Origin of the sequence: Nostoc sp. PA-18-2419 (genome assembly GCF_005869855.1) — a bacterium.
Lineage (GTDB): Bacteria > Cyanobacteriota > Cyanobacteriia > Cyanobacteriales > Nostocaceae > Nostoc.
Window position 1 is genome coordinate 403,698 of record NZ_SZNH01000002.1, and the last position, 57,671, is coordinate 461,368.

General features: G+C 40.4%; 53 protein-coding genes and 1 pseudogene (2 of these 54 cut by a window edge). 27 read left to right on the forward strand and 27 right to left on the reverse strand.

Annotated features, from left to right (window positions below; genetic code table 11):
* A protein-coding gene (locus FCR06_RS32390; protein ID WP_189523310.1) for a hypothetical protein crosses the window boundary here: on the forward strand, window positions 1–119 show its 3' portion. 49 nt of this gene lie to the left of the window's left edge; only the last 119 of its 168 coding nucleotides appear in the window; its start codon lies beyond the left edge, outside the window; it ends in the stop codon at window positions 117–119.
* A gap of 125 nt (window positions 120–244) precedes the next feature.
* On the opposite strand, the gene FCR06_RS03560 is transcribed toward FCR06_RS32390, so the two are convergent.
* Window positions 245–2,962, reverse strand: a complete 2,718-nt coding sequence (locus FCR06_RS03560) for a helix-turn-helix domain-containing protein (RefSeq protein ID WP_138497469.1) — start codon at window positions 2,960–2,962, stop codon at window positions 245–247.
* Window positions 2,963–3,054: 92 nt separating this feature from the next.
* Window positions 3,055–4,125 carry an AAA family ATPase gene (locus tag FCR06_RS03565; RefSeq protein ID WP_189523311.1) on the reverse strand — a complete coding sequence of 357 codons (1,071 nt, stop codon included), beginning with the start codon at window positions 4,123–4,125 and terminating at the stop codon, window positions 3,055–3,057.
* Window positions 4,126–4,316: 191 nt separating this feature from the next.
* Between FCR06_RS03565 and FCR06_RS03570 the strand changes: the two genes are divergently transcribed.
* Together FCR06_RS03570 and FCR06_RS03575 are read left to right on the forward strand one after the other, a co-directional pair.
* A complete protein-coding gene (locus tag FCR06_RS03570; RefSeq protein WP_138497470.1) occupies window positions 4,317–4,862 on the forward strand; it encodes a hypothetical protein in 546 nt (181 codons plus the stop codon).
* A 41-nt stretch (window positions 4,863–4,903) separates the two neighbouring features.
* A pseudogene (locus FCR06_RS03575) lies at window positions 4,904–5,504 on the forward strand (hypothetical protein).
* 16 nt (window positions 5,505–5,520) lie between these two features.
* Here the strand turns inward: FCR06_RS03575 and FCR06_RS03580 are convergent.
* Both FCR06_RS03580 and FCR06_RS03585 read right to left on the reverse strand, forming a co-directional pair.
* Window positions 5,521–6,546, reverse strand: a complete 1,026-nt coding sequence (locus tag FCR06_RS03580; RefSeq protein ID WP_138497471.1) for an ABC transporter permease — start codon at window positions 6,544–6,546, stop codon at window positions 5,521–5,523.
* A gap of 244 nt (window positions 6,547–6,790) precedes the next feature.
* On the reverse strand, window positions 6,791–8,443 hold the full coding sequence (locus FCR06_RS03585; RefSeq protein WP_138497472.1) for an ABC transporter substrate-binding protein: 1,653 nt from the start codon (window positions 8,441–8,443) through the stop codon (window positions 6,791–6,793).
* 500 nt (window positions 8,444–8,943) lie between these two features.
* Here FCR06_RS03585 and FCR06_RS03590 point away from each other — a divergent pair, with 500 nt between their 5' ends.
* The 10 genes from FCR06_RS03590 to cofG all read left to right on the forward strand — a co-directional run bounded on the left by FCR06_RS03590 (window position 8,944) and on the right by cofG (window position 18,160).
* Window positions 8,944–9,270 carry a hypothetical protein gene (locus FCR06_RS03590; RefSeq protein WP_138497473.1) on the forward strand — a complete coding sequence of 109 codons (327 nt, stop codon included), beginning with the start codon at window positions 8,944–8,946 and terminating at the stop codon, window positions 9,268–9,270.
* A gap of 470 nt (window positions 9,271–9,740) precedes the next feature.
* Complete coding sequence (gene psbB / locus FCR06_RS03595; RefSeq protein ID WP_138497474.1) at window positions 9,741–11,270, forward strand: photosystem II chlorophyll-binding protein CP47; 1,530 nt, start codon at window positions 9,741–9,743, stop codon at window positions 11,268–11,270.
* A gap of 131 nt (window positions 11,271–11,401) precedes the next feature.
* On the forward strand, window positions 11,402–11,506 hold the full coding sequence (locus FCR06_RS03600) for a photosystem II reaction center protein T (RefSeq protein WP_138497475.1): 105 nt from the start codon (window positions 11,402–11,404) through the stop codon (window positions 11,504–11,506).
* A gap of 318 nt (window positions 11,507–11,824) precedes the next feature.
* On the forward strand, window positions 11,825–12,922 hold the full coding sequence (locus FCR06_RS03605; RefSeq protein WP_138497476.1) for a 30S ribosomal protein S1: 1,098 nt from the start codon (window positions 11,825–11,827) through the stop codon (window positions 12,920–12,922).
* Window positions 12,923–13,064: 142 nt separating this feature from the next.
* On the forward strand, window positions 13,065–13,799 hold the full coding sequence (locus FCR06_RS03610) for an HAD family hydrolase (protein WP_138497477.1): 735 nt from the start codon (window positions 13,065–13,067) through the stop codon (window positions 13,797–13,799).
* A 294-nt stretch (window positions 13,800–14,093) separates the two neighbouring features.
* Window positions 14,094–14,348 carry a SemiSWEET transporter gene (locus tag FCR06_RS03615; RefSeq protein WP_138497478.1) on the forward strand — a complete coding sequence of 85 codons (255 nt, stop codon included), beginning with the start codon at window positions 14,094–14,096 and terminating at the stop codon, window positions 14,346–14,348.
* Between the two features lie 147 nt (window positions 14,349–14,495).
* Entirely contained in the window at window positions 14,496–16,202 is a 1,707-nt protein-coding gene (locus tag FCR06_RS03620; protein ID WP_138497479.1) for a B12-binding domain-containing radical SAM protein, read from the forward strand.
* A 103-nt stretch (window positions 16,203–16,305) separates the two neighbouring features.
* Window positions 16,306–16,494, forward strand: coding sequence for a CPXCG motif-containing cysteine-rich protein (locus FCR06_RS03625; protein WP_096535781.1), 189 nt, complete (start codon window positions 16,306–16,308; stop codon window positions 16,492–16,494).
* A 19-nt stretch (window positions 16,495–16,513) separates the two neighbouring features.
* On the forward strand, window positions 16,514–16,963 hold the full coding sequence (locus FCR06_RS03630; RefSeq protein WP_138497480.1) for an SRPBCC family protein: 450 nt from the start codon (window positions 16,514–16,516) through the stop codon (window positions 16,961–16,963).
* Between the two features lie 198 nt (window positions 16,964–17,161).
* The gene (gene cofG / locus FCR06_RS03635; RefSeq protein WP_138497481.1) at window positions 17,162–18,160 is read left to right on the forward strand and encodes a 7,8-didemethyl-8-hydroxy-5-deazariboflavin synthase subunit CofG; all 999 of its coding nucleotides are present in this window, start codon (window positions 17,162–17,164) and stop codon (window positions 18,158–18,160) included.
* On the opposite strand, the gene FCR06_RS03640 is transcribed toward cofG, so the two are convergent.
* From FCR06_RS03640 to FCR06_RS03660, 5 genes are all read right to left on the reverse strand, one after another.
* The gene (locus tag FCR06_RS03640; RefSeq protein WP_138497539.1) at window positions 18,157–18,453 is read right to left on the reverse strand and encodes a DUF2288 domain-containing protein; all 297 of its coding nucleotides are present in this window, start codon (window positions 18,451–18,453) and stop codon (window positions 18,157–18,159) included. The genes cofG and FCR06_RS03640 overlap by 4 nt on opposite strands.
* A gap of 332 nt (window positions 18,454–18,785) precedes the next feature.
* Window positions 18,786–19,823, reverse strand: a complete 1,038-nt coding sequence (locus tag FCR06_RS03645; RefSeq protein WP_138497482.1) for an AI-2E family transporter — start codon at window positions 19,821–19,823, stop codon at window positions 18,786–18,788.
* Window positions 19,824–20,178: 355 nt separating this feature from the next.
* The gene (locus FCR06_RS03650) at window positions 20,179–20,817 is read right to left on the reverse strand and encodes a lysophospholipid acyltransferase family protein (protein WP_138497483.1); all 639 of its coding nucleotides are present in this window, start codon (window positions 20,815–20,817) and stop codon (window positions 20,179–20,181) included.
* A gap of 109 nt (window positions 20,818–20,926) precedes the next feature.
* Window positions 20,927–22,603 (reverse strand): glycosyltransferase, encoded by a 1,677-nt coding sequence (locus FCR06_RS03655; RefSeq protein WP_138497540.1) that lies wholly within the window; start codon window positions 22,601–22,603, stop codon window positions 20,927–20,929.
* A 270-nt stretch (window positions 22,604–22,873) separates the two neighbouring features.
* Window positions 22,874–24,118, reverse strand: coding sequence for a glycosyltransferase (locus tag FCR06_RS03660; RefSeq protein ID WP_138497484.1), 1,245 nt, complete (start codon window positions 24,116–24,118; stop codon window positions 22,874–22,876).
* Between the two features lie 1,330 nt (window positions 24,119–25,448).
* Between FCR06_RS03660 and FCR06_RS03665 the strand changes: the two genes are divergently transcribed.
* Both FCR06_RS03665 and FCR06_RS03670 read left to right on the forward strand, forming a co-directional pair.
* Window positions 25,449–25,652 (forward strand): hypothetical protein, encoded by a 204-nt coding sequence (locus tag FCR06_RS03665; RefSeq protein WP_138497485.1) that lies wholly within the window; start codon window positions 25,449–25,451, stop codon window positions 25,650–25,652.
* 202 nt (window positions 25,653–25,854) lie between these two features.
* Window positions 25,855–26,109 (forward strand): hypothetical protein, encoded by a 255-nt coding sequence (locus tag FCR06_RS03670; RefSeq protein ID WP_138497486.1) that lies wholly within the window; start codon window positions 25,855–25,857, stop codon window positions 26,107–26,109.
* 151 nt (window positions 26,110–26,260) lie between these two features.
* Here FCR06_RS03670 and aroF read toward each other — a convergent pair whose 3' ends face one another.
* The 3 genes from aroF to rpsO form a co-directional block, all read right to left on the reverse strand.
* Complete coding sequence (aroF, locus tag FCR06_RS03675; RefSeq protein WP_138497487.1) at window positions 26,261–27,319, reverse strand: 3-deoxy-7-phosphoheptulonate synthase; 1,059 nt, start codon at window positions 27,317–27,319, stop codon at window positions 26,261–26,263.
* Between the two features lie 504 nt (window positions 27,320–27,823).
* On the reverse strand, window positions 27,824–28,294 hold the full coding sequence (locus FCR06_RS03680) for a PAM68 family protein (RefSeq protein WP_138497488.1): 471 nt from the start codon (window positions 28,292–28,294) through the stop codon (window positions 27,824–27,826).
* Window positions 28,295–28,306: 12 nt separating this feature from the next.
* Window positions 28,307–28,576: a 30S ribosomal protein S15 gene (gene rpsO, locus FCR06_RS03685; RefSeq protein WP_138497489.1), complete on the reverse strand. Its 270-nt coding sequence runs from the start codon at window positions 28,574–28,576 to the stop codon at window positions 28,307–28,309.
* A gap of 682 nt (window positions 28,577–29,258) precedes the next feature.
* Here rpsO and FCR06_RS03690 point away from each other — a divergent pair.
* Window positions 29,259–31,370: a TIGR00300 family protein gene (locus FCR06_RS03690; protein WP_138497490.1), complete on the forward strand. Its 2,112-nt coding sequence runs from the start codon at window positions 29,259–29,261 to the stop codon at window positions 31,368–31,370.
* Window positions 31,371–31,542: 172 nt separating this feature from the next.
* On the opposite strand, the gene FCR06_RS03695 is transcribed toward FCR06_RS03690, so the two are convergent.
* Entirely contained in the window at window positions 31,543–32,853 is a 1,311-nt protein-coding gene (locus tag FCR06_RS03695) for an aminopeptidase P N-terminal domain-containing protein (protein WP_138497491.1), read from the reverse strand.
* Between the two features lie 543 nt (window positions 32,854–33,396).
* Between FCR06_RS03695 and FCR06_RS03700 the strand changes: the two genes are divergently transcribed.
* Window positions 33,397–34,641, forward strand: a complete 1,245-nt coding sequence (locus tag FCR06_RS03700; RefSeq protein ID WP_138497492.1) for an FG-GAP repeat domain-containing protein — start codon at window positions 33,397–33,399, stop codon at window positions 34,639–34,641.
* A gap of 89 nt (window positions 34,642–34,730) precedes the next feature.
* Here FCR06_RS03700 and FCR06_RS03705 read toward each other — a convergent pair whose 3' ends face one another.
* The 10 genes from FCR06_RS03705 to FCR06_RS03745 all read right to left on the reverse strand — a co-directional run bounded on the left by FCR06_RS03705 (window position 34,731) and on the right by FCR06_RS03745 (window position 41,293).
* The gene (locus FCR06_RS03705) at window positions 34,731–35,498 is read right to left on the reverse strand and encodes an MBL fold metallo-hydrolase (protein ID WP_138497493.1); all 768 of its coding nucleotides are present in this window, start codon (window positions 35,496–35,498) and stop codon (window positions 34,731–34,733) included.
* A 3-nt stretch (window positions 35,499–35,501) separates the two neighbouring features.
* Window positions 35,502–36,101, reverse strand: a complete 600-nt coding sequence (locus FCR06_RS03710) for an anthranilate synthase component II (protein WP_138497494.1) — start codon at window positions 36,099–36,101, stop codon at window positions 35,502–35,504.
* Between the two features lie 170 nt (window positions 36,102–36,271).
* Entirely contained in the window at window positions 36,272–36,733 is a 462-nt protein-coding gene (locus tag FCR06_RS03715; protein ID WP_138497495.1) for a diacylglycerol kinase family protein, read from the reverse strand.
* A gap of 154 nt (window positions 36,734–36,887) precedes the next feature.
* Complete coding sequence (ybeY, locus tag FCR06_RS03720; protein ID WP_138497541.1) at window positions 36,888–37,412, reverse strand: rRNA maturation RNase YbeY; 525 nt, start codon at window positions 37,410–37,412, stop codon at window positions 36,888–36,890.
* A 38-nt stretch (window positions 37,413–37,450) separates the two neighbouring features.
* A complete protein-coding gene (locus tag FCR06_RS03725) occupies window positions 37,451–37,606 on the reverse strand; it encodes a DUF3285 domain-containing protein (RefSeq protein ID WP_073643590.1) in 156 nt (51 codons plus the stop codon).
* 453 nt (window positions 37,607–38,059) lie between these two features.
* A protein-coding gene (gene prfB / locus FCR06_RS03730) for a peptide chain release factor 2 (RefSeq protein ID WP_138497496.1) occupies window positions 38,060–39,182 on the reverse strand; the annotation gives its coding sequence in 2 pieces (ribosomal slippage) (window positions 38,060–39,109 and window positions 39,111–39,182; 1,122 coding nt in all).
* Window positions 39,183–39,309: 127 nt separating this feature from the next.
* The gene (locus FCR06_RS32395) at window positions 39,310–39,456 is read right to left on the reverse strand and encodes a hypothetical protein (RefSeq protein WP_189523312.1); all 147 of its coding nucleotides are present in this window, start codon (window positions 39,454–39,456) and stop codon (window positions 39,310–39,312) included.
* 46 nt (window positions 39,457–39,502) lie between these two features.
* Entirely contained in the window at window positions 39,503–40,231 is a 729-nt protein-coding gene (locus FCR06_RS03735) for a Bax inhibitor-1 family protein (protein WP_138497497.1), read from the reverse strand.
* 227 nt (window positions 40,232–40,458) lie between these two features.
* Window positions 40,459–41,007 carry a hypothetical protein gene (locus FCR06_RS03740; protein ID WP_189523313.1) on the reverse strand — a complete coding sequence of 183 codons (549 nt, stop codon included), beginning with the start codon at window positions 41,005–41,007 and terminating at the stop codon, window positions 40,459–40,461.
* A 22-nt stretch (window positions 41,008–41,029) separates the two neighbouring features.
* The gene (locus FCR06_RS03745) at window positions 41,030–41,293 is read right to left on the reverse strand and encodes a hypothetical protein (protein WP_223280025.1); all 264 of its coding nucleotides are present in this window, start codon (window positions 41,291–41,293) and stop codon (window positions 41,030–41,032) included.
* 368 nt (window positions 41,294–41,661) lie between these two features.
* On the opposite strand from FCR06_RS03745, the gene FCR06_RS03750 reads away from it, so the two are divergent.
* Entirely contained in the window at window positions 41,662–41,940 is a 279-nt protein-coding gene (locus FCR06_RS03750) for a hypothetical protein (protein WP_189523314.1), read from the forward strand.
* Window positions 41,901–42,686: an RNA polymerase sigma factor SigF gene (locus FCR06_RS03755; RefSeq protein WP_138497499.1), complete on the forward strand. Its 786-nt coding sequence runs from the start codon at window positions 41,901–41,903 to the stop codon at window positions 42,684–42,686. The genes FCR06_RS03750 and FCR06_RS03755 overlap by 40 nt, the downstream gene beginning before the upstream one ends.
* Before the next feature lie 60 nt (window positions 42,687–42,746).
* On the opposite strand, the gene bchD is transcribed toward FCR06_RS03755, so the two are convergent.
* Together bchD and FCR06_RS03765 are read right to left on the reverse strand one after the other, a co-directional pair.
* A complete protein-coding gene (bchD, locus tag FCR06_RS03760) occupies window positions 42,747–44,765 on the reverse strand; it encodes a magnesium chelatase ATPase subunit D (RefSeq protein WP_138497500.1) in 2,019 nt (672 codons plus the stop codon).
* Between the two features lie 313 nt (window positions 44,766–45,078).
* Complete coding sequence (locus FCR06_RS03765) at window positions 45,079–46,959, reverse strand: ABC transporter ATP-binding protein (protein ID WP_138497501.1); 1,881 nt, start codon at window positions 46,957–46,959, stop codon at window positions 45,079–45,081.
* A 70-nt stretch (window positions 46,960–47,029) separates the two neighbouring features.
* Here FCR06_RS03765 and FCR06_RS33360 point away from each other — a divergent pair, with 70 nt between their 5' ends.
* The 4 genes from FCR06_RS33360 (at window position 47,030) to FCR06_RS03785 (ending at window position 50,844) form a co-directional block, all read left to right on the forward strand.
* Window positions 47,030–47,161: a GNAT family N-acetyltransferase gene (locus tag FCR06_RS33360; protein WP_223280026.1), complete on the forward strand. Its 132-nt coding sequence runs from the start codon at window positions 47,030–47,032 to the stop codon at window positions 47,159–47,161.
* Window positions 47,162–47,661: 500 nt separating this feature from the next.
* Entirely contained in the window at window positions 47,662–48,684 is a 1,023-nt protein-coding gene (locus tag FCR06_RS03775; protein WP_138497502.1) for a tetratricopeptide repeat protein, read from the forward strand.
* Window positions 48,685–48,894: 210 nt separating this feature from the next.
* Window positions 48,895–49,908, forward strand: a complete 1,014-nt coding sequence (locus tag FCR06_RS03780) for a zinc-dependent alcohol dehydrogenase family protein (RefSeq protein WP_138497503.1) — start codon at window positions 48,895–48,897, stop codon at window positions 49,906–49,908.
* Window positions 49,909–50,109: 201 nt separating this feature from the next.
* Window positions 50,110–50,844, forward strand: a complete 735-nt coding sequence (locus FCR06_RS03785; RefSeq protein WP_138497504.1) for a chromophore lyase CpcT/CpeT — start codon at window positions 50,110–50,112, stop codon at window positions 50,842–50,844.
* A 95-nt stretch (window positions 50,845–50,939) separates the two neighbouring features.
* On the opposite strand, the gene FCR06_RS03790 is transcribed toward FCR06_RS03785, so the two are convergent.
* Together FCR06_RS03790 and FCR06_RS03795 are read right to left on the reverse strand one after the other, a co-directional pair.
* On the reverse strand, window positions 50,940–52,529 hold the full coding sequence (locus tag FCR06_RS03790; RefSeq protein ID WP_138497505.1) for a serine/threonine-protein kinase: 1,590 nt from the start codon (window positions 52,527–52,529) through the stop codon (window positions 50,940–50,942).
* A 296-nt stretch (window positions 52,530–52,825) separates the two neighbouring features.
* On the reverse strand, window positions 52,826–54,280 hold the full coding sequence (locus FCR06_RS03795) for an AAA-like domain-containing protein (protein ID WP_138497506.1): 1,455 nt from the start codon (window positions 54,278–54,280) through the stop codon (window positions 52,826–52,828).
* A 620-nt stretch (window positions 54,281–54,900) separates the two neighbouring features.
* Here FCR06_RS03795 and FCR06_RS03800 point away from each other — a divergent pair.
* The 4 genes from FCR06_RS03800 to FCR06_RS03815 form a co-directional block, all read left to right on the forward strand.
* Window positions 54,901–55,611: a peptidoglycan-binding protein gene (locus FCR06_RS03800; RefSeq protein ID WP_138497507.1), complete on the forward strand. Its 711-nt coding sequence runs from the start codon at window positions 54,901–54,903 to the stop codon at window positions 55,609–55,611.
* Window positions 55,612–55,672: 61 nt separating this feature from the next.
* The gene (locus tag FCR06_RS03805; RefSeq protein WP_138497508.1) at window positions 55,673–56,464 is read left to right on the forward strand and encodes an N-acetylmuramoyl-L-alanine amidase; all 792 of its coding nucleotides are present in this window, start codon (window positions 55,673–55,675) and stop codon (window positions 56,462–56,464) included.
* Window positions 56,465–56,761: 297 nt separating this feature from the next.
* Window positions 56,762–57,601 (forward strand): hypothetical protein, encoded by an 840-nt coding sequence (locus FCR06_RS03810; RefSeq protein ID WP_223280027.1) that lies wholly within the window; start codon window positions 56,762–56,764, stop codon window positions 57,599–57,601.
* Window positions 57,602–57,615: 14 nt separating this feature from the next.
* On the forward strand, window positions 57,616–57,671 hold the start of the coding sequence (locus FCR06_RS03815; protein WP_138497510.1) for a hypothetical protein. The gene runs 364 nt beyond the window's last position; only the first 56 of its 420 coding nucleotides appear in the window; its start codon is at window positions 57,616–57,618; its stop codon lies beyond the right edge, outside the window.

The following is a 57,671-nucleotide window of genomic DNA, read 5'->3' on the forward strand; positions in this document are numbered from 1 at the left end:
TCGCTGAAATAGCAAATGCGACCGCCAAAATAACAAATGCTGTCGCTGAAATAGTTTTTGTAGTTGCTGAAATAATAAATGCTGTCGCCAAAATAACAAATGCGAACTCCGAAGTATAGCTGTAGTCACACTCTTTAGGACACTTGGTAAGGGTGAAAGAAGAGAGTTAGCAATAGTTTTACCTCCTGCCTCCTGCCTCCTGACAAATGCGTAGGCGTAGCCAGCCGTAGGCATCGCTCGTACTCTACTGCTGCAAAACCCAACGGCGAAAAAGTTCTACCATAATCCGCCAGCTTCCCTGAGTTTCCTCAACAACATCATGACGTTTCAAAGTATTCAGCGCTTCCTGTAAATTGGCATCATTCATACCTGTAGACTGAGCTAAGGCATCCAGACTTAGCCCTTCTGGGTGAGGTGCAAGCACTTGTACAATTGCTTGTTGACCCTCAGCACCTCGCGCTGCCTGACCCCAAACCCCATCAAAGTAGTAGCGTCCCCGCTTGAAAAACTCAGGGTCATTGATAACTGCTTCCACGTCTTCTACTGTGAAAACTGGGTCACGCGATCGTCCTTGCTCAAAAACAAAGTCGTTGTAGCGGCGTACTAACTGAAAACCCACGAGTTGCACTAAATATGGTTGACCATGTGTCAAAGCAGAAATTTCATCTAAAGCTTCTAGGGTGTAGTCGAGGGGGAAGTCTTCATTACCTGGGTTAGCGAGAATTTGGCGAGTAGCTGCACGTTCTTGAAAGCCAACATGAATAGGAATGACACTGGCAAAGAAAGGTTGAAAATAATCTGCTGTCATCTCTTCTAAAGTGTGCAAACCAGCAAAAGCAAAGGCGATTTTAGAACTCATTTGTACCAACCCCCGCAGAAAACCCATAAAGTCGATAGGTATTTTTTTCGCTTCAATTAAATCTTCAATTTTCTCAAACTCGTCTAAGGCAATGATTAACCCACCATCTAGCTTTGCTTCAACCTGTTTTAAATAGCGTTCAAAAGTTCGGTAAGGGAGACTTAGTAAATCAGCGTCAGTTGGGGGTGGAAGTTTTACAGTTTGAGAAATTTCATCACAAATTGCCATTAGCACCTCACCCACACCTTGGGGGCTATCTCCCAAACGTAGCAAGTTGACATAAGCTAGCTGTATTTGTAAGCCTAGACAGTTAACAGCATTAACCAGGATGGAAGTTTTGCCCATACGCCTGTGACCGTAGAGAACTACAGAATGGATTTGATTACCCATCATCCAGAGTTCTTCTAATTGTCTGATGACATCTTCTCGCCCAATGAAGAGATTACCTTGAACGGGATCGCCTACAACATAGGGATTAACTACACGTTGGGTAATACGAACTTGCCCTACCTCACTAGCTACATCCATTAGGGCTACTGACCAATTAATCGCTATTTTGTTGATTAGCTCTCGTTCAAGTTCAGGTAAAATATAATATTTATCTCGCAAACTTTTAAGTTCTCCAATAGCACGGCTGAGGGCAAAGGCTCTGGCAGAACGCGAGGAACTATCCCTAATAACTTTGATATCTTCTGCAACTCGGCGCAAACTAGCAATTGCCTTCCAAGTCTTCGGGCGTAACAAACGTTCTATTGGAAAATTTGGTATTTGAAGAGTAGCAATATTATTTAAATTCTTAGCTCTATCAAAGTTGAACAAAGTTTGAGTAAGAATATACATCTCTGACCCATAATTTAGAGAACGTACAGTAATAAAAGCTTTTGTAGACTCACGAAGATTTTTTTGATATAAAAACCAAAATCCAGCAGCAGTAGCAGCAGTGGGAGTATCCAATCGATACCATAGAGGGAATAGATAACCACAAAGACAACGAATCAATTCCCAATTGTAAGGAGGTTCGGCTAATTGTGCTACACGATATACTACTTGGTCTAAATCTGTTTCAGCTAAAACTTGATTAAGAGCTTTGATTATAGGTATAAATTGAAAAGTATAAGAAAAAAGTTTTTTAGCATTTATTGCTCCTTCCTCCCAATTATAATGTAACCAAATTTTCAATTGTTCAGATAGATAGGGAAAAGGTATTAGAGTTACATGGGGAAATTGCTGCCCTCTATTATCGTTACATAAATTTTGTTTTCTAAATAAACTTAAAAGCCAGTCATCAGGACGTAAGAATATAAAACATACAACTAATATGGAAATAATACCTGATAATAAAGTAACTAGTGTAGATTTTAATAATCCAAATTCAACTGAAATGTTTTTAAAAATAAACATAAAATTATTTGTAATAAATACAAATAAAAATATGCTAGTTATGAAAAATGATTCAATATTTGCTACATCTACTAAAACTATAAAAACTGTCTGAATGGATATACTTAACCAAATAAATCGTAATATTGAGAAAATTAAAATAATTAATATATTTGAAAATTGTTCTTTGTATGGTAAAGAACTAATACTATAAAATAGATTAAAAGTAATACTTAAAATGATAAATAAAGGCAGCCCCCAATTTATCCAGTTTTTTAAAAATTTTATATATATATAATAATAATCATTTATATCCGATTTAGAATAATTAGAGATGTAAAATAGATACAAGAAGAAATAACCAATAAATATTAGAGAAATACCAGCTAATACATATAAATAATTTAAGGTAAAACCTATTTTTTGTAAAATAAAGACCTGACCTAATGCTAGAATAATCGCTAAGATTAAACCTTGTAAAAATAATTTACCAATAATCTTATTAGGCAATAATCCCCAAGCATTTTTCCAATTCAGATTTTTAGGAATAAAAAATTCTTCTGGCAAGTTTTGTGTGTACCAAACTGTATACCATCGTAAAGCTTGGGGAAAGAAAAATACCCAGTGTAATAGGCGCATGTAATCCAAGGGATTCCAAAGTGACAGAGGTCGCCTCAATTTAGGTGCTAAGTCTAAGCGGGGTACAGCGAGGTATTGGGTCATTATTCAGTCTCCTTCTTTACGTGTAAAAACCTGTAAAAAACCTAATTTCCTAAATTACCTTCTTTTGCAAAGGAGATGTAAAGCACTATATTTTATTGAAAACCTTCCACATACCGTGAATAAGTTCGATAACACAGTTGCATCAGTTTACGAGGATGTCCGCCACTTTCTTGGATGAGTTGGATGATTTTGTCTTCAGTAAAACTCACTGAAGTATTAGCCAAATGGTTGGTAATAAAAGCACGCATATTGCCTTCATCCCAAGGATGAATGTGTTCTTCTTGGCAAATACCTGCCAGTGGAGATGTTTTGCCATTATCCTGACTGTCGTTAAATAGCTTGTCCAGAGGTTCGCTAGCAGCTAAAATCAACCGCAAAGAAGCATCACGCCCTTCAGCTAAACCGCGCAATTGATCCCTAACTTGGCGAGTAAAGCCGTTTTCGATTAACTTTCCTAAATTATCTATAGCTAATAGCACTTTTTTCTTTTGCAAATTGCGAGTTAGTCTATAGCCTTTGCTTTCAGGAATACCAATTTTATCGCACAAAGCAAAGTAGAATTCATCTTCATCATGAACTCCATTATTTAAATCTAAAAAAACTGGCTCGCGTGGGAACTGTAAATAATTTTTTGCCTGTTGGCAAATCACCCATAACAAAGATGATTTGCCGATTCCTTCTTCTCCTATGAGTGCGACACTACTATTACTGTTAAGTACTTCAAATACCCGTGATATTTCGTGTTCCCTGCCAAAAAACTGTTGTGGGTCTTCTATTCTGCCGTGTTGGGGAATAAAAGGATTATGATTTTGCGGCAATAGATTAGCTGAGTGTAATTCATCTTTTAGTGGTGGATTAGTTGGTTCTACAATTGGTTCTTGGGAAAGTGAAGCTTGTTCTGAATACTTTTGATATCCTTGTTTTATTGGATTTTTAAAATTTCTTTTTGTAACTGTTATTCCTAAATGTTTTGTAATCTTTTTGCATAACTTCGCACCCACATCTCTCACATGTTCTTCACTATAAGATCCATCATTAACAATCTCTCTATACTCTTTCCCTTCCCACATCCCTAAAAAGAGCTTTTGTTCTAAGTCATTTAAGACTTGCTTATCATTTGCAATTAGCTTATTAATGAATGTTAATGCTTTTTGTGAGTCCATTAGGTGTAAGTGAACTGGCAGAGCAAAGTTAAAATCAGTCAGTAGTGTAATACTTTACCCTACAAACATACATTTGCCTACTTTCCCTTACAACAATTTAATCACTCAAACTCCCTACTAGCGCCTACCTATAGAGCTTATGTCTCAAGTGATGATGGTGTTATACCAAAAAAAGTTGAGGAGTTTGAAAAATGGCAACTTTTAGACAACAGCTTGTACTTGCTCTCATCGCTGCTACCAGCGCCATACTAGCTACAGTAGCGCCTGCATTAATTGAGCGGGATAAAAAATCTTCTTCAGAACCCACGCCTTTTGTCAGCGCCACCTCTGCAATATGTGACAAAGTTCTTGCTGATAAAGTCTGTGTCGCTAATCTTACAGTGCAGGTTAATAGCAACGAACTTCAGCAAGTGAAAAATCGCGATCGGCTCTTTCTCAAATCTAGAGATACTCTAAGATTATCAAACGTTTATTATTGCATACCATCTCAAACTCTACTCAATAAAGTAGAAGTCAGAGGATATTTATTTAAACATGGAGTTGAGAGTTATAAAAATGGACTTTTCACTCCTAGTAACTTCCCGATTTATGCTGCTTGTCATAATATTGGTAACTTCCAAAAAACTTGGAAGCTTGAACCAGGACAGCACCAAGTCAGCATACCCATTATCAAGTATGTTGGTAGCAACAGAATTGTTGACAATAGTTTCTACTTTGACTTGGATGTGGGACAGTAATTTCAGTCTTCTGTTTAAAACCGAAAGCGAGTAGTAATTTTATGGCTTATAGCGACTTTAGTTTAGTTAAAGCCAAACAAGAGTTTAGTTTAACCACATTAGAAAAACGCGATATTTTCGCTGCTGTTCCTGAATTAGCAGCGAGTAATTTACTTGTAGAAACACTCAATTATAATCTGGTGATCGCTTTAGGTAGTAACAGTGAAAAAGCACGTTATGAGTTAATTATCGCACCAATTTTAGTTGACTTACACCGACAATTACGCGAGCAAGTTAATTTATTTTCTGGGGTAGATTTCACTGTTGATAATGCCAAAGGATTAAATGGCATCTGTGATTTTATTATTACGAAATCCCCAGAAATTCTAATTTTGACAGCACCACTAATTTGTAGAAGCTAAAAAAGAAAATATTAATGCGGGTTTAGGTCAGTGTGCGGCAGAAATGGTAGCAGCCCAAATTTTTAATCAGCAAGCTGCAACTGAAATTCAAACAATTTATGGCACAGTCACAACGGGCAGCATTTGGCAATTCCTCAAACTAGAAGAACAAACATTGACCATTGATTTAAGCGAATATTATCTCACAGATGTGAATAAAATTCTTGGTATTTTAGCCAGTGGTATTTCTCAAGAAATTTAACAAAATATCAAATAGCTTAATATCTAATTCGCGGATCTATATAAGCGTTTAAAATATCAATTAAAATGCTGGCACTGACAACGATCGCCCCGAAAAATACCAATACTCCCTGGACTGTGGGATAATCGCGATCGCTAATGGCTTGATATAGTCGATTAGCTAACCCAGGCCAAGAAAACGTTACCTCTGTCAAAATCGCTCCACCCAATAAAGATGCAAAAGTTAATCCCAAAACTGTAATTACTGGAATTAAGGCATTTTTTAACGCATGGGAAACTAAAATCTTGTTTTCCTTAATACCTCTGGCTCTAGCGGCTTCTACATAGTCTGCTTGCAAGGTTTGCTTTAAATTCACTCGTACAATTCGCTCAAAAATCCCACTGAGCAAAATTCCCAGCGTCAGACTTGGTAAGGCCAGATAATACAAAGATGTGAAAAACTGACTGAAGTTTCCAGTGAGTAAGCTATCGATTGTATACAATCCAGTAACAGGTGTGGGGGTGGGAAGGGTGGGCGGAAAGCGGTTAGAATTAGGAAACCAACCGAGTTGTACTGAGAAAATCAACTGCAAAATCATTCCTGCCCAATACATCGGGAGTGCGTAGGTAATGATACCAAATAACCGCCCACCAACATCGAAATATGTTCTAGGACGGGAAGCCGAAAGAGTACCAACTAAAATTCCGACGATGAGTGCAACCGCCATACTACATACTGCTAACTCTACCGTCGCGGGGAAATATTGCCTAATAATGTCCCAAACATTCTCTCCCCGACTCAACAAAGAACTTCCCAAATCAAACCGCAACAGATTTCCTAAGTAATTTAAGTACTGTAGCCACAAAGGCAGATTTAAACCAAGTTGTTTTCGCAATGCTTCTTTAGCTGCTTCTGGCGCACGTCCACCGAGAATTGCATCTGCTGGATCTCCTGGTGTTGCTCTGAGTAAGAGAAATACAATAGTAATGATAGTTAATAGCTGAAGTGGCGCTAACAGCAACCGGGAAATAATGTAATATTGTAAAGCTTTAGAGCGAGACATATTTTAGTTATTTGTTATTCGTTATTTGTTATTTGTCATTTGTCATTTGTCAATGATGCTCTATCCTCAATGCCCAATGCCCTATACTCAATAGATATCTTGCAATCCTTAACAGCCTACACCTTAATCCCCTCCCCTTACCAAGGGGTAGGGTGACAAAGTGTAGCTTTGGTTCTTTGGGGTTATTATTTGTGATTTATGCAAGAAGTCTAATGACTAAGGACAAATGACAAATGACTAATGACTATTTTTTAATAGTCTGGTAAACCAAAATTTGGATTGGATTAAGTTGTACGCTACTAACACCATTTCGGGCAAATACATAGTCTTTGTTTTGCCATAGGGGAACATAAGGTACATCTGTGGTTACTTGATTTTGAATTTCGGCAAAAATTTTCTGACGCGCTTCGGGGTTTAGTTCTTTACGTTGCTGGTCGATTAACTTATTCACAGCTTCGTTATAGTAAAATGAACCCTGAGTTTGACTGCCTCCATCTTCACATCCTTTAGCAACCGAACCTTTCTCACAATATAAAAATGGCTGCACGTAATTATCTGGATCTAAAAAGTCTGGATACCAATCGAGTAAAGCTGCTGGATATAATCCTCTAGAAATATCTTTAAAGAAAGCAGGGCCTTCAGCAACGGCGACTTCAAATTGCAAAATTCCATCCATTTTGGCATCAACAAGCGATTTAAGTGTCTGTGCTGCCAAACTCCGAGTAGGTGAACTAGAAGGATACCAAACTTGAACTTTTGCCGGATTTTCTTTGGAAAAACCAGCAGTAGTTAATAATTGTTTGGCTCTATCAAAATTAGCATCGCCATATTTATCTTTAAATAATGGTTGAGAAACATTAAACGTGGTGGGAATCATGCTGTAAAGCGGATCTGCTTGACCAAGTAATACTCGTTCATTTATTAATGGACGGTCAACCATTGAGGCGATCGCAGCTCTAACTTCTGCTTTATCTAAAGGCTTTTGATTCCGATTTAATACCAGATAACTTACTACGCTACCCTGAGCAGCGATCGCTTGCCAATCTCCTTTTTTACCACCTTCTTCCAAGCTTTGAGTTTGGTCTGGTTGTAGGGATAAATAAGCTACATCCACTCCACCTGTGCGGAAAGCATTAAACAAGTTAACTGGACTAGTCTGAATTTGGACGTTTACGCCCTTATTAGCTGGTTTTTCGCCCCAATATTTATCAAACACATCAAATCGCAGGGAATCAGTGCCATACTGAGCTAACTTGTAAGGGCCAGTTCCCACAAAAATATTTGGCTTGAATTCACCCGCACCAATTTTGTAAGCTTTCGGCGAAACTGCACACACCCCAGGAAAAGCCAGCAGTGAGGGAAACGCTGCAAAGGGTTTTTTCAGCTTGATGCTTAACTCATATTCGCCTGTGGTTTTTACCGAATCTACTATATCGCCTAATAAGAAAGAGGGTTTTCCTTTATTTTGAATAAAACGTTGGATAGTAAACGCCATTGCTTGGGCGTTGAAGCGAGTTCCATCGTGAAAAACTACTCCTTGGCGTAAAGGGATAGTGTAAGTTAAGCCATCTTGGCTGACTTTCGGTAATGCTGTGGCGAGTTGGGGCTTAATTTGCGTGCTTCCTGGTTCGTAGGTGTAGAGGCGATCGCTCATATTAAACACCAAACCCAAGGATGCTAACTCATAAGCATCAGCTGGGTCAAGAGTTCTCGGCTTCGCTGTTGTACCTATAGTAATGCGACCATCACCTGTAAGCCTATTTAGAGAACCCGATGGTAGGGTAGTTGGCTGTGGACGAGGAGCGCAACTCACAACTAAAAATAAACATACACAGAACAAAGATATAAATTGTATAATTCGACTCCAGCGTTTCACGGTCAAGGAAAACCAGGTCATGGCAATAAAATTTTTAGATATTAGCGGTCAGACATCTTACTACATTTGTGACTATTGTGCCTTAATTTTTACAAATAATTTTGTCAATGCTTATAACTAAGTATATACATACAAATAAATATAACTTTCAGCCAGGTATAAAAGAATTTATTTCAAATTTGATGATTACTCATTTGTGTTTACAAAGGACAAATAACTACATCATTAGCGACAACTCCTTAAATAAGAAAAAATTTTTATTTAATTAAGATTTTAAACATTAACTAAATTTGTCGTAAATTCATAGTTATTAGGGAATAGCTTTGTTAAGCTCTGACAGTAGCCCAAGTAACGTAAATTAAAACTTATCCTGTTGCTGCTTGGGTAAACATGCCTGTGGAGAGGTTTCTCATAGAAACGGCTGCATGGTTTTTCAGAAAAATCTAGTTTTATACATCAGCGAAAAAGCGATCGCGATATCGTAAACAGCAGATTGAAAGTCTAATAGTGAGACTAAGAGCGTGAAATATTTCTTTCTATCTGAGGGATGGACAGTTGCTAGAGTTTGGGCATCTGACGGACTCTGGCAAATAACTGCATGGCGACGCCAACCAGATATTCAACGAATGAATATTTGTTTAGTAGAACAAAACGAATTGCTATGGCTGTATCGAGTTGAAGAAGCCATTTTAACCGTTGAAGTCAAGCCAACAACCCCAGTAACCGCCAGTCAGAACATCGGTCAAGTAGTACTCAAGCGTTTGATGAGTGCCGAACAAGTCATCGAACGCCTGGGTATAGCTCAGACCAAGTGTCAACTACAAAACATCCAGTTAGTAGTTCAGTAGAAATTGGGCATCCCTTCGGCTTCTCTCAGGGCAAGTGGGTAGGGGGAGATAGGGAGAGAATTCCACTCCACCACCCGATCTTCCTACATTTTCAATGCCCACTGCCCATTTCTCGTAAAGAAAAGATAAGCAAATTTAATCCCCGACAGGATTGGTAGCGAAAAAACTTACACATGCTACGCGATCGCAATAATTTACACGCTTGCAAACAGTTCCATCAATAGTTACACTTTTTAAAATATTCTCATTTTTGCTTGGCGATGGCTACCCTACGGGGTAAATCTCAAGGGAGCGAGTAAGCATTGCCAAACCACCACGCTGTCTGACTTAATAAGACTAAGTTGTGGTCAAAGTCTGGCTCTGGCAATAACAAAAAACAAAAGCGAGTTTTCTGAGTGGCGTTTTCGTTTCTCAGAACCTCAGTAAGATAATTGCTTTGTAAACTAACTCATCGAGGAGGAGCGTAGTCGATGGGACTACCCTGGTACCGAGTACACACAGTCGTTCTGAACGATCCAGGGCGGCTGATTTCTGTACACCTAATGCACACAGCCTTAGTAGCAGGCTGGGCTGGTTCGATGGCACTATACGAACTGGCTATTTTTGACCCTAGCGATCCGGTTCTCAATCCGATGTGGCGTCAAGGAATGTTTGTGCTGCCCTTCCTAGCACGTTTAGGCGTTACTCAATCTTGGGGTGGTTGGAGTGTTACCGGTGCTTCAGGAAGCGATCCTGGCTTCTGGTCATTTGAAGGCGTTGCTGCGGCTCACATCGTTCTTTCGGGTCTGTTATTCTTAGCTGCCGTTTGGCACTGGGTTTATTGGGATTTGGAACTCTTTAGAGATCCTCGCTCAGGTGAACCCGCTTTAGACTTGCCAAAGATGTTTGGCATTCACTTGTTCTTATCTGGTCTACTTTGTTTTGGCTTTGGTGCTTTCCACCTCACCGGACTATTTGGCCCGGGGATGTGGGTTTCTGACGCTTATGGCATAACTGGCAGCATCCAGCCAGTAGCCCCAGAATGGGGTCCAGATGGTTTTAACCCATATAACCCTGGTGGCGTTGTGGCTCACCATATTGCCGCTGGTGTTGTTGGTATTATTGCAGGCTTATTCCACCTAACAGTCCGACCACCTGAAAGGCTTTACAAAGCTCTGCGGATGGGGAACATTGAAACAGTACTTTCTAGCAGTATCGCAGCAGTATTCTTCGCTGCTTTCGTAGTAGCTGGTACTATGTGGTACGGTAATGCTACCACCCCCATTGAACTGTTTGGCCCTACCCGCTATCAATGGGATCAAGGCTACTTCCGTCAAGAAATTCAACGTCGCGTCCAAACCAGTGTTGGTCAAGGTGCAACCCTTGAGCAAGCTTGGTCGCAGATTCCAGAAAAACTAGCTTTCTACGATTATGTCGGCAATAGCCCCGCCAAAGGCGGTCTATTCCGTACTGGGGCGATGGACAAGGGTGATGGCATTGCTCAGTCTTGGCAAGGTCATGCTGTATTCAAAGATTCCGAAGGACGGGAATTGACAGTGCGTCGTCTCCCCAACTTCTTTGAAACCTTCCCAGTAGTCTTAACCGACGCCGATGGAGTTGTTCGCGCTGACATTCCCTTCCGTCGGGCAGAATCTAAGTATAGCTTCGAGCAATCTGGTGTCACTGCTAGTTTCTATGGTGGTGACCTCAATGGTCAGACCTTTACAGACCCGGCAGATGTAAAGAAATATGCTCGTAAGGCTCAAGGCGGTGAAATTTTTGACTTTGACCGGGAAACCTTGAACTCTGATGGCGTATTCCGCACCAGTCCTAGAGGTTGGTTTACCTTTGGACACGCTGTGTTTGCTCTGTTGTTCTTCTTTGGTCACCTCTGGCATGGCGCTCGTACAATCTACAGAGACGTATTTGCCGGTGTTGATGCAGATCTAGAAGAGCAAGTCGAATGGGGTCTATTCCAGAAAGTGGGTGACAAGTCAACCCGCCGGAACGAAGCCCTCTAAGGTACTGGAAAATGGGGACTAGGGACTAGGAAAGAAGTATTTAAGAAGACTTTTTTAATAATCAATCCCTAATACCCAGTCCCCAATCGCTAATCCCCTGATTAATAGCTGGATAAGCAGGAACTCATAAAATGGAAAGCGTTGCATACATCTTGATTTTTACTTTGTGTATAGGTGTTCTCTTCTTTGCGATCGCATTTCGCGAACCCCCTCGCTTTGAGAAAAAAGATAAGTAAGTCGCTATTACCAAAAATTTAAGCGCATTCAATCTTAGTATCCGTTACTACTGAATATGGTAGTGACGGATATTATTGTGTTTGTCCTTTGTCATTAGTCATTGGCCATTTGTTAACACTCAACACTCATCTTTTAATACACAATCCTTTTAATCTTGTGATATAATTTCCAATCTTGGGAGTTAATATGTGTTATTACTAGCTTTTCTGCGCTAGGATGAAAAAGGATGTTAAGTGCGGACTGCTTAGAGACAGTTGCATATACATCGCACTTATTGCACAACCTTTACGGAGACTAAAACCGGGAACTAAATCAGCATGGTCAATCAGAATTTAACCGCTACAGAAATTGGATTCACTCACGAAGATTTCGCTGCTCTACTTGATAAATACGACTATCATTTTAGCCCTGGTGATATTGTACCAGGAACCGTTTTCAGTATAGAGCCGCGCGGCGCTCTGATTGACATTGGTGCTAAAACAGCAGCATACATACCCATACAAGAAATGTCTATTAACCGGGTCGATGCCCCGGAAGAAGTCTTACAGTCAAACGAAACGCGGGAATTTTTTATCCTCACCGATGAAAATGAAGATGGCCAGTTAACTCTTTCCATCCGCCGTATAGAGTATATGCGGGCTTGGGAACGCGTGCGGCAATTGCAAGCAGAAGATGCTACAGTACGTTCTGGCGTATTTGCAACCAATCGCGGTGGAGCCTTGGTACGAATTGAGGGATTACGCGGTTTTATACCTGGTTCTCACATCAGTACCCGCAAACCTAAAGAAGAATTGGTAGGCGAAGAGTTACCACTGAAATTCTTAGAGGTAGACGAAGAACGCAACCGCTTAGTTCTATCCCACCGTCGGGCGTTAGTTGAACGCAAGATGAACCGCCTAGAAGTAGGTGAAGTAGTGATTGGTACAGTTCGTGGTATCAAACCCTACGGTGCTTTCATTGATATTGGCGGCGTCAGTGGTCTACTACACATTTCTGAAATTTCTCACGAACATATTGATACACCTCATAGCGTGTTCAATGTCAATGATGAAGTGAAAGTTATGATCATTGATTTGGATGCCGAAAGAGGTCGGATTTCTTTATCTACCAAGCAGTTAGAACCAGAACCCGGTGATATGATTAAAAACCGAGATTTGGTCTACGATAAAGCAGAAGAAATGGCTGCTAAGTATCGGGAACAGCTGTTAGCTAAGCAGCAAGGTACTAATGCTGCATCTGCTGGAGTTATGGAAGTTGTAGCAGAGGACGAAGTTCCACCAGCTACGGAAATTGAAGACGAAATTCCACCAGCTACGGAAATTGAAGACGAAATTCCACCAGCTACGGAAATTGAAGACGAAATTCCCGCAGTGACAGAAACGGAAGAAGAAATTCCCGCAGTTATTGAAGAGTAATACATTTATAGTTTTACTGTCTTTAATTAAGATTATCAAAGCATTATTCAAAGAGGGTTTTCCCTCTTTTTTTATGTATTTTGTTATTGGTCATTGGTCATTAATTAAAGGATAAATAACTAAATAAGTAGGGTGAAATATTTTGGCAATTATTAAATGTAGAAACATCACTTTTGATAATATTCAAGCAATTTTGTTTGATAAAAACGGAACTCTAGAAGATTCAGAAACATATTTGCGATCGCTAGCACAAAAAGCAGCGAGGTTGATAGACGCTCAAGTTCCTGGTGTTGGGGAACCGCTATTAATGGCATTTGGTGTCAATGGCAATACCCTCGACCCAGCAGGTATAGTATCCGTGGCGAGTCGCCGCGAAACAGAAGTTGCTGCTGCGGCATATATTGCTGAAACTGGAAGGGGATGGTTTGAATGCTTAAAAATCGCTCGTCAAGCTTTGGATGAAGCGGAAAAATACATTGGACAAACTCCTTCACCAATGTTTATCGGCAGTTTGGAAATATTGAAATATTTACACGAAGCTGGTATAAAACTCGGTATCCTCTCAGCTGCGACAACTGATGAAGTACAACAGTTTGTAGCCCATCACCAATTAGGTGATTATATCCAGCTGCAAATGGGAGTGGATGAGGGGCCCAGTAAACCAGACCCCATACTATTTTTGCAAGCTTGTCAAGCCTTAGGAGTCGAACCAAGCGCTACATTGATGGTAGGAGATTCAGTTGGTGATATGCAAATGGCACGCGATGCTAAAGCCGCAGGTTGTATTGGAATCACCTGGGTGGGTCAGGCGGATAATGTTAAAGGTGCAGATGTAGTGATTAATCAACTTGATGAAATTCAGATTTTAAGTAGGTAAGCACGAAAAAACTAAACTATGTAAAGATAAGTAAATACGGGGAATAAATCTACTAAGGTAACTAAAATTATGGGCACTCGTTTAAGGGTCTTCCTAATTTGTAAACAAGACCGAACTCTATTCAACCTGAAAACAACTTACAGAAGAGGGGAAAAGTTAAACACTTTTCCCTTTTCGTTTTCTCCAGTTAATAGCTTAGAGAAAAATGTCAAATCGAAAACATTCATCCAAGATGATGAAAATTAGTTATCAAATTTTTCAGGAATAAAGAGTTTATTTTATAGGTTTGCATAAATGGATTTGTTAATGATTATAGGATTAGCGGCTGCTACATTAACTACGACCGCCTTTCTCCCACAGATGTTTAAAACCTGGCAAACAAAATCAGCAAAAGATATTTCTTTTGTGATGTTGATTACATTTATCACGGGTGTTTTTTTATGGTTAATTTACGGAATTTATCTCCAAGCATTACCTATTATTCTTGCTAATGGCATCACATTATTTTTTAACTTGATAATTCTATGGCTTAAAATTAAATATAGATAAAGCAGCCCTAGCGACTAGAAATAAATTCTAGCCACACAAACTCTCATTTGCCTGCTGGGACTAAAATAAAACTTACAGAGTTGGTTTTTGTCTCGTGTATATGGGATTTAGAAATTACATTTATGCAAATACTTAGAAAAAAAGCCTGTGACATCATCTCTATTTGACTCGGAACGCCTTTTATTTACACCAACTACCTCAGACACTAACGCTATTCCCCTGATTTTTGCCTTTCCCAATGAGTATAGCGTTGGTATCACTAGCCTTGGCTATCAGGTAGTTTGGGCAACTTTGGCAATGCGTAATGATGTGCAGGTGAGTCGCCTATTTACTGATACTCACGAACAACTCCCCAGAAAGCCGGAAATTGTCGGATTCTCTATTTCCTGGGAATTGGATTATGTAAATATTTTAAATTTGTTAGAGTCTTTAGAAATTCCTATTTGGGCAGCTTCTCGTGATGATTCTCATCCGATAATTTTTGGTGGCGGGCCAGTTCTCACTGCTAATCCTGAACCTTTTGCAGATTTCTTTGATGTCATTTTGCTGGGAGATGGCGAAAATTTACTAGGAAATTTAATTGAAGCTTACAAAGAAGTAAGAAATAGTTCTAGACAAACTCAATTACAAAGATTGGCACAAGTACCAGGTATTTATGTTCCCAGTTTATATGAGGTGGAATATCACACCAGAGATGGTGCAATAAAGTCTATTCAACCAATTTGCTCTGAAATTCCCGCAGTGGTGCAAAAGCAAACTTATCGAGGAAATACTCTATCAGCATCCACTGTAGTCACCGAAAAAGCAGCTTGGGAAAATATTTACATGGTGGAAGTGGTGAGAAGTTGTCCAGAAATGTGTCGTTTTTGTTTGGCAAGTTATCTCACATTACCTTTTAGAACAGCAAGTCTGGAAGGATCATTAATTCCAGCTATCGAAAGAGGTTTACAAGTTACAAATCGCTTAGGATTATTAGGGGCTTCAGTAACTCAACATCCAGAGTTTGAAGCGTTATTAGATTATATTAGTCAGCCCAAGTATGATGATGTTCGTCTGAGTATTGCTTCAGTACGAACCAACACCGTAACAGTCCAGTTAGCAAAAACTTTGGCGCAACGAGACACGCGATCGCTTACTATTGCCGTAGAAAGTGGTTCGGAAAAAATCCGGCAAATCGTCAACAAAAAGCTGCATAACGATGAAATTATCCAAGCAGCTATCAATGCCAAAGCTGGTGGACTCACAGGTTTAAAACTCTACGGAATGGCAGGAATTCCTGGCGAATCAGCAGAAGATTTAGAGCAAACCGTGGCAATGATGCATAGTATCAAAAAAGCTGTACCAGGGTTACGGCTAACATTTGGATGTAGCACATTTGTACCTAAAGCACATACACCCTTTCAGTGGTTGGGAGTAAATCGTCAAGCTGAAAAACGGTTGCAATTTTTGCAAAAACAACTAAAACCAAAAGGGATAGAATTTCGCCCAGAAAGCTATAATTGGTCAATAATTCAGGCTATGTTATCCAGGGGCGATCGCAGACTCTCCCAACTTCTCCAACTAACTCGTAACTTTGGCGACTCTTTGGGTAGCTACAAACGCGCTTTTAAACAGCTCAAAGGACAAATCCCCGACTTAGATTTCTATGTTCACGCCGATTGGTCAACAGAGGAAATATTACCCTGGAGCCACTTGCAAGGACCTCTGCCACAGTCTACACTACTAAAGCATTTGGCTGATGCTAAGAGTTATTTCGACTCATGCCAAAAGGGGACTGGGGAAATGAGGGAGATGGGGCAATGGGGAGATGAAAAGAGAATTTCATCCCACCACCCCGTAGTCAATGCCCAATGACGCCAGTTGCTACCCTTCGGGAACGCTAAAAGCGAACAAGTCAAGCTTTGCCTGCCTAAAGCCATGGCTTTCCAATACCCAAAAATTTACATTTTAAAACTTGATGCAAACCACAGCTGAGTATTACTGCGCCTATTGCGGTGAACCAAACTTAACTTTTATTGATTTGAGTGCTGGGGGACAACAATCTTATGTAGAAGATTGTCAAGTTTGCTGTAATCCAAATATTTTGTATGTTCGGGTTGATGAAGACACCCTAGATATCGAGATTGATACCGAATCTGAAAGTTGAGTTTTAGGTTTTTCTTTCCATGCTGCACTTTAAACATTCCTCAGTCATCAATGCGCCACTAGAAGTAGTTTGGAAATTTCACGAAAGGCCAGACATTTTGCAACTACTAACTCCACCTTGGCAACCAGTCCAAGTAGTCCGCCGCGATGGAGGGCTGGATGTGGGTGCTATCACAGAATTTCGGCTGTTTCTTGGGCCATTACCCTTAACTTGGCTAGCACGTCATACTGAATACGAAAAATATCGCCTGTTTACCGACGAACAAATATCTGGACCTTTTGAGTTTTGGGTACATCGACATGAATTTGAAGCTGAAAATGCTGGTAAAACCAAGTTGACTGATGCAATTTCTTTTTCAATGCCTGGTGGCGGAACAGTTGAATTTATCAGTGGTTGGTTGATACAAGCACAATTAGAAGCGATGTTTCGCTATCGCCATTATGTAACGAAACGAGAATGTGAGTCTTGATGCAATAATTATCAGCTTTCAGGCGGTGGTTGCTAGTTTATTTCAGAGAGGCGATCGCATTTCGATATCATTACTTGGAAGTATTGCACGTAAGTAACACTCAAGTTTGAAAGTGTAAGTGTTGGTAGGTTGAGCTACTGACACCAATTTAGCTGTGCCATCTGACTACAATAATTTAATTTTTAGTAGAATAATTTGATGGCAATTAATAATTCTTGTGTTGTTACTTATAGCCCTGCTTATACAATTGTTCCTACTTACGAATGCTTTAATCGCTGTAGCTACTGTAACTTTCGCACTGAACCAGGTAAAAGTCCCTGGATGAATCTCTCGGATGCAGAAAGTATTTTCAAACAGCTGCAAAGTGAAAAAGTTTGTGAAATTCTCATCCTTAGTGGTGAAGTACATCCCCATTCACCAAAGCGTCAAGCGTGGTTTGAACTAATTTATGATTTATGTGAATTAGCATTTTCAATGGGGTTTCTACCGCATACCAATGCAGGACCATTAAGTTTTGCAGAGATGCAAAACCTCAAGCATGTGAATGTTTCGATGGGGCTGATGTTGGAACAGTTAACACCGATATTGTTAAATAGCGTACATCGACACGCACCGAGTAAATTACCAGAAGTTAGGCTGCAACAATTACAATGGGCAGGAGAGTTGCAGATTCCCTTTACAACAGGGTTACTTTTAGGAATTGGAGAAACTGCTAATGATTGGTGGGAAACATTAGCAGCAATCTCTCAATTTCATCAACGTTACTGTCATATCCAAGAAGTAATTTTGCAACCTCATAGTCCAGGAAATCAGCAGAGTTTTAATGCACCGCCCTTTAACCCCCATCAATTGCCAGAAGTAATTGCTAAAGCACGTGAAATTCTACCAGCTGATATTACAATTCAAATTCCGCCTAATTTAGTTAAGGATGACCAATGGTTACTTGCTTGTATCGAAGCTGGTGCGCGAGACTTGGGCGGAATTGTCCCAAAAGATGAAGTTAATCCTGATTATCCTCATCTTCAACAACAGGTATTGAGAGAAATTTTAAAGTCTGCGGGGTGGGAGTTGATAGAGCGTTTACCAGTTTATCCCCAATTTGATGGTTGGTTGTCAAAGGAGTTGCAAAGCTTGGTGAGATGGTGGCGAAATAGCTTAAATCTCGTTTCGAGGTCTGAAAACAATGATTTTCCTTAAGCTGCGATGATTTCTTGCACTAAAACGTAAGGCTGGACGATAAGCGTATTAAATCGCTTAGTAGTATCGCTATTCCATTCTCCCACCTGTGCTGTGGTCGGTTTGGTAATCAATTGTTCTTCAATCCATTGTTGCACTGATGGAGTATTATCATTTGCGATCGCTACCCCAACATCGACTAAGTTTAACTTAAGTGCCACMAAAATTACTGCATCTCGCTGTACATGAGGAATTAGCCACTCCCACTCTGCCTCATCCAGGTTTTCTGTTAATTCTGCTCTTAAATCCGACATCATTCCTCAATTTAGATTTTTAGATAGCCATTTTTATATTATTCACTAGTTCGTAGTTCCTGACAAATGACCGAATAATTACTAATTTGTCATTCGTAATTTATGGTACAAATCTCTAACTGGAGTTATGGAGACTTAATAATTTATTTCTGGCCTTCCATAATCAGGTATGAAAATCTCACGTATAGGCGCACAGACACAGAGATAAAGATAGAGTTTTCAGGCTTTTTTACAAGACTTTGGAATCTATTCATACCACAATTAGAAACGCCTTATTCCTTATTTCAAGCACCTAACTTGAGTTATGGGATAATAATTACGAATTTTTTTGACTAAACTTCAGATTTCATTTCTTCAATCTCAAACAAAGATACAATTACTCCAGCGATGGGAATAGATATAAAAACACCTAATAATCCTGCAACTCTAGCACCTACTAGCAGAGCAAAGAATATGACTACGGGATTCAAATTTAGCGCACCTTGCATAATTCTTGGTGCAATCAAATTATCTTGTATTTGCTGAAGAACAATACAAGTTATCAATACTTCCAATGCTAACCAAAAACTTTGAGATAATACAAATAAAGTTATAATGCTTACTCCTAATGTTGCTCCTATACCAGGAATGATATCAACAATACCAACAATCACTGATAATAATAATGCAAAAGGCACTTTTAATATTAAGAAAACTAGGAAACTTGCAGTTGTGAGAAATAAGCTTAATAACAACTGACCTCGAAAAAATCCCAGGAAGGCGCGTCTGATAATAAGAGTAAATCTATTACGGCGTTGTTTAGGTAAGATTTTTAAGATAAAATTCCAGAGCTTTTCTCCATCTAGTAACATGAAAAAAGCTACAACTGCAATCAAGATAAAAGTCACAAAGTTTGTGAAAAAACTTTGTAATATAGCTAAACTAGTGACAAGAGTTGATATAGCTTGGTTCCTTAATTGTTCTTGAACAAAACTTAAATCTATCTGAAGATTGCGGTTGCGGAAGAATTCTTCTAATTTATCTAATAGGGGTAATAAAGAATTTAAAAATCCAGTTATACTATCAATTAATTGTTGTCCTTGGGATAAAACCGTTAAACCTACAGTAATTATTACACCCCCAATAATTACAATACTGAGCAAGAAAACTACACCAACTGCTACACCGTGAGGCAAAAAACGCCGCAGCCACTCTACAGGATAGCTAAGTAAAAAAGCCAAAATAGCAGCAAATGTAAAAATAACGATAACTGTTTCAAAGTAAGCCAAAAGCTGTACAATTGCCCATCCACAAGCAACTAAGAGCAAAAAGCGGACTAACGCTAGATTATTTAATCGTTGCCAAAAGTTTTTGGCTTCAAAGCCACTCATATTAATTTAGGATTTAGGATTTAATATTTTGCCGAAAGTTAGATTGCGTAAGTTATACAATAAAGTAAGCTGTGCAAAGTGTCTCGTAGAGAGGTTTCCTGTGAGATGATAAAATCTTTAGAATAAAGCTCTTATATGATGTTTAATAAATCAATCCGTAATATGTCATTGCGAGTAAAACGACGCAATCACAACGTTTTCGGGATTGCTTCTCTACATTGCAATGACGGTTATTTGAACGGACATGATATTAGTGGAATTTCTCACAAGGTTACTGGTATATATTGAATTTCAGATTAGAGAAACCTAATAGCGATTGCCACMTCCCTAAAGTATATATTTGGACTTGTCTAATTCATCGTCCTAAATCATGCATTTGATTAATTACAGTAGTACACTTTTGTGTCAAAGTCTCCAATTCTTCTTTATTACTAGAATTGGGAGCCTCTATCAAGTTACCAATTCTGACTGTAATCGGAACTTTGCGGGGTATTTTCGAGCCTTTTTCTAAAATTTTCTCTGTACCCCAAACACTTACTGGTAATATTGGGGCTTTGGCTTTCGCCGCTAGCAGCAAAGCGCCTCTTTTGGGGTCTGTAATTCGACCATCTGGAGTGCGAGTACCTTGCAAGAAAACACCGACAGCCCAACTGTTATTTAGATATTCTAAGGCTGAGCGGATGGCATTGCGATCGGCACTTCCCCGACTCACCGGGTAAGCACCATACAATTTAATCGCTTGCGCCAAAATTGGGATATTAAATAATTCTTCCTTAGCCATATACGCCACTGGACGGCCTAAACAGTTAGAGACAATTGGTGGGTCAAAATAACTAGCATGATTACTTACTACCACCAATGGCCCCCATTGAGGGACATTTCCCGCACCATAAATGTTACCCCGAAAGTAAGCGTGAAGCATAGGGCTGACGACTGACCATTTAAAGGCGTGGTAAAGTGCCAGACTAATAAACGGCTCGCGGTTTTTGTCCACAGAAGATAATGCCAATTAGACTGAATTTAGCATAAGCGATCGCAACACCTAAGGCAAAGACAAAAAACAAGAGTCATAATGCGTTATGTATTCTTTCTCAATGGCGTTTCTACTTTAAGCTTGGAGCTTGCTGACAATGATAAAGTTGATATTTGTAGCCGTCTATGCTTGCTAAAGATTCAGTATCAGAGACGCATGTTTTGATGGCTTCTGCTACAGGGGCATGAAAGTTTACCAGCCACAAGTCAAAAGGCCGTGCTAAAGTCTTTAAACTATTTTCTAGAGCAATAGTGGAAGTATTCGGATCTCTATCTTGATGGGCAAGAAGAAACAGAGAATTTTGGGGTGAATTTTTCAGTTTAATTTCTCTCGCTATCCCCATCATTTCTCCAGTGTGTACATAAGTTTTGTGAGTGGTGGCAATCAGTATTGGCACTGGCGATACTTGTTGAATTAATTGCACAAAAAGGTCAGGGCGATAATATTTTTGATAGCCGAGATTACAGAGTACTGTGATGGCACTCGTAAATCCCATTAACCAAATTAAGACCACAGCTTTTTTTCCATTTATTCTCCATCTGCCAATATTTTTTCTTAATTCTCTGGGTGGATGCCAACAAACTGCCAAACTTGCTCCTAGTAAAACAATTACACTAGGAAAGTAAATAAAGTGGTAGCGAGCGCCTCTGGTTAGGTCAATTCCCAAAAAGTAAGTAAAGATAAAAAATAAAGCGTTAGCGCTGATAGCAACTCCAGCTAACACCTGAATCATAATCCGGTTTTCTAGGTGTTGCAATTGAACCTTAATCCCACGCACTAAAATTGGTACTGCCCAAATAAAGAAAATTAGCATTACCAATCCCGAAGCAATCACAACCAATAGTTGTGCAGATTCGACTGGTAACAGGGAAATCATTGTAATCCATGTTCCTAAAGCTTGAAAAATTGGGCTTATCCAATCTAGTCCGGCGCGGGAGCCTCGAATCCACTCGGTCAAATTATCGCGATTTCTATTTTCTAAAAAGATTGGTACCCAAATTAAACCTGCTACAAATGTACCTATAGCAACAGCATAGATGCGCTGCCAAGTAGAAGAAAGCAGAGAAAATTTTGTATTAGTTTGTTTTTGATGCCAAGCAAGAAAAATTAAGATTAGAACTTCAGTGCAAAGGGTAAGGCTGAAAAAGTAATGGGTAGCAAAACCTAAAGCATTAATTTCTACCCACAAAAGTGCTACCCACATCGGTAAAGGTGTGTGGTTTTGAAGATGACGTGTAGCAATTACTAAGCAGATTAGAGAACCAATTACCCACAAGGCTCCTAAACTGTAATGGCGTGCTTCTTGTGACAAAAAGATTGCGTAGGGTGATACTGCCATAATGGCAGCAGCTAAATTTCCTACCAATGGCGAACGAAATGCTACTCTACCTAATACGTAAACACAGGGAATAGAGATAGCACCAATTAAAGCTGGTAAACAACGCGCAGCAAATAGCGATACTAATCCTCCTTCGCTGGGAAATAATTTCATCCACAAGTAAGCTAAAACAAAATACAGTGGTGGATGGGTATCTTGTGTAACTACATTATGAATTACATCACCAATACTAGCGGCTGGGTTTAGTTGTAGTGGTTGTAATAGAATATCAGGTGCGATCGCTCTATCTAAGGGTACTGATAAAAAATTATTCCCCAAACTAAACACCAAAGTGCAAAATTCATCAGTCCAAGGAGGCTTTGCGGTCAAGTTCACTAAGCGTAAGCCGAAGCCGATAATCAACCACATCAAAGGATGAAACCAGCTAGGAAAAGGGAAGTCATACAAATTGTGCAAATTTATCTGTTGCAAGACTGAGATTTTACCTTTGTCGGGTCGAATCTGGGCAGTATACACAGGCAACAACAAGATAATCTTTTTGCAAAAATAGAATGCATCCCTAAAAAAAACTTTCATAGCCAGCTCTTACACTCATCAATCTGTAGATTTGACGTTTTAGATTTAAATTCGTTCTGAAATCTAAAAATAAAAATTCAAATCTCAAATCCTTCGTTGTGATTATTTCACATCGGTGATACGCCAGCTAAGTTTTAAATTCACCCAGAAATTCCAGACGGTAGCAACAGCGATCGCAATTAGATTAGCAATATAACGGTTAGGAATAAGAAAATTAAATATTAAATTTAATACCAGTACATTCAATACCAGTCCCGCTAGACAAATAGTGTTAAATTTCAAAAATCGCTTGCCGCGTTGATGCCATTCTTGCTGTCTGGCGCTGACATCGGCAAACGTCCAGGCATCATTCCAGAAGAAATTATTCAAAATTGCAATTTCACCAGCGATAATTTTGCTGCGTGTCAATGGCCAAGCTAAGGTAGTGGGATCGCTCAGTAAGTAAAGCACTACCATATCCACAAAAACCCCACTTAAGCCAACCAAACCAAAGCGCATGAACCGCCTAAATGGAAAGTTAACTTTTTTCTTAAACCGTCCCACCCTTCCTGTGGAAAGCCGCAACAGCACTAAGTGATGTATATAGTCTATATACTGCTTCCATGTGACTTTACTCTCGCCTTCTTTGCGTTCACAAAATACATATCCAACTTCCGCTAGTTGGTTGACTCTTCCTCGCCCAATTACCTCTAGGAGAATTTTGTATCCTACTGGATGAAGCATGGCATTGGCGATCGCACTCCGGCGCACCATAAAATAACCACTCATGGGGTCGGAAACTCTCCCTAATACCCCTGGTAAGATAATTAAACCTAACAACTGAGCGCCGCGAGACAATAAACGCCTAATAACACTCCAACTACTGACACCGCCTCCTTCCACATGACGGCTGGCTACTGCCAAATCTGCTCCCTGTTCAATACTACGCAACAGTTGCATCAGCACCTCTGGCGGATGCTGCAAATCTCCATCAATCACCCCTAGCACACTGCCTGTAGCTGATTGCCAGCCACGAATCACTGCTGAAGACAGCCCCCTTTCCTGTTGCCGCCGCATCACTCGCAACTGGGGGTATTCTGTTGTCAAAGATTGTGCTATTTCCCAAGTCCCATCTGGACTATCATCGTCTACGATAATTAGCTCATACTTTCCTGGAATGGATTCATCTAGTATCAGACTCAATATCCTAACTATATTCTTGACGTTGTTACGTTCTTTATAAGTAGGAATAACAAGAGAAAGCAGGATATATTCGCTACATTCATCTATATCACTACGAGGGTATTCGGAAATTTTGAGCGGTCCAGTTGGAACTGTTAATAGTGAGTTGGATGAGTTTGTTTTCATATTTCAAATAACACATGAAGGTGTGTAAATACTGAAGTCTATAAAACCCAAGATTTGCTAGCTTTATTGATTCAATCTGGTTTGCTCGACATTGTGTAATTACTTTTGTTACAGCTTACTCTTCTGAGAGTTTAGTAATTTACTTACTTTAATTTATAGGATCTTTACTAAATTCATCTAAATTTTATATTTCCCTGGTTCTTCATATAATAATCTTCATCTATCTATGTATTAATCTTTTGTACTATTAAGAACATAATTTAACATTAAATTAACTAGACCAGCAAATAGATTATTGATAAATCTTATTATTATGATATGTTGATATGATTAGCCCTAATAACTAAAGATTTCAAGTGGTATATCAATCTTATGGTACGGTAGTCGAAATTAGACAAATTTTGACACTTAGTCATCAGTAAAGTTGACAAAGTTTTATATATAGATATTAAAAACTTGACTATTTAGTAACATAAATATAGCAATTTTAATTTACGAGACTTCCCAGTGTTTATATCACCAGCTGGTTTAAAAACTTTGGATATAAGTTGATTATCGATGATTTAGGACTCTTATATATCTACTGTTAATAATTTTTTTATTAATGAAAAACTTAATCTCTAGAGAAAGATATTATTTTTTGATAAAGCTTGAACTGATAAAAATAAAGTTTACAGGAGTAAATATAAAGTAAAGGAGATAGAAGCGATAGAGTTTACCTTAAATCATAACTGTTATTGTGTTATGGGGTCAGGCGTGGATAATAGCGCTAACGCTAATATTTATATTTTTCATCACCAATCATCTGGAAATACGCTCCTAATATGATGTCCAACAAATCACTCTTAATATGTGATTGTCAATAAGAGACCCAATTACAATGTTTTTGAGATTACTTCCTTAGAGTCCCAATCATAGTTATATCAGCAGACTTGAGATAATACTAATTATCTAAAATTATGCAACAAATTCAAATCTACAAACTTAGATTTTTTCAGACTTACGTAATTAAAAGTTATTAACTATATAACTTGCTGCTTACGGGCAGGCGAGTATTATGAGTTGGTATAATACTATTTTATATTTGGGAATAAGTCTGAGCCGAGGTCTCTTAAGCTTAGATTTTTGATTGAGAATTTCTTTATCTTAAACGGTTCTATGAATACCTCTATTGCAATTTATTTTTCAATTACAACTGTTGGATAAAATTCTCAGAGGATTACCAAAATTTGCACCATAGTGTATTAAGTGGGTGTTAATAAGTTTTTAAAGTAGTTTTGATAAAATTGAGCCATCATTTTATCAAATAAGTTTTGGGAATCAATACTTGATGGACTTTTCTCTAGCGTATAAAGTCACCTCGTTGGCTCAAGACTATCGAACTTATATAGGAACACCTGAAAGCAAAATTATGGTGGCAAAGCTGTTTCACCTGAATTCACCACGCGATCGCTTAGGACAAATCATTCAAAAACTTACTCCAAAAATGGTTAATTTTGTTGGTACTGAGGAATTCGTCACTTCTGAGTATTAAGCTTATGTTTATCAAGAATTACTATTACAACCAGAGAATGATTTTTATAAATTTTATCTATGACATTAGTCACGATTCAACTAATTACCTTTTTCACTAGCGTATATTTCTTTCCAATTCTATTATTTAGTTGTCCAAGAGGTTAATACTTTATAAAAATTTAATCTCTTCAATCTTTACATCATAGAAGGAAAGATTGCGAATGAGTATTAAAAAAATGCTTGCTAGTGCAGCGCTAATTTTACCAATTGCTGTTACTTTTATTCCTTCCCAAGCCGAGGCTCAGATGAGATGGCAAGTTAGGCGACCAGTTCCTGTCAGAACAATTAGAAGACAAGCACGAGTTAGGGTTTATACCCCTGCTCAAGCGAGAAGGAGAATATTGGTTCCTGGACGTTGGGTGCAGACAAATCGTGGTCGTCGGTGGATACCCGCTCATTATATATATAGAAGATAAAAGGGTATTAGGTAATGAGGATAAGGGAAAGGGGAAAGAGCCAATTTTTCTTTTTCTCCCTTGCCCTTGACTCCTGCTGCTCTACCTTTTGAGTCCCATTGTCAGTCCCTTTTAACTTCTTTACACCTAAGTGCTTAGCATGTTCAAAATTTTATACTAAAGATACTGCTGGTTGTTGCCAGCGTCCCACTGCCTTACCAATTACTGCCAATTCTTGCATCAAGCTATCAAAACGTTCTGGTGTCAGAGATTGGGGACCATCGGATAAAGCTTTGGCCGGGTTGGGGTGAACCTCAATCATCAGAGAATCTGTACCAGCTGCGATCGCCGCCATTGCCATTGATGGCACAAACTCAGACCAACCTACCCCGTGGCTGGGGTCAATCATAATTGGTAGGTGAGTCAGCTTTCGCAACACTGGCACCACTGATATATCTAGCGTATTTCGAGTGTACTGGCGGTCAAAGGTACGTATTCCTCTTTCACACAAAATTACATTCGGATTACCAGCTGCCAAAATATACTCGGCTGCCATCAACCAATCCTCAATTGTAGCTGCCATTCCCCGCTTTAAAAGAACTGGTTTTGACTGCGATCCTACTTTTTTGAGCAAAGAGAAATTCTGCATATTCCTTGCTCCCACCTGAATCACGTCAGCAACTTCGGCAATTTTATCTAGGTCAACGGCATCCATGACTTCTGTAATAATACCTAGTCCGCTAACTTCTCGTGCCTTTGCTAATAATTCCAAAGCACTCTCGCCGTGTCCTTGGAATGCGTAAGGTGAAGTCCGGGGCTTATATGCGCCTCCACGCAAAAACTTCGCCCCTGCGGCTTTGACACGCCGTGCCGTCTCCACAATCATTTGTTCATTTTCTACAGAACAGGGGCCAGCTACAACTACTAAGGGATGGTGTTCGCCAAATACCACCGCTTCATTAGGTGTGTTAACCACCACATCCGAAGCTTCCCCGTGGCGAAACTGGCGGCTAGCTCGTTTGTAAGGCTGCTCTACCCGCAATACCTGCTCAATCCAAGGGCTAAGTTCTTGAATTTGTAGTGGATCTAAACTGGCGGTTTCACCTACTAAACCAATAACTACTTTGTGTTTGCCAATAATTTTTTCTGGAGTTAGACCCCAGCTACATAATTCCTCGTCAAGGCGGTTTATTTCCGCCTCTGGGGAACCACTTTTCATTACTATAATCATCTTAAAGTTCCTGATTTACTGAGTAAATTTTTTGTAAATGAACGTAACCTTTATTGTTACGTATTTGCTTAATTAGAAATAGTTAAAACTAAATTTATTTACAAAATAAATAGACAAAATGTACCAACTAGTAATTTTTTTCCTAGATTAGTCCAAATTGGGTATAAAAATAATCATTTAATTTAGATTAGCAATGCTGAAGTTTTGAAGAATTCACGAGCAAAGCCACAGACGCTCCGCCGAGGTGTCAGAATTGCTGTATCAATTGGAGCCTGACTGGGGGATGATAAGTGRGTTTAATAAACACGCTAAATTTTATGTTGTCGGAGACGCTCTTACTAGGTTGCTTAAGAGCAGAGGTACGATTATAGCAGTCTACTATTCGCGCTTGTGTCAAAGCTAAAGCTGCCGAGGATCTAAACTTTTTTGTAAGGGAGTGGCAGTTTCCAATCCCCCACTTCTTGTTCTAAATTCTGAATTCTGAATTCACCAATTCTCGATTGTTCAAGAGTTTTTTTGCCGAGTTTCGCGCCAAACTGCCAGCATTCGTCCCCAATTAGTGCCAAATTCACTCAAACCGAATAGACTTCCGGCTCTTTCTTCATCCCATGAGGCAGAGAGAACCCCATAGGTTATCCCTAATACTCCTAAACCAAATAATCCCATGTTTACCAATAACACGGCAATGGGAGCTAATTTGATGTTGAAGTAGATAGCAAGTAAATAGCTGACAATCAAGGTACCAATGGCTAAAGCTGTTGGTACACCACAGAACACAGCTACCCGTCGAACCATCCGCTGGCTGACTACTTTAGGAATTGCCATTTCTTCTTTGGTGTAAGGCCGCTTTTGATCAGCTTGGTTACTGGGTTGCTGTGGCGTTGCTGCCGATTTAGTTGAAGTTTTTAAGGGTTTTTGGCGCTTTTTGTTTGGTTCAAAAGGTAAGCGTTCGCGTTCCGATTCTTCAGCAGACATAAGCGATCGCTCCTAACCCCGAATACCGAGACGAGCAATTAAAGCTAGGTACTTTTCGCGGCTTTCCTTCTGAATATAGCCTAGAAGACGCTTGCGCTGACCAATGAGTTTCAACAGTCCCCGCCGGGAAGAATGGTCTTTTTTGTTTGCTTGGAGATGTTCGCTGAGACGGTTGATCCGCTCAGTTAACATCGCAACTTGGACATCAGCCGAACCAGTATCGGTTTCGTGGACTTGGTAGTTAGAGATAATTTCTTGTTTCCGCAGTTGCGTCAAAGCCATGATCGAATTTTTAGTTTTTCAATAATGTATGCAGCAGTCTCCCATAATATCACAGCCCTCAAGTTGGATGTGGAATCATCTGCTGTCGAATTTGCAGCGAATTGTTAGGGAACTCTAAAAAATAAATTATCCCGTTTGAAGTTGCTGACCAAGCCCCGTTGGGGCGGGTGTGGGGGGTTGGTGTGGGGGAAGACAGCCCCAACACTGGATACAAGCCTCCTCTTTTAAGAGGAAAAAAGAAGAAAATGTTTTTCGAGACGCAAAGCGCGAGAAAAATAGTGTCATTGTTTGAAACCTTCTTTAAAGAAGAGGTCACTAACCACGCAACCCGACACCCCACACCCTGTTCATTGTTGACTGTGAGCAAGGGAATATTTTTTTATTCGTCAGTCTCTTCGTAAACTATTCAATTCCAACTAGAAATTAACAGACTGTTCTTTTCCTAGACTCTGGAGTGTTGACTTATGATTACCTAAGATGTTATTATCGTCTGCCGCATTAAATACACTAAAGCAAAACACAGCAGTAAAATAAAGCGATGGCTGCGCCACGTCTGCGACCAATACACCTTTGCAATCACCAAGATATCCGCTATCAAAATGTAGAGCGATAGTAGCATATTTGACAGACGAAATTAGAAAAACAAAAATCTGTATCCCAATAAAACGCTTGTAAGATTTTTATGACTTCCCGGATTCGCTTTTTGATGTGTCCCCCCGATCACTACGACGTAGATTATGTGATTAATCCTTGGATGGAAGGGAATATTCACAAATCATCGCGCGATCGCGCTGTAAAACAGTGGCAAGGATTACACCACCTCCTTAAAGAACATGCCATTGTAGACTTAGTACCAGCAGAGAAAGGCTGGCCTGATCTGGTCTTTACAGCCAACGCTGGCTTAGTACTAGGAAAAAACGTTGTATTAAGTCGTTTTTTACACAAAGAACGTCAGGGAGAAGAACCTTTCTTCAAACAATGGTTTGAGGCAAATGGTTATATAGTAAATGAACTTCCCAAAGATTTGCCTTTTGAAGGAGCAGGAGACGCGCTGCTTGATCGGGAAGGACGCTGGTTATGGGCGGGATACGGTTTCCGCTCAGAATTAGATTCTCACCCTTATCTAGCCAAATGGCTAGATATTGAGGTACTGTCCCTGCGACTGATAGACGAACGTTTCTATCACTTAGATACCTGTTTTTGCCCTTTAGCAAATGGCTATTTGCTATACTATCCAGGCGCTTTTGATTCTTACTCCAACCGCTTAATCCAAATGCGAGTCGCACCAGAAAAGCAAATCGCAATTGCGGAAGCTGATGCAGTGAATTTCGCTTGTAATGCGGTGAATGTGGAGAGCATCGTCATCATGAACAAGGCGAGTGATGCTTTGAAGTCATGCCTTGCAGATGTCGGTTTCCAAGTGATTGAAACGCCACTGACCGAATTTCTCAAAGCTGGTGGTGCAGCTAAATGCCTAACTTTGCGGGTAACAGAACCAGTCAGGGAAGAACTTCATGCCAATGTCTCGGTAGAAAGCCGCGTCATTCGCATGGAAGGACACCTGTTAGACACTGGTTTGATTAACCGCGCTCTCGATTTGATTGTAGACGCTGGCGGAAGTTTCCAAGTTTTGAATTTCAACTTAGGAGAACAGCGCCAAAGTACATCAGCCGCTGAGGTGAAGGTATCAGCACCATCTCATGAAGTGATGGAAGAAATCATTTCACGGTTGATTGATTTGGGTGCTGTAAATTTACCCCAAGATGAGCGAGACGCCAAACTAGAGCCTGTAATTCAAAATGGAGTAGCGCCGGATGATTTCTACGTCAGTACAATCTACCCGACCGAAGTGCGGATTAATGGTCAGTGGGTGAAAGTAGAAAATCAGCGAATGGATGGGGCGATCGCCATTACTCAAACTGCCAATGGCTTAAAAGCAAGGTGTAAAATCCTACGCGATTTAAAAATTAGCGAACAGGTAGTTGTAGACGTATTAGGTATCCGCACCATCAGGAAAACTGAATCGCGGGAACAACGCAGCACCCAAGAATTCAGCTTTATGTCGTCGGGCGTTTCCAGCGAACGCCGGGTGGAATTAGTCGTAGAGCAAGTAGCTTGGGAATTACGTAAAATCCGCGATGCTGGTGGTAAAGTAGTTGTTACGGCTGGCCCTGTAGTGATTCACACTGGTGGCGGCGAACACCTAGCGCAATTAATTCGTCAAGGATACGTACAAGCGCTACTCGGTGGGAATGCGATCGCTGTTCACGACATTGAACAAAATATTATGGGTACCTCGTTGGGTGTGGACATGAAGCGGGGTATCGCCGTGCATGGTGGACACCGCCATCACCTGAAGGTAATTAATACCATTCGCGGTTACGGTAGCATTGCTAAAGCGGTAGAGGCGGGAGTGATTAAGAGTGGCGTTATGTATGAATGCGTCCACAACAATGTGCCTTTTGTACTTGCTGGGTCGATTCGGGATGATGGGCCTTTACCTGATACCCAAATGGATTTGATTAAAGCGCAAGAGGAATATGCGAAAAACTTGGAAGGTGCAGAGATGATTTTGATGTTGTCATCAATGCTGCACTCCATTGGGGTAGGAAATATGACTCCGGCAGGGGTGAAAATGGTATGTGTGGATATTAATCCAGCTGTGGTGACTAAATTGAGCGATCGCGGTTCTGTAGAATCAGTGGGTGTAGTCACAGATGTCGGATTATTCCTCAGTCTTCTGATTCAGCAGTTGGATAAATTAACAAGTCCCTATATTAATAAGGTAAGTTAAAAAAGAACCGCTTCAGAAACATAGAGAAGTTTGACCCACAGCTATCAAAAAGTTTGCAAAAGTGTATTTCAAAATAATCAAATTTTCGTTTTGGGATAGCAGATACTATCCCAATTTTTTATGACAATAATAAAGCCGTTATCCGCGATAATTAAAAATTATGACTGTTTTTTTATCGTTCGACTTCATCCACTGCTTTCGGAACTCCCGCAGTTAACACCTCATGTCCATTAGATGTAACTAATACATCATCCTCAATGCGAATACCAATCCCAATCCACCGAGGATCGGTCTGTGGTTGGTCTTCTGCTAATTTGGTATCTGGTACAATGTAAATTCCTGGTTCCACTGTCAAAATTTGACCTGGTTGTAAAATCTGCGGTTTATCTTCACCGTGCTGGTAAACTCCCACATCATGGACATCCAAACCTAACCAATGACTAGTCCGGTGCATATAATATGGTTTATATTTTTCTTCTTCAATTAACTTGTCAATTTCACCTTTGAGAATACCAAGCTCGATTAAACCTTCAGTCAGCACACGTACTGCTGTATCGTGAATCAATTTGAAGGAATTACCTGGTTGTACTTGGGCGATCGCTTGTTTTTGTGCCTCCAAAACAATCTCATATAATGCCTTTTGTTCTGGTGTAAACTTCCCTCCTACAGGAAACGTTCGTGTAATATCAGAGTTGTAATAACCGTAGGCACAACCTGCGTCAATTAACAGTAATTCTCCATCCTGCATTTGCCGATTATTCTCAATGTAATGCAACACGCAAGCATTGACACCGGAAGCCACAATAGAAGGATAAGCCGGACCGATACCACCCCGCACGCGAAAGATGCGTTCCATCTCCGCTTGAATTTCATATTCATAACGTCCGGGTGCTGCGATTTCTTGGGCGTAATTGTGTGCTTCAATAGCGATCACCGCAGCTTCGCGCATTAACTCTAATTCAGCTTCACTTTTAATCAGTCTCATGCTGTGAATCACAGTCCCGGTATCTTCAATTGCAACGGGTCCTGTACCGCGTTTGGGATAAGTTTGGAGTAACCGTTGATAATGTCTCAAGATTATGTCATTAAAAGCGCGATCGCGTCCTAAGTGATAATAAATGCGATCAGCTTTTTCCAAATACTGCGGTAACTTTTCATCTAACTCATTAATTGGGTATGCTTCATCAGCACCATAAATTTCTTTGGCTGCATCTATCCCACTGCGATAGCCACTCCATACTTCCTTTTCCCGATCCTTAGGTTGAACAAACAACACAAACCGATGTTCTGCGTGATGCGGTGTTAAGACTGCAACAGCTTGTGGTTCGTTAAATCCAGTTAAGTAGAAAAAATCACTGTCTTGACGATAAACATACTCGACATCGTTGTGCATCACTGCCATTGGCGCACTGTGAAAAATAGCGGTACCATTACCAATTTTTGCCATTAACTGGTCGCGACGCTGCTGATATTCTGCTTGCATAGCTAATATATTTATGAAGTATTGTTCTATTTTACACTTTTGATAACTAGAGCAGGCAAGGGTCATGCCTGTTAATAGTTGCTAATCTAAGCTATTTTAACCAATATTTGTTTTAACTCAAGCTATAAATTCTTGGATAATAATCAATTATCTCCAAAGCTTCTGTTTTAGCGTGTTTATAAATTTGTAAAAAATACGTTTAGTGTAGATGTTTTTTAAATAACTGATTGATTATTAAAAATACAAGTAGATTTTTGATACAGCATCAAAATGTCAAAAAAAATAGATAAAAGCAATAGTAATTTATTAATAATTGATAATATTATTTAGAATACATTCTAATATTTTTTAATTGTTTAAATGAAACTTGAAAGTTTTGTTAACATCATTTAAAATAAATATCTTTTGTCTTTATTAATTGGAATTTAGAAAAATAAAATAGTTATAAAGAAAACTTTAAAGCTTAGCAAATGTTATTTAGCTACAGAAAGAGATATCAAAAAAAAGTTAAAAAAATATGACAACCAGTCATAAAAATACACCATGTTTGGAAGTACAAATTCCTCCAGCTTGCCTATAAACCAATGGGCATCAGATTCCTTCAGAAAATCACAAATCTTGGTATCCTCTTTTGATAATATAAATACTCCAAATTCTGATTCATTTTTTAGAATCAGCAGTTCCTCACAAGCACTACAAAATGAATCGTTGACCCAGCCTATCAAAACCTCATCAAATCCCAATCCTAATCCTTACTTAACTAGTGCGGCGATTACTCCTGACTTTAATGGTGATGGTAAAACGGACAAAGTTTGGGTCAATTCTGCAACTGGTGAGATTATCATTCGGTTGATGGATGGAACAAAAGTTCTCGAACAGGGTTCTCTAGGCACATTTGACCTATCTGCCTATGATTACAAAATTGCTGACTTTAATGGAGATGGCAAAACCGACTTCTTGTTACGCAATAAGACAACCGGTGAAAATAGTATTGCGCTGATGGATGGAACCAAAGTTGCTAATGTGGCTTCTCTAAGCAGCGTTGATCCAGCGTGGACTCCAAATATTGGCGATTTCAACGGCGATCGCAAAACTGATATCTTCTGGCATAATAGCACAACGGGTGAGAACGCTATTTGGGAGATGGATGGCACAACGGTTGTGAATGCAACTGTTTTAGACACCACTGACCCAGCCTTAACTCCTAACATTGTTGATTTCGACGGCAACGGCAAGAGTGACATCTTCTGGCGCAATCCAACAACCGGCGATAACACCGCTTGGTTTATGGATGGCACGCAAAAGACTGAACTAGCCCTGCAATCACAAGACCCGGCCTGGACTCCTACCCTTGGTGATTTCAACGGTGACTACAAGACTGATATTCTGTGGAGAAACGCCCAAACTGGTGAGAACAAGGTTTGGACGATGAATGGCATCTTAGTCACAGAGGGTGCTCTCAAGACACTTGACCCAGCCTGGACTTCTAAAATTGGCGATTTCAACGGCGATGGCAAGACTGATATCTTTTGGCACAATGGCACAACTGGTGAGAACACCGCTTGGTTGATGGATGGGACATCAGTAGCTACTGAAGCCTTCTTACCCGCTAATAATGCAGGCTTGACACCATCTCTTGGTGATTTCAACGGCGATGGTAAAACAGACATCTACTGGCGCGATCAGGCAGGAGGTGCAGATAGCATTTGGACTCTAGATGGGACGACAGCTACTCAAAATCCGATTAGCGATGCTGATAAGCTTACCTCAGAGTGGTATACATTCTAAAACCAGAATTTAGAAGTCAGAATTCAGGAGTAGGGAGTTAGGAGTTACTGTTATCGACTGTGCTTCTCATCTCCCTCATCCTCTATTAATCAAAACTTGTAACTCAAAACCTGAATTATGCTATTTTGGGGTAAATCTTTAGGATTAATGGAAATAGTATCTGTGCTGCTACGCTGCACTGTCATTCCTTGCATTAAGGCCAGAAAATCATCGAGTGGCGAAATCTCACATGCAGCAGGATCGGCAGCCTGTGTGCGGTAATGGGTGGGAATTACTATCTTCGGATTTAATACTTCAACGGCCTGCTTTGCTTCTTGAGCATTGTAGGCTTTTGCACTGCCACCTACTGGAATAAATAGTACATCAGGACGCCCCAAGAGAATTTTTTGCTCAATAGAAATAGGTGCAGCAGCTCCCCCTAAGTGCAGGACATTAATTCCGCCTTGTTTCCAACTCCAAGCAGTATTGGAGCCAAACTGCTTACCACCTTTGCGATCGTGGTCTATAGCAACTCCTTGGAATTTAATGCTTTTGAACTCATAAACTCCCGGTTCATAGATTAGTTTTGCATTCCCCGGTAGTACGTCCACAGCACCTTCATCCAGCAGTTGGCTGCTAATCAGCACTAAATCTGCTGCAACTTTTGGCGGACGATACTTGGCAGTACAGCCGATCGCTCGAAATGGATTGACGAGAATTTTTGCACCACTACCAGTAAAAAGGAAGCAAGTATGACCCAACCACTGAACTGATAAACCGCTAGACTGTGCGTCAGCCCGAAGGTGGGAACCTAAGGTAGTAACTGAAGCTGTGACCAACCCGGCCCCAGCATAACCCATCAACTGTCGTCGTTTCATTAATTAGGCTCTCGACTGTAACTGTTGGAGAAAGTTTCGCAATAGCAGTTTTCCTGATGATGTCAGGACGCTTTCTGGATGAAACTGGACGCCCTGAATCTGAGGATAGTTCCGGTGTCGCACTCCCATGATTGTGCCATCTTCAACCCAAGCGGTGATTTCTAGCACATCAGGGCAAGTCTCGCGTTCGATGACTAAACTATGATACCTGGTGGCGGTAAGCGGATTTTCTAATCCTTGGAAAACCCCCACCCCAGTATGAGACACCTGAGAGGTTTTGCCATGCATCAACTCTGGAGCAGAGACTATTTTACCACCGAACACTTGACCGATACTTTGATGTCCTAAACAGACCCCTAAAATTGGCAACTCTTGCCCCAATTCCTCGATTAACTCTAGGGAAATACCCGCATCTTCTGGACGACCAGGTCCAGGAGAAATAACCACAGCTTCAGGCTTTAATGCCCAAATTTCATCTWTAGATATTTTGTCGTTACGAAAAACTCTAATATCGGCTGCTACTGGGAACTCTGCTCCCAATTCTCCCAGATATTGCACCAGATTATATGTAAAACTGTCGTAATTGTCGATGACTATTAACATAATTAAGGAAAAGATTACAAATTGCAACTGACAGATATAAAACTGTCATATGAGATGCTTAGTAACTATTTGTGGTTATAAAGCGTCCAGTCAAGAACTAAGACACTTAGGATAATTAAATTATTTAATTGGGAATTTGGAATTTTAAGGTATTACTTGATAAGCGCCAATCAGATGGACAAAGCCGATGTAATTAAAGTTATTAAAGGGGGAAGCAACAGCGTAGCAGCTACTAGCACCGCAACTAAAGCTGAAACTAAGACTGCACCAGCAGCACAATCTTTGGCAATTTTTGCCAAATCATGGTAAGTCTGCTTAACAGTTAAGTCCACAAGGGACTCGAGCGCTGTATTCAGTAACTCTAATGCCAAAACTAAACCACTAGTTATACCAATTACTGCTATTTCTACTGCTTGCAAATGCAAATAAACACCTAAAGCGATCGCCATTGCACAAACACTTGTATGAATCCGAAAATTACGTTGAGTTTGAAAACTATAAGTGATTCCAGCCCAGGCATACTTAAAACTAACAAATAAATTAGAAGCAATCTTCCACGAAAATTCCCGTTCGTTGTTCACAATTTTTGGTAACGAGGTGGGTGTTGGTGGTGGAGAAATTTTTTGGGACATACACTTAAATATACAAAAACATAGTTACTACAGTGGGAATTGTGGTCAATATTTATAGCCTAATTAACTTTGAGCCATTTTTAAGCAATTTTCCATAGAGGTATTATAAAAGTATTACCCAAAATTAACATTAAGGTATGATTAATTAATGCTATTACACGTAAAAAATAATACCTATTCCCTCCAGCAATTTTACTTGCTGTTCTAACATTCGCTCCAAACTTTCTTCATCAGGATGATCCCACCCTAACAGATGCAATAAACCGTGAGCAGCTAACCAGGCTAACTCAGTCGGTAAATCGTGTCCCTGCTGCTGGGCTTGACATGTTGCAGTATCTAAAGAGACAATAATATCACCTAGATATAGCGGTCCAGAAGCAAGCATTTCTGCACTTTGAGGAAAATCTACTTCCAAAGCAGCGAAAGCTAAAACATCTGTAGGCTGATTTTTTTGGCGATATTGAGCATTCAGTTCCTGAATTTGCAAGTCATCTGTTAAACGCAACCCGATTTCATAACTTAGCGCTGGTGGAATATCAGGCTGAAGTATTTCTAACCAGTGATGAAACCAGTTTTGCCAAGTTTCAGGATTAATTCGGGGATGAGTGACGCTAAAATTTACTGACGTTGTTGGGGACAACTCGTCAAAATAATCTTCTACATACAATTCAACTTCCAGAGCCACGCAGTCTCCTAGTCTGAAGTCATAGTTTTTCCTTAGTGAGTCAGGTAAGCAAGACCAATCAGGACAGCTAAAAGTCCTATAGTGGTTAATGCAAAATGCTTCAAGGAAGTTCCACCCTTACGCACCATATTTCGCATGGCGAGTTTTACGTAGCTGGGTTGAGGTTCTGTTGAAGGAGAGTTACTCATAAGTTAATTTGATCGCGGACTCTTTTATAACTGTAACAGTTGGGTCTGCTATAGGGTTGTGATCGCCCATATATTATTGAGGCGTTTGTTGGTAAAACACTTTAATAACTAGGGGTCTTATACTGCTTGCGCCTGACTCCAAAATTTTTAGAATCAGTTTGAGAAAAGAATGTCTGACTATTTATGACCTTGGATGGTGTTGAAAAACGTTTGGATGAAATACGCTTCAACCCTTCATAGGAGCGTTTTCTCCAGACCAAATGCTCTTCGGCGTAACGACTGACTGTAGTGCAAGAAACTGATAACCGCTATACAAATATTCTAAGTTCCTGTGCGCTAACTTCCGCGTCCTTATCCTGCATGAAGGCAAAGCGCCTATGGGTTTAAAAAATCCGAACTTATATAAATAGATACTAAATAGTTTTTTACTTAGTATCTATCGCTAATCCTCAACTATGCAGGAGTATTTTCCACCAGTTTATTTTCTTGGCGCAGATAAGCTTGAATGAATGTATCAAGTTCGCCATTCATTACATCTGTAATCCCCGTTGTTTCCGTATTGGTGCGTAAATCTTTTACCATTTGGTAAGGATGAAACACATAGTTACGGATTTGATTACCCCAAGAGGCTTCCACCATATCGCCACGAATTTGGGCAATTTCTTGAGCGCGTTGTTCTTGGGCAATCACCAGTAGCTTTGCTTTGAGTCGAGCCAGAGCTTTTTCTTTATTTTGCAGCTGTGATCGCTCTTCTGTACAACGCACGGCAATTCCAGTGGGAAGGTGAACAACCCGTACTGCCGTTTCTACTTTGTTAACGTTCTGCCCACCTTTACCCCCAGACCGAGTTGTAGTGATTTCCAAATCTTTCTCTGGAATGTCCAACTGCACAGAGTTATCTATCTGCGGCATCACTTCCACCCCTGCAAAACTAGTTTGTCGCTTGCCGTTAGCATTAAACGGCGAAATCCTGACTAAGCGGTGTGTACCTGTTTCCGACCGCAAGTAACCGTAGGCATACCGACCAGTAATTTCTAAAGTTGCAGATTTAATTCCAGCTTCATCACCTTCTGATTCTTCAGCTAAAGTCACCTTGTAGCCGTGAGCTTCAGCCCACCTAGTGTACATTCGCATCAGCATAAATGCCCAGTCTTGAGCATCTGTGCCACCAGCACCAGCATTAATTGTCAGTACAGCACCTTCAGCATCATAGGAACCAGAGAGTAACTGTTGTAACTCCCACTGCTCAAGGTCACGATTGAGTAGAGTGATAGTGGATTCTGCTTCTTGCAATAGTGCTTCATCGGTTTCTAACTCCAACAACTCAACAACTGCCTTAGTATCTTCCAGACTGCTTTGCCACCGCTCATATTGATCGAGGTGGGCTTTTAAGTCATTAAGTTCTTGCAGTGTTTGTTGGGCTTGGGTTTGGTCGTTCCAAAATTCTGGCTGAGCAGATATTTGTTCTAAATCTTGAATTTTAGCTGTCAGTGCAGGTACGTCAAAGATAGTCCTGGGTTTTACCCAGGCGGCTAGACAACGTTTCGATTTCGCGTTTGAGTTCTGAAACTTCCATAGTGCTTGTTGAATCTAGGAATAGAGCGCTTTTGATCAGGTAATTGCTCTTTATTTTACTTATCTTTGTTAATTTTAGCTGTAGTTAGGCAAATTCTTTAGGCATAGCTGAATATAAGTTATAAAAATTACTTAGAATTCTCGACAGCTTCTTTGCTTGGAGTGGTTTGATTTTGCCATTGCATAGAGGTTTTGAGAAACAAATTGATTTCGCTATCCAAAACATCTGTCACCGCAAACAAATGAAAAAACCGTGGTCTAATTTCAGCAACCACGGTTTTTATTTTATAGAACTTGGCTTTTGTTAGCGCGTACAGATAATTAATCGCGGCCATTTATAGCAATTAGCAACCGCAAGATGAAGACAAATAAGTTGATGTAAGTCAGGTACATCGACAAAGCAGCCGGCAGATATTGGTCATCGCTGTAAGTGCGGGGCAAGATGTAGAAATCGACAACAGAAACTCCAACAAACAGAAACACCCCCAAACCGGAGATGGCAATTTCTAACCAATTTGGCGTGTAAACACCAAACATGGCAAATCCAAATTGGGCTAAACACGCAACCACCAAGGCAATGACACCAAGATTGATGGTTTTCGTCAAAGCCATGCCGTCTTGTTCAGAGAGATTTGAACCAATTTGACGAGCAGCAATAAAGGTGACGCCACAACCAAGGGCAGCCAACCCAATCCCTTGAATACCAACACCTTGGGATCTCAAGGCGACATACACCAAACCACTTAGGGTATATCCAGACAAGAGGCTGTAGGTTGCCAACAAAGGTAGTGCAAGACCTTTATTACCTTTTTGAGCAACATTTTGGGCAACAAAAAACAAAATTAACTCCAAAATCACCGCACCAATAAAGGTAGGAAAAAATATTTCCGGGTTAGTACGGATAATTCCCAAACCGCCGTAGGTTCCTAATGCCGTTAGCACTAGTCCACCACCGACGTAGGGGAGGGCGTTGGCAATCACGTTTGGGCCAACGAGGGCGTGAGATTTAGCCTCACGGATAGCTTCACGAAAATTACTGGTATTGCTCATATTGAAATACTGTTTTTTAGGAAAACGTTTTGCTTATTCCTATTCTTACCAATCTTTGGGGTTAACAGCCAAGGATTTAATCGGTTGCAAAATCTCAATGGCAGCATTGTTGTTAAAAATTAGAATCTTGAGCGGGTAAATGTTGTAAATTCCGAATTTCACTCCGAGGAATACCATGAAGATGAGCGGGAGCATTATCACGCTGGAGGGTAGCAATACCGTCATCATTAGAGAAGTGACCCTAACCACGCAACCAGTTTAGAGTGGGTGAGGAGTAAGTGATAGATACAGTTAGTTGCATTTTGAGTGTGGTAATGTGCGCTTGTCCATGCAAGAAAGCGATCGCCTGCCATATCACCGCGTTCAGAATTATAAATCGTGCCAAGATTCAGTTCGAGTATATTTAAAAATGAGTTTCCAGAAGCACCAACTAAGACTTCATCAGGGGCAAACTCTTCATCAAACTGAATCTGCACGCGATCAGCTTCGTCAACAAAGAGATACTTGCATTCTCGATAAACTGCCTCAGCAAAGGTCAAGTCTTGTTCAAACCCTTGGCGGGGCACACGAGTATGAATGAAACTAGCAGGAGTGAAAATCCAGACTAAGGCTGTAGCAATATCATGTTCTAAATGGTGACGTGGACATTTGTAATAAAAGGGACAAGTGTATTGTTTATAATCGCTTTCTTGCAAGTCTTCATCATCAGAATCATCATTTTCAGCTACAGGAACTTTTTGATAAAGCTTGTGACAAGGTTCATGCCAAATTCCCACTTCTCTTCTGATTGCATTAAAGCTAAAAGTGGGCAGACTGGACTAAACCAACGCCATGCAGGGTGTCCGATTCAGATTGAAGGAGGCAAAGACTGCGGGCGCTATGGTCATCCCATTCAACGTCGATGCCGCGCATAGTCTGCAACCAACGCTGAACTGTTGCTTTTTGACGCGGTTGCATTCTGAGTTCTAGACACAACTCCTCCAAAGTTGGCCGCTGTTTATGGATGTTAAACCATTTCTGAAGTGGATCAAGAATTTTCTGCTGATGTTTGGTGATTTTCATTGTTCACCCTCCTGTTTAGCAGAAGTCTGACACCCATTAAACTTGCATATCAATAACCTGTTTCTATATTTCCACTAAGTTTCCAAAGTTTCTATCTTACCAATATTAAATACAAATGTCCCTCAATACCTAACTAAGTATAAATCCCCATAAAAATGAGTCAAATTCTATTTTTTGTAGCTTGGCTTTTGTTCCTCAACCTAACTACCAATTTGGATTTTTGACCTTTATTAATGACGGTATGTGCTAAGAGATAATATTGCCGAGTCTGTTTTGCGATTAATTAAGTACCGAGCCATGTTGCATTCAGTATGACAGATGGCTATTAGATTCAGTAATGCATTTTTCAGCATAAATAGCTAGTTTTTGTGCAAAAGCTAAAGATTATCCGCCATTTGTTTGTTACCTGGCAAATAAAAATCAACTGCAAGAGAGAAAGTAGCAAAATCATGCGTACAAATACTGAATTATGGAGTGCGACCCCTGATAAGTTCAGTGAAACGACGATGGCTTATTCAGCATTGGCTAAGGAAAATAATGACAGCTTTGAAGAAGATATACGCAGCTCCATTTTCTCAGAAATAGGAGTTACAACAAAGGAATTTATATGGCAGCAAGTGAGTCCTCTCTACGAACTGATGGTATAGAATTATTACACTTGTACCACCAGAATCCATCTATTAAACTTCGTAATAAACTTGTACAGTTACATACTGGCTTAGTGCGGAAGATGGCTCATAAATTCAGCCATCAATGTAATGAACCTTATGAAGATTTAGAACAAATTGGTTATTTTGGTTTAATTAGAGCAATAGAGCGCTTTGACCCCAGTCAAGGATATGCTTTTAGTTCTTTTGCTGTGCCATATATTCGTGGTGAAATGCTGCACTTTTTGCGCGATCGCAGTACTCTATTAAAAATTCCTCGTCGTTGGCAAGAACTGTATAACGAAGGACAAAAGATTCGTAAAGAATTATCAGTGTCTTTGGGTCGTCCTGTGAAAGATGCTGAAATTGCCAAAGAACTCCGGGTATCTCTGCAAGAATGGCAAGAAACCAAGTTAGCTGCTCAAAACCGTTTGCCTTTAAGTTTAGATGCGACCGCAGTTAACTATGTTGATTGCCAAATCACCTTAGGTGAAGCACTTCCTTGTCCTCGTTCTACTGCTCAACAACAACTAGATGAAGAACGGCAACAACTCCAAGGGGCAATCAATATGTTAGAAGAAAAACCCCGGATGGCAGTTGAAATGGTATTTTTGAAGGAGCTTTCTCGCAAGGATGCTGCTAAGAATATTGGTACTAGTCCGATGACAGTAACACGCTATCTGCAAAAGGGAATTCAAGATTTAATTTGTTATTTACAACCACAAGTTATGCCCACTGGATCGTAGTCATTAGTCAATGGTCAGTTAATTAATAGAAAAGCAACTGAACAAATGACAAATGACTAATTATCGAGATTTTAAATCGGCGATCGCACCTTTAGTCATGGCAGCAATAGCTCGATCTGTCGCTTTGGGTAAATGATAATACTTACCTGCTGCTGTTTGGGCTAATTCCTTAGCAAAACCAGTGGAAACAAATTTACTTTCCGTATCAATTACTAATAGTTGCATCCCCAAAGTGCGAATTCTCGCCGCAATTTCTACCAATTCTCCTTTGATATCTGGTTTTTCTCCTGGTTCTAGCTGTTCGCCTAAAGAACGTGCTAAAGGAATATTACCCCGCCCATCAGTGATCGCTACAAGCACTACTTGCCCAATATCTCCACTCATTTGAGCATTTAAGCCGACGCGCACAGCTTGGGTTAAACCATGCGCTAAGGGTGAACCGCCACCACAAGGTAATCTTTCCAAGCGGTTACGTGCCAAGGCAATCGAACGTGTTGGTGGCAATAAGACTTCGGCCTGTTCTCCTCGGAAGGGAATTAAGGCCACTTGGTCGCGGTTTTGATAAGCTTCTGTCAAAAGTTGCATTACTGCCCCTTTCGCTGACTGCATCCGATTTAAGGCCATTGAACCAGAAGCATCTACCACAAATACAACTAACGCTCCAGCTTTACGTACCAAGCGTTTCGAGCGAATGTCACCCTGTTCGACAATTACTTTTCTATCTGGGTGTCGCACTCTGCGTGCTTTTTGGTACGGGGCAGCCGCTCTGAGGGTCGCATCTACTGCAATGCGTCGTGTTTTCCCTTTAGGCAACATTGGCTTAATGTAACGTCCCCGGTCTTCAGAAAAGATGACACTGCGACTACCAGATTTTCCCTGACGCTTTGCCATTTGAGTAAAATAAAGCACCGTGTCATCCAAAATTACCCCTTCTGGATCGAAGATGAACTCTTCCGGGATACTGGGGGGTTCTTGCTGTTGATTTTCTTCCTGTTCTTCTTGTTCTTCCTGTTCTGACTCGTTTGGTTCTTCTTGATTTTGAGGTGGAGGTGGCGGTGGTGGCGGTGGTTGTTCTGGTGGCGGCGTCTGCACGACTGTTGCCCGTGGTACAATCACCAGTTCTACAGCATGGCGCAAATCTTCGGCATTGACTGTTGTACGTCCTTCCAAAGCCGCAGCCGCCTTGGCAACTCGCACAGCAAATAACTCGGCGCGATGTCCTTGAACTTGGCCGCGAATTGCTTCATTTACCAGGTAAGCGATTTGCTCCTGAGTAATGCAGACATCCTTGAGCCATTCTCGCGCCAAGATAATTTGGGTTTTTAGGGCGTCTAAGTCTTCGCTATACTGCCCAAGAAACTGTTGGGGAGATTGAGAGTAGGCGATCGCCACCTCTACTGCTGCTACTCTTTGATCTAAGCCGAGTACGCCGTCAGCAGAAAGAGCGATCGCAATTCTATCTAATAAATGTTCCCTTAATGCTCCTTCTTCTGGGTTGTAGGTGGCAATAAACAACGCTTTGCAAGGATGCTGAAAACTAATTCCCTCGCGCTCAATTTGGTTGCGTCCCTCAGATAATACTGTTAGTAGCTGATTTGATATTTGGTCATCTAATAAATTGATTTCATCTACATACAGGACGCCGCGATTGGCACTAGCAAGTAAACCGGGTTGAAAGATTGTATCACCTTGCTTTACCGACTGTTCTACATCCACAGAGCCGAGAAGTCGGTCTTCTGTTACGCCCAAAGGAATTTGGATAAATGGAGCAGCAATTATTTCGGTGGGGACATCTTGAATGTCTCCTGTATACTCTATCAAAAGTCTATCGTCCCATTCCTCTGGATGATTGGGGTCGCAATTACTGATAGAACTTTTAACAACTTCAATGGGTGGTACTAGCGCGTGGATAGCACGAGCCATCACAGATTTTGCCGTACCACGACGGCCTGCGATCGCCACTCCCCCCAACCCCGGATCGACTGCTGCTAACAGCAAGGCTAATTTAATCGCTTCTTGACCGACTACAGCAGTCAAGGGAAAAGCAGTAATAGTAGGGTTGATAGTGGGCGCAGGCATGGTTTGAATAATTGCTAGTCTCGGCTTTTAGCATATCAATTTCTTGGACATTAATCTTATTTGTCAACTGTCACTAATCATCCTGGAAATAATTTGTCTGTATCTGAAGTTGATGACTGATAAGTGTTGAGTGTGAACACTGGGATATTTTTTTATTTGTCATTCCCTTACCCTACGATTGAAGTTGGGGGCTTAAAAAAAGGCTGGCTGTTTTTTAATCTCCATCAATGAATTAAGGGGCTATGACTTTCGTTACGAATTACGAATTTTTTAGTTATTTTTGTACTCAGTATTTATTTTTTGCTATCTTTGCTTATGTTCCCAACATTTGCAAGTTATGTAAAGTGGCATAAAGTCCACCTTGTTGCAGTAATTGTTCGTGACTTCCTTGTTCGATTAATTCGCCACGCTTCAAAACAAAAATTCGGTCTACATTGCGAATTGTAGACAAACGGTGGGCAATAATAATGGCAGTGCGTTTGAGCAAAAGCTGGTCTAATGCTTCTTGAATTAAAGCTTCTGTGCCCACATCTAAACTAGCAGTGGCTTCATCTAATACTAAAATTTGAGGATTACGAATGGCAGCCCGGGCAAAGGCTAAAAGTTGCTTTTGTCCACTAGAAATATTTGTGCCTCTTTCTCGAAGTTGAGTATCGTAACTTTCTGGTAACTGTTCTATAAACTGGGCAATATTGGTTTTCTCTGCTGCTTGTTGGATCTGTTCAAATGTATAGCCATCTCCTAAAGAAATATTGCTTTTAACATTGCCAGCAAACAAAAAACCTTCTTGTAAAATTACTGCCATGTAACGTCGCAGTTCTGCCTGTGGTACGTCTTTAATATCTATACCATCTATGAGAATGCGTCCTTGGGTAGGTTCGTAGAGGCGACACAAAAGCCGAATGATAGAAGTTTTACCCGCACCTGTGGGGCCGACTAATGCCACTTTTTCACCAGGATGAATGGTAAAATCTAAATCTTTAATTACGTAATCATCGTTTTTATAAGCAAACCAGACGTGTTCAAAGCGAATTTCACCTAGTTCAGGTGGGGAATCGATATCTGGAGATTCTAGATTTGCAACTATCTCGTCTATGTATCCGAATTTTGCATCAAGAATTGAGTAGCGTACATTAGTCCGATCGCGTATTTCTATCGGTTCGTCTAATATATCGCTTACGCGTTCAATGGCAGTGAAACCAGCTTGAATTACCGTAAATTTTTCCGCAAAATTCCTTAATGGGTCAAATAATCGCTGGGCATATAAAATAAATGCAGAAAAAGTCCCAAAAGTCAAGGCGTCTTCTAAAAGCATCCAACCACCCAACCATAAAACACCTGCGATCGCAATCAGTCCAATCCATTCCAATGTTGCGGAAACAGCTGCATCATAAAAGATATTTTTATCTACTTGCTGAGTGTAGCGAGTGTTGGTAGCACGAAACAATTCGGCATTAAATTTTTCTCTGCGAAACAACTGCACTACATTAATACCAAGGACATTTTCTTGCAGGTGTGAATTGAGTATAGAAAGTTCTTCCCGCCCTTTATAATTGGCTATCCGATACTGTTTCTGCAAGTAAACGATTACCCAGGTAATCGGGAACAGCATCAATAGTAACAAACAAGCAAGTTCCCATTGACTAGAAAACATTAAAACCACAACTATCAGCATGGAAAAAAAATCGGAGACGATACCGATTGCCCCAGTAGAAAAGACATCGCCTAATACTTCTACATCACTGGTGATTCTGGTAATTAATTTACCTACGGGCGTCCGATCAAAAAAACGTACCGCTAGAGATGTCACATGATGGAATAAATCCTGGCGAATTGCTGTGGTGATTTGTTGCCCTAATTTCTGTACGAGATAACCCTGGTAGCCTGTCAAAAACAAGCGGATGATGATCGTAATCACTAGTAACCCTTCTAAAATATTTAGCGCTTGGGAGAAGGGGCGACTGCTTAAGAATTCGTAAGTACTCGATTCATGGCGAATCAAGGAAACAACTTGTCCGATTAATAGTGGTTGTACGGCATTAGAGATGGCGATCGGCACGAGTAGGATCGTAGACAGTGCCAACAGTCCCCCACTGCGACGGGCATAAGGCACTAGACGCAAAAATAGCCGCCAGTCATTTTCACCCTGACCGCGTTGTGTATAAGATTTTTTCAGAGATTGGTAGATGCTCATAATAAGAGCATTATATTAATGTTTTTAATGTTTGCCTTTGAAGTAGCTATTGCTTTCCTAGTCGAATATCATGCTTGAGGTAGAAACCGCCAGACTACTACTAAGACCATATACTCCTCAAGAATTGGATGAACTTGCTCGTATTTTAAGCAACCCAGCAGTTATGAAGTATTCACCTAGAGAACCAATACCTAAAGATTAGGTCAAAGAAGTAACCCAGAAAATATTACAATTTTTTATTGCACACTGGCAACAGCACGATTTTGGTGTCTGGGCTGTAGTAGAAAAACCTACTCTTAAATTAATTGATGATCGTGGGCTAAATTTTTTACCAGATAGCTCACAAGTCGAAGTTCTCTATCGCTTTGCAATCTTAAAACAGTTGCTATTTTAGCGATCGCATTCTAACCAGTAATCTTGTCACTGTTATTGTGGTTGCGGCAAAGGTTGAGTTGAAAATAGCGATCGCCTGATTTGAAATATAAATCTTTGTCAAGACCCATAACCATGCATCCTTAGTAAGGTATTTGTATTAATCGCTTCATCGGTATAGGCTGAAGTATGAAAAGGTACCATACTTCTCTCTTTACGTCTTATATCTAAAGGTAGAAGATATAGGTTAACTCAAATTTGGGAAAACTAAGAGGAGTTCATTCCCAAAAAATATCTTACCTATATCTCGCAGAGTGCAACTGAGGTCAGATGACGCAACCTTTAAATCCAGTCAAAGAGTGGGAACAACGCCGCGATCAAGCAAACCGTTATTACCAACGGGGAAAATTTCAAGAGTATCTCGATCTTGTGACTCAGAATTTACAGTTAGCAAGAGCAATTCCAGACCGAGTTAGGGAAGGTTACACATTGAACGACCTTGGTTTAGCTTATCTGGGTTGCTGGCAACCTCAAAGGGCATTAGAGCGGTTTCAACAAGCGCTTTGTGTTGCTATTGAAATTGGTAACGCATCGGCACAAGCAACTGCACTAAGCAATCTAGGTTCTACCTACAGCCGTCTTGGACGCTTTTTGCAAGCCTTAGAGTATTTTAACAAAGCACTTGTGATCTTCAGGCAATTGCAAGATGCTGAAGGAGAAGTCTCTATTCTCAATGATGTAGCCCTGATTTACACCCGATTAGGAGAACCTAAACGCGCACTGTTGCTACAAAACCAAATTTTGACAGTACGTCGATTGCTAGGTGACTTTTCTGGTGAAGCAACAACCCTAAATGGTATTGGGTTTGCCTATAGTGTTTTAGGCAAATTCCATCAAGCTTTAGAATTTTTCCAAGCAGCACTGCCGATTCAACGAGCTCTTAAGAATTTAGTTGGTGAAGCAACCACCTTGAATAATATTGCTTCAGTTTATAGTGATTTAGGACAACCCAAACAAGCGCTGTTGCTCTATCATCAAGTTCTTTTGACACGTCGAGCCATTGGCGATCGCTCCGGACTGGCAACAACCCTGCACAACATTGGTTTTACCCACAGTATCATCGCCCAGCATCGCCAAGCAATGAAGTTCTACAAACAAGCTATTGCTATTTATCAACAACAGGGTGATTTTCTCGGAGAAATTTCTACTTTGCTGAATATGGGAAGCCTTTACGCGACAACCAAACGCAAAAAAATGGCGCGATTGTGCTATGAAAACGCCCAAGAGTTAGCAGAGAAAATTGAACATCAGCCACTCTTAGAAAAGGTAGAGCAGTTGAGAGACTCTCTCTAGGATTCAATCAGCGAACAGTTATCAAAATTTATCTTATAACTGTTCACTGATAACTAATAAAAGGGCGGTTGTAAACCGTAACTACACAAAAATCTGCTGATATAGAGTAACACAATTGTAATACAGTGTACTATGGTTTAACGCTCTGAAAATTGCTGTAATGTAAGCTGTTATTGAGCAGATGAACGTTTCTATTAAGGAAGTCCGCCAATGAAAGCTTACGAAATTCAAAGCAACGCTGGTATTGATGCTCTGGCATTAGTCGATCGCCCCGAACCAAAACCCGCAGTCGGTCAAGTTCTGATTCAAGTCAAAGCCACATCTCTAAATTACCGTGATTTACTCGTGGTTGAAGGAGCCTACGGTGCTGGACAGAAATATCCCTTAATTCCTATGTCTGACGGTGCAGGGGAAGTTGTGGCGGTAGGGGAAGGTGTGACACGGGTGAAAGTAGGCGATCGCGTCGCTGCTACTTTCTTCCAAGATTGGATTTATGGCTCTTTAACCAAAGAGAAAATGAAATCCGATCTCGGAGGCGGTATCGATGGAATGTTGGCTGAGTATGTTGTATTACACCAAGATGGTTTGGTAATTTTACCAGACCATCTCTCTTATGCTGAAGCTGCAACCTTGCCTTGTGCAGCAGTTACCGCTTGGCATGGTTTAGTGACAAAAGGCAATATTGGCACAGGTAATAGTGTTTTATTACTCGGTACTGGGGGAGTTTCAATTTTTGCTCTCCAGTTTGCCAAGATACATGGTGCTAGAGCATTTGTCACTTCTAGTAGCGATGAAAAGTTGGCACGAGTAAAACAGCTTGGTGCTGACACAATCAATTACAAAACAACACCAGATTGGGAAAAGCAAGTTTACCAATTAACTAATCGCACAGGTGTAGATCATGTGGTTGAGGTAGGCGGTGCAGGAACTTTACCAAAATCGCTACAAGCAGTCCGCATTGGGGGACGTGTGAGTTTGATTGGCGTCTTGTCTGGCAGAGGAAACGAAATTGACCCGATGCCAATACTTTTTAAAAGTTTAACAGTTCAAGGGATTTATGTTGGCAGTCGGGAAATGTTTGAGGCAATGAATCAGACAATACAACAGCATCAAATCAAACCGATTATCGATAGAGTTTTCCCATTTACTGAAGCACGGGAAGCTTATCATTACCTCAAAAGTGGAGCTCACTTCGGTAAAGTAGTTATCAACGTCAATTCATAATATGAAGATGCAGCATTTTTTCTATGGTTGGTTGCTGCGATCATTTTTTTTAGCTACAGCACTAATTTCGCTTCTAAGTCAATAAAAAATAAATATACGCCTTAGAAGTATAGGAAGCTAGTATTTTATAAAACAACATTGGTACAAATTACAGCAAGAGTAAGATAAAATACTTTGAAATTTTAGAGGTTGTATTAATTTATGAATCTTGTGAAAGTATATACTCTGACAGCTTTATTTTCAGCCTTGACATTTGCCCAAGCAACTCGCGCTACTGCGGCCAGTCCGCCACCACTTGAGATACAGGTCAAGCAAGTAGCACAGTGGTTTACTGGTTTGTTCGATAATTCCCAGCAAGTGGCAACTAACCCTTCTGTTCCGCTTATTACTCTGTCAACTTGTAGTGTGGAATTGACTAATGCTGAGCCTGTAACTGGAACAGAAAATATTTATCTCGAACAAAAAAGTATTAATCGTTTCCGTCTTTATTCTTTCAGCCAAGAAAATTCAGCAGTGAATCTTAGTGTTCGTGCTTTTAATGCAAACTATTCACCTGTTGGATTATGTAATCGACCTGAGTCTGAACATACTCTTGACTCTAGCAACGTTTTAACAACAAGCTGCAATTTAGAAATTTTTTGGAATGCGGGCGACTACATTGGAAATAACTCGCCTAATGGCTGTCCCACAAGTTCTGGTGGTAAGGTGATTTCTAGTGTAGTTGTCTCAGAAAATGACATTGACTCTTTAGACAAGATTTTTGCCGCTAATGGTAATTTGCTTTTTGCTACGCCGATAGAGTTTCGCCGAGTTGACTCTATTCCTGAACCATCCTTTACATTAGGAATAGTAGCTCTAGGCGTCTGGGGTACAAGCAAAATATTTTTAGGAAAACATAAACAGAAATCAACAGTAAAGGTCAGAGTATCTATTTAGATTGCGATCAGTTTTGCTTTTAATGTGAGTATTAGGTTAGACACAGTTTAATACAATCTGATATTTCACAAATATCCTCTTAATTAGGAATTATTTTAATCTCGGATCTCTTTTTGAGACTTGTTATCGTTTTGTGTTTGACTCTCAGTCGGTGAATTTTGCTTTTCCAGCGTTGGTACTACTACAGCAGAAGGATCTAACTGTTTAGATTCCGGTGGTAGTGGTGGTATAACCACAGGATTTGCAGGAGTTACAGATTTAGGAGAAGCAGAATTTTGATTAGAAGTTGGTAAATTATTATCTGGCAATGCTGCGGGGGAAGCATTACGAGATGACCGAACTGCCCGTAGTTTTTCAACTAGCGAGGGTGTGGGTGAAACGCTAGGCGAAGGTGCTGATTGTTGGGAATTACCAGGTTGTGATTCTTTTGTTGGATTTTTAGATTCTTCTTGGAAAGAACGACGATTATACCGACGCTGCCTGAAATTAGAGGCAGGTGGAGATTCAGTTTTTGAGGTGCTGTTAGTCTGTGGAGTTGATGGTGAAGATGCACTCTCTAAGTTAGGTACTTTGGCAGCTGGTTCTTGAGTAGGCTGTTGAAAAAGTGGCTTGGCGGTTGGCTGCGGCTGAGATTTAGGTAAGATGCTAGTGATGCCAAAACCTGCTGTAGCGGCAACTACAGCGACACCGATACCAAGGATTATTTTAGATGAAGGCTGTTTTTGAGCGTGTGAATTTTTGTTGGCGTTGGCGGTAGCCTTGCCTTCAGGCATCGCTTTTTGGGCAACTTTGTTAATCAGAGTTTCTCCATGTTGGGCAGATAAATTAACAGTTTGCACTGCGTGAGTCGTTAAGGCATGGGGTGTGCCATTGACTCGATTTCCTTGGAGTAATTGCAGCCACTCGGCAACAGTCGCCGGACGAAAGCGAGATTCCACCGCCATCCCGCGCATTACTGCTTGGTTGACAGCAGCACTCAAATGTGGTTGGAGTTCGCGGGGGGATGGCATTTGCTCGCGATCGCGCAATAATGCTGGCATGGGAACTTGAGCTGTTAACAGTGCATACAAGGTTGCTGCTAAACCATAAACATCGGTGGCAGGTGTACGCGCTGCTTGGGTGAGGTACTGCTCGATGGGAGAATAACCTTCAGAAACTAAACCCGTATGAGTCTGCCTGACACCGCCATTAAATTCCCTGGCAATGCCAAAATCAATCAGTATTACTTCTTGTGTTCCTTGGCGCAGGATAATATTATCTGGTTTCACATCTCGGTGCAGCAAACCGTTGTTATGTACTACTTGCAACGCTGCCCCAATTTGTTGGATGTAATGAATTGCTGTCGCCTCTGGCAGAGGTATTCCTGGTAATACAAAAGCGTCGCCCAAAGTATCGCCAGGAATGTATTCCATCACCATGTAAGGTAGCCCAGCTTCCACAAAAAAATCACTAACTCGGACTATATTTGGGTGGATACAAGTAGCTAGTCGTCTGGCTTCATCTTGGAACTGGCGCTCAAACTTAGCAAAATCAGGATGTTGTCGCAGCCGTTCATTGATGGTTTTCATCACCACCTCCTGACCCAAGTAGTGATGCTTAGCTTTGAAGGTAATGCCAAAACCACCACGCCCTATTTCTTGGATTAGGGTATATTTTCCATCCTGCAAAATTGTGCCTGCTAACATAGAAAGTCCTGAGTCTTGAGTGAGCAGATAACTAGCGAGTCCTGATTTTTAAGAGATTTCCTAAATTCCCATATTTTTAAGAAGGCAGGGTTCTTGCCTGTGTATCTACGGGATGATTTAGTTTTTAGGATTCCCGAAGTAGGAAAAACCTCCCCAACGATCGCAACAGTTTTATCTTTTTCATAGGATAACGCGAGGTCAAGAAATCTTGAAGTCGAAAACAGCCTTAAGCTGTATTTTGCGAGGATTCTTATAGCAGTCCTGAATTATATCAAGTCTAGGTAGTTCACTTACCTCTAACTGTTGATTTGCGGCAAGCGATGGCAAAAAAACGGACGAAATAACTCACAGGCGAGACTTGCCTTGATACCATCCAGATGCACCAACCCCATCTTGTACAATTGGGAGCCTTGCTCAGCTTCACAATCTACAGGGCTTGATTGCCTGATGATTTCTGCAAACGATGGCAATAAATGGGGATAGCGTTGTAGGTTCCACCATTGCTGTTCTAGGTGGTTTGCATAGATGGCGGTGGCGATCGCAGAATTTTCTAACAGTTGCTCCAAGGTTATTGTCTGCTGCTGTAGGTAATAAAATGCTAACTGCAACCGATAGGGATGTCCTCCCAACAAAGCTATTAGGCGCTGAGTTTGTGGCGCGGTTATCTCCTGTTGGCAACGATTTGCTAGATCCTGCACCTGAGCAGAGGTAAACTCTGGTAACTCAATCACCAGCCCAGTATTTAAGAGAGAGGGAGCGATTGAGGCAGGTCTCAGGATTTCAGTAGAATGAACCGTTACCAGTCGGAGTTTGTACCAAGGATTAATGTCTGTGTCCCCATCTTTGGCTTGTTCCGACCAAGTTCGCAGAAGTTGGAGAAATTCCCGCGCAATGTCGGGGTAGGCAAAAAGCTGGTTGAGTTCATCAATCGCAATAACTAAGGGGCGGTTCTCCCTTGAAGACGTTGAGCGATTAAGGTTAACTAAGATAACATCCTCGAAGTAGTTGGTGGCGTTAGATTTGCTACCCAAGGAGTTATCCCAAAAATTGGCGGTAGGATTTGGTAAGTCTAAATGCTTGCTGACCCTAGCACAAAACCATTGTAGGAAGCGTTCTAGGTTCTGTAAAATCTCGTCGTTGGCAAGTTGTAAGCTTATGGAAACAGTGCGAGCGCCAAGAGTTTCAGAGTAAGCCAAGATGCGGTTCATTAGGGAGGTTTTGCCCATTTGTTTGGAAGCGCAGATGTTGAGCAGCGCACCAGGTTGCTGAATACCTTCGTAACAGAGGGATTCGATAATGGGACGGTCAATGTAGAAGACTGAATCTAAGGACATCTGCCCTCCCGGTGCAGTTGGGGTACAAAGTTGCACATTGTCTGGCGATCGTTCGATTTTGTGGGTTTGCCCTACATTGTTAGAACAATTGCATGTTTTAGTCGATGACATTGAGTCAATCTCTCCAAGATAGTGTTGATGAGCTTCCAGGTAGAGATAATCATCCTTTGACAAGGTCAAATTAAAAGCATTGAAGCAGCGCTCTAAGGTTCGCTTATCGACTCCCATCGATCCATTAAAGACTTTGCTGAGAGTATTGGGGGTTAAACCTGTTTTTTCACTCAGGTCTTCGAGAGTGTATCGCTTAAAGTTTTGCTCAATTTCTAGCTGAGCTTTTGCCTGATTGAGTTTCATTGAGCCTTGATTCGTCAGAGTCGCGCCTCGCCGTCGTAGATAATTTTTCGATTGGAATTGCATTTTTACTTATAAATAAAGTATAAAAATATGCTTATCCATCTGCTTACTAAATACAGATGAATACTGTTATTACTTATGCACTTTAGAAAGTTATGCAGTATGGTTACAAATCTTACAAATACAATTCCAAAAACTTGATTTTGAATGCGCCTGAGAGTTGGGATTTGCTCAGGAAGAGGTAAACAGAAAAATAATTCTTAACTTAGGGTTTTTTCCAAAATTAAAAACGACGTTAACAAATGCTTGTGAAGCACTTAAACTTTGGGTAAATGGAACCGAGAGTGGGAAATACTTTGGGGATTTGCTAGTTCTAAATCCGTAACTTTTTTCTTAAAATTGCAAACTTTACTGGTGTTAGTGGTAGAAATTCCGCAAGCTCGAATAATAATCTTACTTAACTAGCCTATTGCTAACCCACCTTACCTAAATTTTAGTGCGATCGCCTCTATTGTAGTAACTATCTAAATTGTCAAGCGCTCGCTGATAAAAAAACAATCTGTGCGATCGTGTTGAGGGTTAACACAACGACAAATTGTGAAACTTTTATCAGAAAGCAAATAACAACATAACACAAACTTCACTACTAGCCACAATATTTAATTATCTGGAGTATTTTCCATATGGCAACTGAACTCAAAACTTTTACTGGCTCTCAATTTATCGGTAAGCCTGTTTTAGCAGATATCGAATTTATTCCTCATCTTGAAAAAATTAATGACTTTGCAGCTACCAACGGACTAAAGATTTATATTACTAGTTCAGCTCGTCCCTGGGGTGTTCCTGTGGTTACACCAGTGGTTCCTCCTGCGAAGATGTCTAATCACTTAATTGGTCATGCTATTGATATGAATATCGATATAGGAGGGAAACTATTTACTAGTCATGAACTTGGAGATTTTAACTCACTACCTCCAGCAATTAAAGTATTTATTACGGATATTCGTAACCATCCTGTTTTACGTTGGGGGGGAGATTTTAGCCCTCCAGATACAGTACATATTGATGATGGCTTAAATTTTCATAATTCTAATATCTGGAAACAAAAATTTCCCATTATTCAATCAGACTTAACAGGACTAACTCAGCCTGGAATCAGAGCAGTAAATAGTCCTAGATTGCTTCTTTTAACTACTCCTTTGATGGAAGGAGATGATGTCAAGGCAGTTCAAGAAAAATTAATTGGCCAGGGTTTTAATTTGGGTATAACTGGTGCAGATGGTTTGTTTGGTCCAGCAACATCTAAAGCTGTTATGAAATTTCAAGAGCAGGAAGATTTACAACCAATTGATGGCATTGTTGGCGATAAAACTAGAGAAGCACTTGGACTTTAAAATTTCTGATTTATTTTAGTTTCAATTTACTCTAAAAAACTCTAATAAGGAGAACAAAGAAATGCCTTTTCTTGCCAAAGTTATTACAACCAAAGAATGGGGTGCAATATCTGCTGGACCCTTTGAGAAAACAGTTCCTAAATTTATAGTGATTCACAATACAGATAATCCAAATCCTCCTAATGATTTATCAAAAGGAACAGTACAAGGAGGTAAAGAATTAGCCCATAATATCCAAAAATTTCACATGGATGGCAACGGCTGGAGTGATTCTGGACATAATTTTATGAATACGACTGGAGGAATTCTTCTAGAAGGAAGACATGGAACACTTGATGCAGTCAAACAAGGAATGTGCGTTCGATCTGCCCATGCCAGACAAGACGGAAATCGACTTGCTGGTGGTAACCAATCCCCTGGAATTGAGAATGAAGGTAACTTCATGACTTTTCAAATGGGACAAAAGCAGTGGGATAGTTTAGTTGAATTATGTGTTTCTTTGTGTGAATCTTGCAATATTAATCCTAAGAATATTCGAGGACACCGAGAGTTTAGTAATACAGACTGTCCAGGCGATTGGTTATTTAGTCAATTACCTCGTTTACGACAAGAAGTTGCAAATAAATTAGGTACTAATCTTGATAAAAACGAACCATTACTTAAACTAGGTTCAATTAGTCAAGATGTAATTGAACTTCAACAAAAACTCATAGAGAAAGGTTTTTATCCTGGAGCAATAGATGGTGATTTTGGCGACAATACAAGACAAGCTGTTATTGCTTTTCAGCGTTCTGTTGGACTAATGGATGATGGTATTGTTGGCACTAATACTCGCAAAGCATTAGGCTTATAGGTTTAACTTAAATGACTTTCTCGAATTTCATGGGAAAGTGGGATAGCGAAGTGCTAATCAAGCAGACCGCCGATTTTGCGAACACTATATAGTTTACCTAAAGATATCGGGAGAGTCTTTGTGAATATGACATTTGCCTCAGTTATTCCTCAGATATCTGATTACTTTTCCCACACTGTCTGAGGCTACTTGATGAAAAATCCAGTTCAATTAAAAAGTTTCCTACTTTTATTGATAGTGAGTATCGCTCTAAGCGGTTGCAGTCCAGAGAGGAGGGCGATACTGCGACTGACAGCAATGAACTTTAAAACTCAGGCAAGTGATGCGATTGAAGCTGTCAAAAGTATCTATCAACTCAATCCTTTACCGCGCTCAACTGTTGAACGGCGGCAAAAACTGGTACAACAACTCTTAAGCGATCGCAGTATAGAGTTTGATGATATAGATCAAATATCACAGACAATTGAAAGCCGACTTCAGACAAATTCTCGATCAAGTCCTGTTAATAACGTTCTCAACGATCTCAAGCAAGAATATATCGTAGCAGGCGAGACTTTTAACAACATTGAAGAAGCAGGATTATTAGGCACTGAGGCGGGTGCGGTTACTAGAGCGGCTGAACCTTCTAGGCGGTTAACTATCAAAATGCTACTTCTAGCTGAACTGATTGCTCAAGATCCACCTTCACCGAGAAATCCAGATCGAGTTGCGATTCTTTTTCGGTTTGGCAAGCTTAGAGAGCAATTTCAGAATGCTATTTCTGAGGCAGAGAAAACACAAATCTTCAATCAGGCGGAGCAACTTTTAGATGAGTTACTCAGCATTAATGCACAAGAGAAAGAAATGATTTGCCAAGCTAGAGCTAAACTTTTGCTGACAGCCGATACAGGAACAAAGCTTTCTCAACTAATTGAAAAATATAACGATTTAAGCTTTAACGAAGTTGTTGCTAAAATCACCACCGTTTTCGGAATAGCTTCTCGCTTTGGGGCGGATATTACTGCTGTAAATGTTAGGACTCAAGAGATTCAAACAGCAATTCAGGCAGATCCTATTTTGAACGATATTTTAAACAAGCAAAGGCAGAATCTCCCACCTGCAACTTCTAATTCTCAACCTCTCGAATGTTCATCATAAAGAAGATGTTCAAGATGATTACTTCAATCAGTCTCAACAAAATTAAAGAACAGATAAAAGAGATTATTAA

Excerpts from the sequence above, each read along its gene's own strand:
- FCR06_RS03670 (WP_138497486.1), top strand. The coding sequence starts at position 25,855 with ATGAGTATTAAAAAAATGCTTGCTAGTGCAGCGCTAATTTTACCAATT.
- FCR06_RS03715 (WP_138497495.1), bottom strand. The coding sequence starts at position 36,733 with ATGTCCCAAAAAATTTCTCCACCACCAACACCCACCTCGTTACCAAAA.
- FCR06_RS03695 (WP_138497491.1), bottom strand. The coding sequence starts at position 32,853 with ATGCAAGCAGAATATCAGCAGCGTCGCGACCAGTTAATGGCAAAAATT.
- FCR06_RS03800 (WP_138497507.1), top strand. The coding sequence starts at position 54,901 with ATGGCAACTGAACTCAAAACTTTTACTGGCTCTCAATTTATCGGTAAG.
- FCR06_RS03560 (WP_138497469.1), bottom strand. The coding sequence starts at position 2,962 with ATGACCCAATACCTCGCTGTACCCCGCTTAGACTTAGCACCTAAATTG.
- FCR06_RS03580 (WP_138497471.1), bottom strand. The coding sequence starts at position 6,546 with ATGTCTCGCTCTAAAGCTTTACAATATTACATTATTTCCCGGTTGCTG.
- FCR06_RS03660 (WP_138497484.1), bottom strand. The coding sequence starts at position 24,118 with ATGAAAACAAACTCATCCAACTCACTATTAACAGTTCCAACTGGACCG.
- FCR06_RS03780 (WP_138497503.1), top strand. The coding sequence starts at position 48,895 with ATGAAAGCTTACGAAATTCAAAGCAACGCTGGTATTGATGCTCTGGCA.
- aroF (WP_138497487.1), bottom strand. The coding sequence starts at position 27,319 with ATGATTATAGTAATGAAAAGTGGTTCCCCAGAGGCGGAAATAAACCGC.
- FCR06_RS03605 (WP_138497476.1), top strand. The coding sequence starts at position 11,825 with ATGGTCAATCAGAATTTAACCGCTACAGAAATTGGATTCACTCACGAA.
- FCR06_RS03615 (WP_138497478.1), top strand. The coding sequence starts at position 14,094 with ATGGATTTGTTAATGATTATAGGATTAGCGGCTGCTACATTAACTACG.
- FCR06_RS03700 (WP_138497492.1), top strand. The coding sequence starts at position 33,397 with ATGTTTGGAAGTACAAATTCCTCCAGCTTGCCTATAAACCAATGGGCA.
- FCR06_RS03655 (WP_138497540.1), bottom strand. The coding sequence starts at position 22,603 with ATGTGGTTGATTATCGGCTTCGGCTTACGCTTAGTGAACTTGACCGCA.
- FCR06_RS03645 (WP_138497482.1), bottom strand. The coding sequence starts at position 19,823 with ATGAGTGGCTTTGAAGCCAAAAACTTTTGGCAACGATTAAATAATCTA.
- bchD (WP_138497500.1), bottom strand. The coding sequence starts at position 44,765 with ATGCCTGCGCCCACTATCAACCCTACTATTACTGCTTTTCCCTTGACT.
- FCR06_RS03785 (WP_138497504.1), top strand. The coding sequence starts at position 50,110 with ATGAATCTTGTGAAAGTATATACTCTGACAGCTTTATTTTCAGCCTTG.
- FCR06_RS03790 (WP_138497505.1), bottom strand. The coding sequence starts at position 52,529 with ATGTTAGCAGGCACAATTTTGCAGGATGGAAAATATACCCTAATCCAA.
- FCR06_RS03735 (WP_138497497.1), bottom strand. The coding sequence starts at position 40,231 with ATGAGCAATACCAGTAATTTTCGTGAAGCTATCCGTGAGGCTAAATCT.
- FCR06_RS03805 (WP_138497508.1), top strand. The coding sequence starts at position 55,673 with ATGCCTTTTCTTGCCAAAGTTATTACAACCAAAGAATGGGGTGCAATA.
- FCR06_RS03775 (WP_138497502.1), top strand. The coding sequence starts at position 47,662 with ATGACGCAACCTTTAAATCCAGTCAAAGAGTGGGAACAACGCCGCGAT.
- FCR06_RS03680 (WP_138497488.1), bottom strand. The coding sequence starts at position 28,294 with ATGTCTGCTGAAGAATCGGAACGCGAACGCTTACCTTTTGAACCAAAC.
- FCR06_RS03810 (WP_223280027.1), top strand. The coding sequence starts at position 56,762 with ATGAACTTTAAAACTCAGGCAAGTGATGCGATTGAAGCTGTCAAAAGT.
- FCR06_RS03585 (WP_138497472.1), bottom strand. The coding sequence starts at position 8,443 with ATGACCTGGTTTTCCTTGACCGTGAAACGCTGGAGTCGAATTATACAA.
- FCR06_RS03600 (WP_138497475.1), top strand. The coding sequence starts at position 11,402 with ATGGAAAGCGTTGCATACATCTTGATTTTTACTTTGTGTATAGGTGTT.
- FCR06_RS33360 (WP_223280026.1), top strand. The coding sequence starts at position 47,030 with ATGCTTGAGGTAGAAACCGCCAGACTACTACTAAGACCATATACTCCT.
- FCR06_RS03630 (WP_138497480.1), top strand. The coding sequence starts at position 16,514 with ATGCTGCACTTTAAACATTCCTCAGTCATCAATGCGCCACTAGAAGTA.
- FCR06_RS03665 (WP_138497485.1), top strand. The coding sequence starts at position 25,449 with ATGGACTTTTCTCTAGCGTATAAAGTCACCTCGTTGGCTCAAGACTAT.
- FCR06_RS03565 (WP_189523311.1), bottom strand. The coding sequence starts at position 4,125 with ATGGACTCACAAAAAGCATTAACATTCATTAATAAGCTAATTGCAAAT.
- FCR06_RS03755 (WP_138497499.1), top strand. The coding sequence starts at position 41,901 with ATGGCAGCAAGTGAGTCCTCTCTACGAACTGATGGTATAGAATTATTA.
- FCR06_RS03705 (WP_138497493.1), bottom strand. The coding sequence starts at position 35,498 with ATGAAACGACGACAGTTGATGGGTTATGCTGGGGCCGGGTTGGTCACA.
- FCR06_RS03725 (WP_073643590.1), bottom strand. The coding sequence starts at position 37,606 with ATGAGTAACTCTCCTTCAACAGAACCTCAACCCAGCTACGTAAAACTC.
- FCR06_RS03690 (WP_138497490.1), top strand. The coding sequence starts at position 29,259 with ATGACTTCCCGGATTCGCTTTTTGATGTGTCCCCCCGATCACTACGAC.
- FCR06_RS03765 (WP_138497501.1), bottom strand. The coding sequence starts at position 46,959 with ATGAGCATCTACCAATCTCTGAAAAAATCTTATACACAACGCGGTCAG.
- FCR06_RS03570 (WP_138497470.1), top strand. The coding sequence starts at position 4,317 with ATGGCAACTTTTAGACAACAGCTTGTACTTGCTCTCATCGCTGCTACC.
- rpsO (WP_138497489.1), bottom strand. The coding sequence starts at position 28,576 with ATGGCTTTGACGCAACTGCGGAAACAAGAAATTATCTCTAACTACCAA.
- psbB (WP_138497474.1), top strand. The coding sequence starts at position 9,741 with ATGGGACTACCCTGGTACCGAGTACACACAGTCGTTCTGAACGATCCA.
- FCR06_RS03625 (WP_096535781.1), top strand. The coding sequence starts at position 16,306 with ATGCAAACCACAGCTGAGTATTACTGCGCCTATTGCGGTGAACCAAAC.
- cofG (WP_138497481.1), top strand. The coding sequence starts at position 17,162 with ATGGCAATTAATAATTCTTGTGTTGTTACTTATAGCCCTGCTTATACA.
- FCR06_RS03745 (WP_223280025.1), bottom strand. The coding sequence starts at position 41,293 with ATGAAAATCACCAAACATCAGCAGAAAATTCTTGATCCACTTCAGAAA.
- FCR06_RS03795 (WP_138497506.1), bottom strand. The coding sequence starts at position 54,280 with ATGCAATTCCAATCGAAAAATTATCTACGACGGCGAGGCGCGACTCTG.